60 protein-coding genes (2 of these 60 running past the window's edge) are annotated in these 56,889 nt (G+C 39.6%); 33 read left to right on the plus strand and 27 right to left on the minus strand.

What is annotated here, in order from left to right:
* The 5 genes from lepA to recO form a co-directional block, all read left to right on the plus strand.
* Positions 1–921 carry the 3' portion of a translation elongation factor 4 gene (lepA, locus tag AC1EU0_RS16045; protein ID WP_480303577.1) on the plus strand. 870 nt of this gene lie to the left of the window's left edge, so the window shows 921 of its 1,791 coding nt (coding positions 871–1,791); the start codon falls outside the window, past its left edge; the stop codon is at positions 919–921.
* 219 nt (positions 922–1,140) lie between these two features.
* A complete protein-coding gene (gene lepB, locus AC1EU0_RS16050; RefSeq protein WP_480303578.1) occupies positions 1,141–2,055 on the plus strand; it encodes a signal peptidase I in 915 nt (304 codons plus the stop codon).
* Between the two features lies 1 nt (position 2,056).
* Positions 2,057–2,737, plus strand: a complete 681-nt coding sequence (gene rnc, locus AC1EU0_RS16055) for a ribonuclease III (RefSeq protein ID WP_480303579.1) — start codon at positions 2,057–2,059, stop codon at positions 2,735–2,737.
* The gene (gene era / locus AC1EU0_RS16060; RefSeq protein ID WP_480303580.1) at positions 2,734–3,741 is read left to right on the plus strand and encodes a GTPase Era; all 1,008 of its coding nucleotides are present in this window, start codon (positions 2,734–2,736) and stop codon (positions 3,739–3,741) included. Before rnc ends, era begins: the two co-directional genes overlap by 4 nt.
* 205 nt (positions 3,742–3,946) lie before the next feature.
* Positions 3,947–4,630, plus strand: coding sequence for a DNA repair protein RecO (gene recO / locus AC1EU0_RS16065; RefSeq protein WP_480303581.1), 684 nt, complete (start codon positions 3,947–3,949; stop codon positions 4,628–4,630).
* 11 nt (positions 4,631–4,641) lie between these two features.
* Here recO and AC1EU0_RS16070 read toward each other — a convergent pair whose 3' ends face one another.
* A complete protein-coding gene (locus AC1EU0_RS16070; RefSeq protein WP_480303582.1) occupies positions 4,642–5,238 on the minus strand; it encodes a hypothetical protein in 597 nt (198 codons plus the stop codon).
* A gap of 196 nt (positions 5,239–5,434) precedes the next feature.
* Between AC1EU0_RS16070 and pdxJ the strand changes: the two genes are divergently transcribed.
* Together pdxJ and acpS are read left to right on the plus strand one after the other, a co-directional pair.
* A complete protein-coding gene (gene pdxJ, locus AC1EU0_RS16075) occupies positions 5,435–6,172 on the plus strand; it encodes a pyridoxine 5'-phosphate synthase (protein WP_480303583.1) in 738 nt (245 codons plus the stop codon).
* Entirely contained in the window at positions 6,172–6,552 is a 381-nt protein-coding gene (gene acpS / locus AC1EU0_RS16080; protein WP_480303584.1) for a holo-ACP synthase, read from the plus strand. The genes pdxJ and acpS overlap by 1 nt, the downstream gene beginning before the upstream one ends.
* Here acpS and AC1EU0_RS16085 read toward each other — a convergent pair.
* The 6 genes from AC1EU0_RS16085 to proC form a co-directional block, all read right to left on the minus strand.
* Positions 6,549–6,869 (minus strand): hypothetical protein, encoded by a 321-nt coding sequence (locus AC1EU0_RS16085; protein ID WP_480303585.1) that lies wholly within the window; start codon positions 6,867–6,869, stop codon positions 6,549–6,551. The genes acpS and AC1EU0_RS16085 overlap by 4 nt on opposite strands.
* 296 nt (positions 6,870–7,165) lie before the next feature.
* Entirely contained in the window at positions 7,166–8,302 is a 1,137-nt protein-coding gene (hemW, locus tag AC1EU0_RS16090) for a radical SAM family heme chaperone HemW (RefSeq protein ID WP_480303586.1), read from the minus strand.
* A 3-nt stretch (positions 8,303–8,305) separates the two neighbouring features.
* The gene (rdgB, locus tag AC1EU0_RS16095; RefSeq protein WP_480303587.1) at positions 8,306–8,905 is read right to left on the minus strand and encodes an RdgB/HAM1 family non-canonical purine NTP pyrophosphatase; all 600 of its coding nucleotides are present in this window, start codon (positions 8,903–8,905) and stop codon (positions 8,306–8,308) included.
* A 129-nt stretch (positions 8,906–9,034) separates the two neighbouring features.
* On the minus strand, positions 9,035–9,469 hold the full coding sequence (locus AC1EU0_RS16100) for a DUF4426 domain-containing protein (protein WP_480303588.1): 435 nt from the start codon (positions 9,467–9,469) through the stop codon (positions 9,035–9,037).
* A 100-nt stretch (positions 9,470–9,569) separates the two neighbouring features.
* Positions 9,570–10,118, minus strand: coding sequence for a YggT family protein (locus tag AC1EU0_RS16105; RefSeq protein ID WP_480303589.1), 549 nt, complete (start codon positions 10,116–10,118; stop codon positions 9,570–9,572).
* Positions 10,119–10,189: 71 nt separating this feature from the next.
* Positions 10,190–11,005, minus strand: a complete 816-nt coding sequence (gene proC / locus AC1EU0_RS16110; protein ID WP_480303590.1) for a pyrroline-5-carboxylate reductase — start codon at positions 11,003–11,005, stop codon at positions 10,190–10,192.
* Positions 11,006–11,196: 191 nt separating this feature from the next.
* On the opposite strand from proC, the gene AC1EU0_RS16115 reads away from it, so the two are divergent.
* Positions 11,197–11,883 carry a hypothetical protein gene (locus tag AC1EU0_RS16115; protein ID WP_480303591.1) on the plus strand — a complete coding sequence of 229 codons (687 nt, stop codon included), beginning with the start codon at positions 11,197–11,199 and terminating at the stop codon, positions 11,881–11,883.
* Between the two features lie 119 nt (positions 11,884–12,002).
* On the opposite strand, the gene AC1EU0_RS16120 is transcribed toward AC1EU0_RS16115, so the two are convergent.
* Positions 12,003–12,692, minus strand: a complete 690-nt coding sequence (locus AC1EU0_RS16120) for a YggS family pyridoxal phosphate-dependent enzyme (RefSeq protein WP_480303592.1) — start codon at positions 12,690–12,692, stop codon at positions 12,003–12,005.
* A gap of 39 nt (positions 12,693–12,731) precedes the next feature.
* Here AC1EU0_RS16120 and AC1EU0_RS16125 point away from each other — a divergent pair, with 39 nt between their 5' ends.
* From AC1EU0_RS16125 to hemH, 3 genes are all read left to right on the plus strand, one after another.
* The gene (locus AC1EU0_RS16125; protein ID WP_480303593.1) at positions 12,732–13,769 is read left to right on the plus strand and encodes a type IV pilus twitching motility protein PilT; all 1,038 of its coding nucleotides are present in this window, start codon (positions 12,732–12,734) and stop codon (positions 13,767–13,769) included.
* A gap of 12 nt (positions 13,770–13,781) precedes the next feature.
* Positions 13,782–14,897, plus strand: a complete 1,116-nt coding sequence (locus AC1EU0_RS16130; protein ID WP_480303594.1) for a PilT/PilU family type 4a pilus ATPase — start codon at positions 13,782–13,784, stop codon at positions 14,895–14,897.
* A gap of 392 nt (positions 14,898–15,289) precedes the next feature.
* Positions 15,290–16,303, plus strand: coding sequence for a ferrochelatase (gene hemH / locus AC1EU0_RS16135; RefSeq protein WP_480303595.1), 1,014 nt, complete (start codon positions 15,290–15,292; stop codon positions 16,301–16,303).
* A gap of 23 nt (positions 16,304–16,326) precedes the next feature.
* Here the strand turns inward: hemH and AC1EU0_RS16140 are convergent, their stop codons facing one another.
* The 5 genes from AC1EU0_RS16140 to AC1EU0_RS16160 form a co-directional block, all read right to left on the minus strand.
* A complete protein-coding gene (locus tag AC1EU0_RS16140) occupies positions 16,327–18,012 on the minus strand; it encodes an HAD family hydrolase (protein WP_480303596.1) in 1,686 nt (561 codons plus the stop codon).
* 168 nt (positions 18,013–18,180) lie between these two features.
* Positions 18,181–18,606, minus strand: a complete 426-nt coding sequence (ruvX, locus tag AC1EU0_RS16145; RefSeq protein WP_480303597.1) for a Holliday junction resolvase RuvX — start codon at positions 18,604–18,606, stop codon at positions 18,181–18,183.
* Between the two features lie 9 nt (positions 18,607–18,615).
* The gene (locus AC1EU0_RS16150; protein ID WP_480303598.1) at positions 18,616–19,179 is read right to left on the minus strand and encodes a YqgE/AlgH family protein; all 564 of its coding nucleotides are present in this window, start codon (positions 19,177–19,179) and stop codon (positions 18,616–18,618) included.
* A 29-nt stretch (positions 19,180–19,208) separates the two neighbouring features.
* On the minus strand, positions 19,209–19,538 hold the full coding sequence (gene yciH, locus AC1EU0_RS16155) for a stress response translation initiation inhibitor YciH (protein WP_480303599.1): 330 nt from the start codon (positions 19,536–19,538) through the stop codon (positions 19,209–19,211).
* Positions 19,539–19,701: 163 nt separating this feature from the next.
* Positions 19,702–20,013 (minus strand): hypothetical protein, encoded by a 312-nt coding sequence (locus AC1EU0_RS16160; protein WP_480303600.1) that lies wholly within the window; start codon positions 20,011–20,013, stop codon positions 19,702–19,704.
* Positions 20,014–20,166: 153 nt separating this feature from the next.
* On the opposite strand from AC1EU0_RS16160, the gene AC1EU0_RS16165 reads away from it, so the two are divergent.
* The 6 genes from AC1EU0_RS16165 to AC1EU0_RS16190 all read left to right on the plus strand — a co-directional run bounded on the left by AC1EU0_RS16165 (position 20,167) and on the right by AC1EU0_RS16190 (position 26,222).
* A complete protein-coding gene (locus AC1EU0_RS16165) occupies positions 20,167–20,721 on the plus strand; it encodes a DUF4136 domain-containing protein (protein WP_480303601.1) in 555 nt (184 codons plus the stop codon).
* 82 nt (positions 20,722–20,803) lie between these two features.
* On the plus strand, positions 20,804–21,826 hold the full coding sequence (gene ltaE / locus AC1EU0_RS16170) for a low-specificity L-threonine aldolase (protein ID WP_480303602.1): 1,023 nt from the start codon (positions 20,804–20,806) through the stop codon (positions 21,824–21,826).
* Positions 21,827–21,831: 5 nt separating this feature from the next.
* Positions 21,832–22,383, plus strand: a complete 552-nt coding sequence (locus AC1EU0_RS16175; protein ID WP_480303603.1) for a GNAT family N-acetyltransferase — start codon at positions 21,832–21,834, stop codon at positions 22,381–22,383.
* Between the two features lie 42 nt (positions 22,384–22,425).
* Positions 22,426–23,553 carry a hypothetical protein gene (locus AC1EU0_RS16180; RefSeq protein WP_480303604.1) on the plus strand — a complete coding sequence of 376 codons (1,128 nt, stop codon included), beginning with the start codon at positions 22,426–22,428 and terminating at the stop codon, positions 23,551–23,553.
* A gap of 90 nt (positions 23,554–23,643) precedes the next feature.
* A complete protein-coding gene (locus tag AC1EU0_RS16185; protein WP_480303605.1) occupies positions 23,644–24,825 on the plus strand; it encodes a hypothetical protein in 1,182 nt (393 codons plus the stop codon).
* A gap of 68 nt (positions 24,826–24,893) precedes the next feature.
* Positions 24,894–26,222, plus strand: coding sequence for an NAD(P)/FAD-dependent oxidoreductase (locus tag AC1EU0_RS16190; protein ID WP_480303606.1), 1,329 nt, complete (start codon positions 24,894–24,896; stop codon positions 26,220–26,222).
* 29 nt (positions 26,223–26,251) lie between these two features.
* On the opposite strand, the gene nhaC is transcribed toward AC1EU0_RS16190, so the two are convergent.
* Together nhaC and AC1EU0_RS16200 are read right to left on the minus strand one after the other, a co-directional pair.
* A complete protein-coding gene (nhaC, locus tag AC1EU0_RS16195; RefSeq protein WP_480303607.1) occupies positions 26,252–27,703 on the minus strand; it encodes a Na+/H+ antiporter NhaC in 1,452 nt (483 codons plus the stop codon).
* A 178-nt stretch (positions 27,704–27,881) separates the two neighbouring features.
* Positions 27,882–31,223 (minus strand): hypothetical protein, encoded by a 3,342-nt coding sequence (locus tag AC1EU0_RS16200; RefSeq protein WP_480303608.1) that lies wholly within the window; start codon positions 31,221–31,223, stop codon positions 27,882–27,884.
* Positions 31,224–31,338: 115 nt separating this feature from the next.
* Here AC1EU0_RS16200 and AC1EU0_RS16205 point away from each other — a divergent pair, with 115 nt between their 5' ends.
* Positions 31,339–31,512, plus strand: coding sequence for a hypothetical protein (locus AC1EU0_RS16205; protein ID WP_480303609.1), 174 nt, complete (start codon positions 31,339–31,341; stop codon positions 31,510–31,512).
* 114 nt (positions 31,513–31,626) lie between these two features.
* Here the strand turns inward: AC1EU0_RS16205 and AC1EU0_RS16210 are convergent, their stop codons facing one another.
* The gene (locus tag AC1EU0_RS16210; RefSeq protein WP_480303610.1) at positions 31,627–31,899 is read right to left on the minus strand and encodes an oxidative damage protection protein; all 273 of its coding nucleotides are present in this window, start codon (positions 31,897–31,899) and stop codon (positions 31,627–31,629) included.
* Positions 31,900–31,902: 3 nt separating this feature from the next.
* Entirely contained in the window at positions 31,903–32,979 is a 1,077-nt protein-coding gene (mutY, locus tag AC1EU0_RS16215) for an A/G-specific adenine glycosylase (RefSeq protein WP_480303658.1), read from the minus strand.
* A gap of 107 nt (positions 32,980–33,086) precedes the next feature.
* Between mutY and trmB the strand changes: the two genes are divergently transcribed.
* The 3 genes from trmB (at position 33,087) to AC1EU0_RS16230 (ending at position 36,004) form a co-directional block, all read left to right on the plus strand.
* Positions 33,087–33,803, plus strand: coding sequence for a tRNA (guanosine(46)-N7)-methyltransferase TrmB (gene trmB / locus AC1EU0_RS16220; protein ID WP_480303611.1), 717 nt, complete (start codon positions 33,087–33,089; stop codon positions 33,801–33,803).
* Between the two features lie 184 nt (positions 33,804–33,987).
* Positions 33,988–34,800, plus strand: coding sequence for a YggN family protein (locus AC1EU0_RS16225; protein WP_480303612.1), 813 nt, complete (start codon positions 33,988–33,990; stop codon positions 34,798–34,800).
* A 277-nt stretch (positions 34,801–35,077) separates the two neighbouring features.
* A complete protein-coding gene (locus tag AC1EU0_RS16230; RefSeq protein WP_480303613.1) occupies positions 35,078–36,004 on the plus strand; it encodes a LysR family transcriptional regulator in 927 nt (308 codons plus the stop codon).
* Positions 36,005–36,202: 198 nt separating this feature from the next.
* On the opposite strand, the gene AC1EU0_RS16235 is transcribed toward AC1EU0_RS16230, so the two are convergent.
* Positions 36,203–36,862, minus strand: a complete 660-nt coding sequence (locus AC1EU0_RS16235; protein WP_480303614.1) for a nitroreductase family protein — start codon at positions 36,860–36,862, stop codon at positions 36,203–36,205.
* Between the two features lie 351 nt (positions 36,863–37,213).
* Between AC1EU0_RS16235 and AC1EU0_RS16240 the strand changes: the two genes are divergently transcribed.
* The 3 genes from AC1EU0_RS16240 (at position 37,214) to AC1EU0_RS16250 (ending at position 40,128) form a co-directional block, all read left to right on the plus strand.
* Positions 37,214–37,552 (plus strand): P-II family nitrogen regulator, encoded by a 339-nt coding sequence (locus AC1EU0_RS16240; RefSeq protein ID WP_480303615.1) that lies wholly within the window; start codon positions 37,214–37,216, stop codon positions 37,550–37,552.
* 17 nt (positions 37,553–37,569) lie between these two features.
* Positions 37,570–38,811 carry an ammonium transporter gene (amt, locus tag AC1EU0_RS16245; protein ID WP_480303616.1) on the plus strand — a complete coding sequence of 414 codons (1,242 nt, stop codon included), beginning with the start codon at positions 37,570–37,572 and terminating at the stop codon, positions 38,809–38,811.
* Between the two features lie 375 nt (positions 38,812–39,186).
* Positions 39,187–40,128: a LysR family transcriptional regulator gene (locus tag AC1EU0_RS16250; protein WP_480303617.1), complete on the plus strand. Its 942-nt coding sequence runs from the start codon at positions 39,187–39,189 to the stop codon at positions 40,126–40,128.
* Positions 40,129–40,517: 389 nt separating this feature from the next.
* On the opposite strand, the gene AC1EU0_RS16255 is transcribed toward AC1EU0_RS16250, so the two are convergent.
* Complete coding sequence (locus tag AC1EU0_RS16255) at positions 40,518–40,895, minus strand: YybH family protein (RefSeq protein ID WP_480303618.1); 378 nt, start codon at positions 40,893–40,895, stop codon at positions 40,518–40,520.
* Positions 40,896–41,008: 113 nt separating this feature from the next.
* On the opposite strand from AC1EU0_RS16255, the gene AC1EU0_RS16260 reads away from it, so the two are divergent.
* Positions 41,009–41,884, plus strand: a complete 876-nt coding sequence (locus tag AC1EU0_RS16260) for a LysR family transcriptional regulator (RefSeq protein ID WP_480303619.1) — start codon at positions 41,009–41,011, stop codon at positions 41,882–41,884.
* 4 nt (positions 41,885–41,888) lie between these two features.
* Here the strand turns inward: AC1EU0_RS16260 and AC1EU0_RS16265 are convergent, their stop codons facing one another.
* The gene (locus tag AC1EU0_RS16265) at positions 41,889–42,926 is read right to left on the minus strand and encodes an ankyrin repeat domain-containing protein (protein ID WP_480303620.1); all 1,038 of its coding nucleotides are present in this window, start codon (positions 42,924–42,926) and stop codon (positions 41,889–41,891) included.
* A 293-nt stretch (positions 42,927–43,219) separates the two neighbouring features.
* On the opposite strand from AC1EU0_RS16265, the gene AC1EU0_RS16270 reads away from it, so the two are divergent.
* Positions 43,220–43,693 (plus strand): hypothetical protein, encoded by a 474-nt coding sequence (locus AC1EU0_RS16270; protein ID WP_480303621.1) that lies wholly within the window; start codon positions 43,220–43,222, stop codon positions 43,691–43,693.
* A gap of 112 nt (positions 43,694–43,805) precedes the next feature.
* Here the strand turns inward: AC1EU0_RS16270 and AC1EU0_RS16275 are convergent, their stop codons facing one another.
* The 4 genes from AC1EU0_RS16275 to AC1EU0_RS16290 form a co-directional block, all read right to left on the minus strand.
* Complete coding sequence (locus AC1EU0_RS16275) at positions 43,806–44,900, minus strand: TRAP transporter substrate-binding protein (protein WP_480303622.1); 1,095 nt, start codon at positions 44,898–44,900, stop codon at positions 43,806–43,808.
* Positions 44,901–44,914: 14 nt separating this feature from the next.
* Complete coding sequence (locus AC1EU0_RS16280; protein WP_480303623.1) at positions 44,915–46,279, minus strand: TRAP transporter large permease; 1,365 nt, start codon at positions 46,277–46,279, stop codon at positions 44,915–44,917.
* Positions 46,279–46,794: a TRAP transporter small permease subunit gene (locus AC1EU0_RS16285; RefSeq protein WP_480303624.1), complete on the minus strand. Its 516-nt coding sequence runs from the start codon at positions 46,792–46,794 to the stop codon at positions 46,279–46,281. Before AC1EU0_RS16285 ends, AC1EU0_RS16280 begins: the two co-directional genes overlap by 1 nt.
* Positions 46,795–46,972: 178 nt before the next feature.
* The gene (locus tag AC1EU0_RS16290) at positions 46,973–48,805 is read right to left on the minus strand and encodes a DUF885 domain-containing protein (protein ID WP_480303625.1); all 1,833 of its coding nucleotides are present in this window, start codon (positions 48,803–48,805) and stop codon (positions 46,973–46,975) included.
* A gap of 166 nt (positions 48,806–48,971) precedes the next feature.
* Here AC1EU0_RS16290 and AC1EU0_RS16295 point away from each other — a divergent pair, with 166 nt between their 5' ends.
* On the plus strand, positions 48,972–49,499 hold the full coding sequence (locus tag AC1EU0_RS16295) for an Mpo1 family 2-hydroxy fatty acid dioxygenase (protein ID WP_480303626.1): 528 nt from the start codon (positions 48,972–48,974) through the stop codon (positions 49,497–49,499).
* Positions 49,500–49,534: 35 nt separating this feature from the next.
* On the opposite strand, the gene AC1EU0_RS16300 is transcribed toward AC1EU0_RS16295, so the two are convergent.
* The 3 genes from AC1EU0_RS16300 to AC1EU0_RS16310 form a co-directional block, all read right to left on the minus strand.
* On the minus strand, positions 49,535–49,984 hold the full coding sequence (locus AC1EU0_RS16300; RefSeq protein ID WP_480303627.1) for a hypothetical protein: 450 nt from the start codon (positions 49,982–49,984) through the stop codon (positions 49,535–49,537).
* Positions 49,985–50,196: 212 nt separating this feature from the next.
* The gene (locus AC1EU0_RS16305; RefSeq protein WP_480303628.1) at positions 50,197–51,468 is read right to left on the minus strand and encodes an HlyC/CorC family transporter; all 1,272 of its coding nucleotides are present in this window, start codon (positions 51,466–51,468) and stop codon (positions 50,197–50,199) included.
* A 94-nt stretch (positions 51,469–51,562) separates the two neighbouring features.
* Positions 51,563–52,351, minus strand: coding sequence for a cytochrome C assembly family protein (locus AC1EU0_RS16310; RefSeq protein ID WP_480303629.1), 789 nt, complete (start codon positions 52,349–52,351; stop codon positions 51,563–51,565).
* Positions 52,352–52,677: 326 nt separating this feature from the next.
* Between AC1EU0_RS16310 and ffh the strand changes: the two genes are divergently transcribed.
* The 6 genes from ffh to tyrA form a co-directional block, all read left to right on the plus strand.
* A complete protein-coding gene (gene ffh, locus AC1EU0_RS16315) occupies positions 52,678–54,051 on the plus strand; it encodes a signal recognition particle protein (RefSeq protein ID WP_480303630.1) in 1,374 nt (457 codons plus the stop codon).
* A 163-nt stretch (positions 54,052–54,214) separates the two neighbouring features.
* Entirely contained in the window at positions 54,215–54,466 is a 252-nt protein-coding gene (rpsP, locus tag AC1EU0_RS16320) for a 30S ribosomal protein S16 (protein WP_133406201.1), read from the plus strand.
* A gap of 20 nt (positions 54,467–54,486) precedes the next feature.
* Positions 54,487–55,017 carry a ribosome maturation factor RimM gene (gene rimM, locus AC1EU0_RS16325; RefSeq protein ID WP_480303631.1) on the plus strand — a complete coding sequence of 177 codons (531 nt, stop codon included), beginning with the start codon at positions 54,487–54,489 and terminating at the stop codon, positions 55,015–55,017.
* A 2-nt stretch (positions 55,018–55,019) separates the two neighbouring features.
* Positions 55,020–55,763, plus strand: a complete 744-nt coding sequence (trmD, locus tag AC1EU0_RS16330) for a tRNA (guanosine(37)-N1)-methyltransferase TrmD (RefSeq protein ID WP_480303632.1) — start codon at positions 55,020–55,022, stop codon at positions 55,761–55,763.
* 35 nt (positions 55,764–55,798) lie between these two features.
* Complete coding sequence (gene rplS, locus AC1EU0_RS16335; RefSeq protein ID WP_480303633.1) at positions 55,799–56,149, plus strand: 50S ribosomal protein L19; 351 nt, start codon at positions 55,799–55,801, stop codon at positions 56,147–56,149.
* A 131-nt stretch (positions 56,150–56,280) separates the two neighbouring features.
* On the plus strand, positions 56,281–56,889 hold the 5' portion of the coding sequence (gene tyrA, locus AC1EU0_RS16340) for a bifunctional chorismate mutase/prephenate dehydrogenase (RefSeq protein WP_480303634.1). The gene runs 534 nt beyond the window's last position; 609 of the gene's 1,143 nt are visible here — the first part of the coding sequence; the start codon lies at positions 56,281–56,283; the stop codon falls past the right edge of the window.

The following is a 56,889-nucleotide window of genomic DNA, read 5'->3' on the forward strand; positions in this document are numbered from 1 at the left end:
GTTACTCCGCAGGTTTATGCAGGTGTATTCCCGATTTCTACCGATGAATTTGAAAACTTCCGTGACGCATTGAACAAGCTGAGCTTGAATGATGCATCACTTGAATTTGAACCAGAAAATTCCTCAGCATTAGGCTTCGGTTTCCGTATTGGTTACCTTGGTCTACTTCACATGGAGATTATTCAAGAGCGTCTAGAGCGTGAATACAATCTTGATTTGATCACCACGGCACCTACCGTAGTGTATGAAGTTGAAAAGAATAGTGGTGAAGTGGTTTATGTTGATAACCCATCTGATTTACCTGCAATCAACACCATTGCAGAAATGCGTGAGCCGATTGTTGAAGCCAATATTCTAGTGCCAAAAGATTACCTTGGTAACGTCATTACGCTTTGTGTTGAAAAACGTGGTGTTCAGAAGAACATGGTGTATCACGGTAACCAAGTGGCGATTACTTACGATATTCCAATGGCTGAAGTCGTTATGGACTTCTTTGACCGTCTGAAATCAACCAGCCGTGGTTATGCATCACTTGAATACAACTTTGTGCGTTTTGAGCCAGCAGATATGGTGCGCTTAGATGTATTGATTAATGGCGACCGTGTTGATGCATTGGCGTTGATCATCCATCGCTCATTGATCCGTCACAAAGGTATTGCGCTTGTTGAGAAGATGAAAGAGCTAATCCCAAGACAGATGTTTGATATTGCAATTCAAGCAGCGGTGGGAAGCCAGATTGTGGCGCGTTCTAATATTAAAGCAATGCGTAAAGACGTAACTGCAAAATGTTACGGCGGTGACGTATCTCGTAAGAAGAAACTGCTACAAAAGCAGAAAGAAGGTAAGAAGCGAATGAAACAAGTGGGTAACGTTGAAGTTCCACAAGAAGCTTTCTTAGCCGTGTTAAAGCTTAACGATTAATCTACATGATAGAAGCGCCCTAAGGGGCGCTTTGATACTTTATTAGATGGTTTGTTGATAGTTAAGGTTTTGGCAACCTTTGAAATTGAACAAGCAGATTATCTTTCATGTTTAGTTTAGTTTCTTGTTGCATTCGCTTACACTTAACCTTGAACCTTTATTAATAAAAACAATCCATTAATCATCTGAATTAATTAACAGCCGGAGTAATAAATCCACATGGCAGCTTATTTTTCAATCATTCTTGTTATCGTTACCTTAGTTTCAGGATTAATATGGGCAATAGATGCATTTATGTTTGCCCCTAAAAGAAAGCAAGCATTAGCAATTGCTGAACAAAAAAAAGCGTTAACTGATGAAGCGAAAGAAAAAATTCTTCAAGAGCCTGTGGTAGTTGAAACAGCTCATTCTATTTTTCCTGTTATCGCTTTTGTGCTTGTGTTGCGTTCGTTTTTATATGAACCGTTTCAAATTCCATCAGGCTCTATGATGCCAACCTTATTGGTTGGTGATTTTATTCTGGTTGAAAAGTTTTCCTACGGCATTAAAGACCCTGTATGGCGAGCTAAGCTTGTTGAAACTGGTGAGCCGAAACGAGGGGATATAGCGGTATTTAAATACCCTGAAAATCCAAAAGTAGACTACATCAAACGAGTGATTGGTCTTCCCGGAGATAGGGTGGTTTACCGTAACAAGCATCTCTATATTCAACCTGCTTGTAAAGAAGGTGAAAAGAGGTGTCCGGGTTTAGAAATTGTTGACCGCACCGAAGTTAATCGTGGTGAATTTAGTCAAGATGGTTTCCCAATGTTGCGATATACCGAACACCTTGGCAAAGTTGATCATGATATTTTGATTAACCCTGCTCGTGGCGAAATGCTGCAAGCATACTTTAGACAACCAAACACTCAGCCATATGAGTTTATTGTACCCAAAGGTCAATATTTCATGATGGGTGATAATCGTGACAATAGCCTTGATAGTCGTTTTTGGGGCTTTGTACCAGAAGCTAATTTAGTGGGTAAAGCCGTAGCTATTTGGATTAGTTTCGAATTTGATCGCACGGATGCAGACTTTTTACCAAAATGGGTACCAACAGGTGTCCGTTTCAATCGCGTCGGCGGATTAAAGTAGTATGAGATCTTCGCACAATCGAGAGCGTTTGCTTCGTACTTTAGGGTATGAATTTGAACAGTCTGATTTACTTTCTCAGGCACTGACACATCGCAGTGCTGCCCATAAGCATAATGAAAGATTAGAGTTCTTAGGGGACTCTATTTTATCTATCGTTATTTCTGATGCCTTGTATCATCAATTTCCAAAAGCAACAGAAGGCGACCTTAGCCGTATGCGAGCTTCTTTGGTAAGAGGTGATACGTTGGCGGTTATTGCCCAAGAATTCAATTTGGGCGATTACTTAAAACTTGGTCCAGGTGAATTAAAAAGCGGAGGTTTCCGCCGTGAATCGATTCTTGCTGATGCTGTAGAAGCTATTATCGGTGCAATTTATCTTGATTCTGATCTTGAAACTTGCCGTAAATTATTACTGAGCTGGTATGAAAAGCGCTTGCAAGAAATTAAGCCCGGTATCAATCAAAAAGACCCTAAAACTCTATTGCAAGAGTATTTGCAAGGGCATAAGAAACCATTGCCCGATTACCAGGTGATTGATATTAAAGGTGAGGCGCACGATCAAACCTTTACCGTAGAGTGTCGAATTGAAGGTGTTGTTAATCCTGTTGTTGGGGTTGGTGGCTCTCGAAGAAAAGCGGAACAGCAAGCCGCAGCTCAAATGTTGGAAATAATAAAGAAATGAGCCAAAACCAAGATAAGCCAGATGTAGTATCAGCTGAACCGAGTTTAGATGAATTACTGGCACAAATTAGTAAGCCTTCTTCTGCAGAGCAAGAATACGAAGTTACCTACTGTGGAATGGTTGCGATTGTTGGTCGCCCTAACGTGGGTAAATCCACATTGTTGAACCAATTATTGGGTCAGAAGGTGAGTATTACTTCCCGTAAGCCACAGACCACTCGCCATCGTATTATGGGTATTCATACTCAAGAAAATAAACAAATCGTGTTTGTTGATACACCAGGTCTTCATATTGAAGAAAAGCGAGCCATTAACCGTTTAATGAATCGCGCGGCATCGAGCTCTTTAGCCGATGTTAGCATGGTTGTTTTCCTTGTGGATGGCATGAACTGGACCGCTGACGACGACATGGTTTTGCAAAAGCTGACTCGTGGTGGCAAAGATCCAGAGCGTAAGCTGGTGCTAGCTGTGAACAAGGTTGATCAAATCAAGGAAAAGTATGATTTGTTCCCGTATCTTGAACAATTAGCGTCTAAAGCTGACTTCGATGAAATTTTACCGATTTCTGCTAAGCATGGTACCAATGTTGAACGCATCGTGAATATGGCTGAAAAAACGCTGCCCGAGTGCCCGTTCTATTTTCCTGAAGATTATGTCACTGACCGTAGCCAACGTTTTATGGCTTCTGAAATCGTTCGTGAAAAACTGATACGTTTTTTAGGTGATGAATTACCTTACGATGTCACTGTAGAAATTGAGCAATTTGCTTTGATGGAAAATGGTGTTTATCACATCAATGCTTTGATCTTGGTTGAACGTAAAGGTCAAAAGCGCATGGTTATTGGAAACAAAGGTGAACGTATTCGTACTATTTCTACCGAAGCCAGAAAAGACATGGAAAAGCTTTTTGATAACAAAGTGTTCTTAGAAACATGGGTAAAAGTAAAATCCGGTTGGGCGGATGATGAACGTGCGCTTCGTAGTTTAGGATATGGTGAAGAGTAACTTATTTTAGATTGGATTAATTTGCATGAAAAATGAGCAATAGTGTAAACACCAACTGAAACGCACATCCATGTGCTGACGACCGTGACATCCTGTCACGGACGGTTGTCTTATCACACGATTGCTCCTCGCTGGATTTCTTTAGTTTTTCGTAATTCACACATAAGGCATATTTGGTTTAACCAGAGGTGTAAAAAGGAGCTAAATGGAACGCGGCTATATCTTACATCATCGACCATACAAAGAAGCTCAGGCTTTAGTCAACTTATTGGTTGATGGTCATGGAAGAATTGATGCCGTTGCCAGAGTAGGTAGTGGTAAGCGTTCAAATAAAGCCATTATTCAGCCGTTTCAGCCGCTTATTTTTAATCTTTCTGGTAAAGGGGCGTTAAAGAACCTAACTCAGGTTGAGGCAGCCGCTCCCGCGATTCCACTTCAAGCCGAATCCCTTTACTCGGGTATGTATCTCAATGAGTTATTGGTAAGAGTATTATCAGCTCATCATGAAACCCATTCCTTATTTCAGAGTTATCACAGTACTCTCATAGAGTTAGCCAAACAGTTTGACCAAATTCACTTAAGACTCTTTGAATATGAATTATTACAAGAGCTAGGTATTATGCCGAGTTTACGACATGACAGTACAGGCGAACCGTTAGAACCAAATATCTTTTATCGGTTTTTTGAAGAAGAAGGCTTTCGCCCTTACTTAAATACTAAAATGAACAATAGTTATTCAGGCGCATCTCTATTGGCTTTAAGAGATAATGTGATTTCAGAACATCATTACAAAGACTTAAAGTATTTAATGCGGCAAATTCTGCAGCCTCTTTTGGGCAATAAACCTCTAGTAAGCCGCAAACTCTTTGCGCAGAAGTTTTCAAAATAAACGAGAGGCCTCTAGCCAGAATGCTGTTCGCCTTGAGTTTCTTCATGTTCAGTTTCATCACCTGAAGAATGAAATCTGTCTAATACCTCTTGTATTAAAGTGGAATTTTCATCCTCCATGCTATCTAATTGCTGCTGACACTCTTGAATCGCACCGTACAAACGGTACAGTGCAAGATCTTCTTCTGCATTTAGTTCTTCATCACCTGAAAGGTCCATATCATCTGAGTTTTCAAAAACGTTTACGCCACTGCTGTTCGGATGATTAGTTGAGTGGGGCACTTCTTTCTCTGTAAGTCTAGCTGTTAGTTTTCCTATTTGAATAGCATCACTTGCCCACCTATTAATATGTTGAGATGAATATTGAGCACTCCCGATGTGCGGCAGACCAGCGCTTGAATTTTGGTGAAATAGTCTCTTTGAATCGTTCTCCTTAGGTAAGATGTTCGGATATACAAGAAAAAAAGATAGGCTTTGAGAGTTCTCAGAGGATATTTCAATAGGTTGAAAATAGTCCGAATTTTGTGCCAAATCCTCACTACTTTCAGCAGTAAAAAATGTCGAGATTGGAGGGAGACGGATTGCTGAAATATTTAGTTCAGTGCTCATATAGACTTAAAGTAGGAGCTAATTAACCTAGGGTAACAGTCCATCCATAAATTAGAAGGTATATTAATCAAAATAAATCCATAATTTAAAAATGAATCTCATAAATTTATTGAAGAGAAAGCTGCTCATCTACTGATTTCAATACCATTTAAAGATAAAATGTTTTAATAAGCCGTTTGAATATAGAAAGGAAACCATGAGCAGAATTTTATTAGGCGTAAATATCGATCACATTGCCACTATTCGAAATGCAAGAGGGACGGATTTCCCTGATCCGGTTCACGCAGCAGCTGTAGCTGAGCATGCAGGAGCAGAAGGCATTACAGTTCACCTACGAGAAGACCGTCGTCACATTGTAGATAGAGATATCTATCTATTAGCTAAGACATTGCAAACTCGTATGAACTTTGAGTGCGCAGTGACAGAAGAGATGATCAATATCGCTTGTGAAGTTAAACCAACTTATGTTTGCTTGGTTCCTGAAAAGCGAGAAGAGTTGACTACCGAAGGTGGTTTAGATGTTGCGGGACAGCTTGATAAAATCACTGATGCAGTAAAACGCTTAGCAGCTGTTGGTATCAAGGTGTCTTTGTTTATTGATGCTGATGCCGAACAAATTGATGCAGCCGTCGCTTCGGGTGCGCCTTATATTGAACTTCATACTGGTTGTTATGCCGATGCCGAGTCCGATACAGAAGAAAAAGCGGAATTGCAGCGCATTCAAAAAATGGCGACTTATGCGCATTCAAAAGGCTTAATCGTTAATGCTGGTCATGGATTGAATTACCACAATGTCAAACCGATAGCGGCAATTCCTGAATTGTACGAACTGAATATCGGTCATGCAATTATTGCGCGTGCTGCCATTGATGGTCTTGACAAAGCGGTACGAGATATGAAGCAGCTGATGGTTGAAGGGCGCAGGGGCGACTAATGCCCATTATCGGATTAGGAACGGATATCGTTGAAATAGAACGTATTCCGTTACATGACACTAAAGCCGGAGAGCGTTTAGCAAAAAGAGTGCTGACGCCCATAGAGCTGGATATCTACAACAGTCATAGTCAGCCTCAACGTTATCTCGCTAAACGATTTGCAGCGAAAGAAGCCGCTGCAAAAGCTTTAGGCACTGGGATTGGTAGAGGCGTGTCATTTCAGCATATTCATGTCAGTAATAACAAAGATGGTGCGCCTAAACTTATGTTAACTGGTGGTGCTCTAGAAAAATTTGAAACTATTTCAGGGAAATACTTACATTTATCTATTGCTGATGAAAAACGCTATGCTACAGCGACAGTGATATTAGAGAGCTAAGTAACTACATATACCTTCTGAGCTAGAATGGCATCGATATACTCTTCGGTGTCTTTTAGCTCCAGCGAAGCTCTAAAACAATTTTTTTCATCTTCAATATTACTTACTAACCCTTGAAGTTGAATAACCATAGAGCCTGAACGAGCATTTGTTAATGCTTGCTCCCATACACGAGAATCCAATTTTTCTTCATTAATAACGGCGATGCTAATTGCTTGATTTGAAGCTTGTAGGAGTTGTGATACATGTTCAGCTAATTGCTGACTTCCGTGAACCAATGCATCAACTTGAGTGATAGCCATAGCGCGAATATCCATAAATCCTTTTATGAATCTTAAGTATAGATGTTGCCTTCTTTACTAGCATTTTTTTATTTGCGCTTGGAAAGTACAAAGAACCAAAAGAGATGTATGTTGTAGTGTCGAAAACTATTATGAAGTTGTGAGTGATAAGCTCCCAAATCCGAGTGTCCATCATGAGATTAGGGAGGTTATGAGTAGGCTAGGGGAGTTCTTTAAACCTTCAACGGGTAGGGTGGATGCCGATTTTAATGGCATGAGAACTCCAGTATAAAACTCTACTGAAATATAATGTACGAAAAGATTTTATCCAATCATAAAAATTGAGATAATAAATCGTTAACGAACATCTGTCCTTTGGAGGTTAATTGCCAGTGCGACTCATCTTCAATAATCAGCCCCTTATTTTTGGCAAGTTCCATTCCTTTATTTAGTACACAATGGGTTAAGCCGGTTCGTTGCTCAAATTCTGTTTTGTGAATAGGTGAAATGAGCCTAAATCGGTTCATTAAATATTCTAGCGCTCGGTCATCTTTTTCTACTTCAGTTGTTTCAAAGGTGTAGTTTTCTGCTGCGAGATAACCTTTAGGATGCTTAATTTTTACTGTTCTAAGAATGCTATCTTCTTCAGGTAGCGTTACCTTGCCATGAGCACCACAACCAATGCCCAAGTAATCACCAAACTGCCAGTAATTAAGATTATGGCGGCATTGGTAACCTTCTTTTGCATAAGCGGAAATCTCATACTGCTGATAGCCAAGCTCGGCTAATCTTTTTTGTCCTTGTTCATAGATGTGCCACAGCGCTTCGTCTTCAGGTAGTTGAGGTGGCTTTGAATGGAACAAAGTATTAGGTTCAATCGTCAGTTGATACCAAGACAAGTGTGGAGGGTTCAAACTGGCAGCTTTTTCAATATCAAACATGGCCTCATCGAAGCTTTGATTTGGCAGACCATGCATTAAATCTAAATTGAAACTATTGAAGTTAGCAGCGTGAGCTGATTTTGCCGCGATTTCAGCTTCACAGTCATTATGAATTCGACCTAAAAGATTGAGCTTATCTTTAGCAAAGCTTTGAATACCGATGGATACACGAGTAACTCCTGCCTGACGATAAGCTTTAAAGCTATCATGCTCTAAGGTGCCAGGATTCGCTTCCATTGTGATTTCAATATCACCTACAAATGGTATTTGAGCTTGAATACCATCAAGTAATCGTTTGATGGCATCGGCAGAAAATAACGATGGTGTACCGCCACCAATAAAAATACTGAATAGCTTTCGGTCTTGAACGTATTTTAAGTCTTGAGATAAGTCCTCAAGAAGTGCGTCAATATATTCAGCTTCGGGTAACTCACCTTTTTGACCATGAGAGTTAAAATCGCAGTATGGGCACTTTTGCACACACCATGGTATATGCACATATAAACTAAGCGGAGGTAAAGTGAGCATAGCTTAGTTAATCACACCATGTTGTTTAAGAAGAGTAACCAATTGTTGTAACGCTTTACCTCTGTGGCTGACGGCATTTTTAGCATCTGCACTCATGCTTGCTGCAGACTCTGTATGACCTTCAGGAATAAACAGAGGATCGTAACCATGACCGCCTTCACCATTTAGGGATTGAGCAATCTCACCTTCCCAGCTTGCTTGAGCGATGATTGGTGTTGGGTCTAACTCATGACGCATATACACAAGTACACATTGGAATCTGGCTGTACGATTACTAGCGCCGTTCATCTTGGAAAGTAGCTTCTTATTATTATTTGTAGCAGACGCACCTTCTCCACTGTAACGGGCGGAATATATTCCCGGTTGACCTTGAAGATGATCAACTTCAATTCCTGAGTCATCCGCAATCACCGCGCCTTTAGCATATTTGGCCGCATGTCGAGCTTTAATAATAGCGTTCTCGACAAAGGTAGTTCCGGTTTCAGCTACTTCTGGTACGGCAAAGTCACTCTGAGGAATGATAGAAACACCATGTTGATTAAACAATTGGTCAAATTCAGCCAATTTGCCTTTGTTACCGCTAGCTAAAACGATGGTCTTCATAATGAATGCTCTTTAGAAAATGTGAGCTGATCATACTGATGAAGTGAGAGAAGTAAAGAAAAGAAGCGTTGAGAAAAATCAAACATCAGAGGGATTTTGGGCTCTATGGCGTCAAAGAGCCCAAGCGATTTATTTTACATAAAACTTTTGTGAGAATTTCAAGCTGGTATTGAGTTCTTTGCCTTTACTGATATCAATATCAAAATTGATGGTTCCGTCATCTTGATAAGGGATTTCGGCAATATAGTATATGGCTTTGCCGTCTTTAATTTCCTTAAAATCTAAATTGATTTGTGCACTCATTAGATTAGATGCGATACCTGATATTTTGACGGGTACGGCGGGATTACCTGTTTTACGTGTATCTAATACGGAGATATTTACGATACCGTTGTAGTTACTGCGTTTCAGCCCGTAACTTTTAGCAATCGTGGGTGTCAAAAAGGTGCTTCCGAAAGCGATGTAATGAATATCAAAATTCCCTACCCGCATTTTTTGCTCGGCATGAGCGACTCCAACAAAACTGACAGCAAATAACAGTACAGCACAAAGTTTGCGTAGCATAATGCCTACCTCAATTAGACTAAGTGGTGTGAGTATACCCTTTGATGCAAATAGAAAAAAGGGAGCTAATTGCTCCCTAAGTTCGAATTTTCGTAAAGGCTTAAATAAATGCCCAATAAGGAACGTATTGAGAAAAGAGCATATTCACAAATTGAAGCACAATAATAACGATTAGGACTGATAAATCTAAACCGCCCATTGGAGGGATAATACGACGAATCGGTGCTAATAACGGCTCGGTTAATTGGTCTAATACCATTACGAATGGGTTAAAGCCTTGATTAAACCAGCTTAAAATTGCTCGGATAAGTAGCATCCAAAATAGCAACAGACCAGCATGTTTGATAACCGAGACCAGTGCAAACAGTGAAATAGCTAAAAAGTTTAGGGGGCTACTGGCTATGAGGGATAGAAGCGCCATTTTTGTCGTTACGACAATTAAGGCTAATAAAAAGGTTGCGGTATCAAAGCTGGCAATAGCCGGTATTACGCGGCGCATCGGTGCCACAATAGGTTGGGTCGCTTTTACAATAAATTGCGAGAAGGGATTATAAAAATCCGCGCGCACAAATTGTAACCACAGGCGTAAAATGACGACGGTCAAATAAAGGTCAAATACTGTAGTTATTAGAAAGGTCATTGCATTCATAAAAGTTATTACCTTATTTTTTTATATTCGTGAAATTTGAACGTTAGGCTCTCAAGACTCATCAATACATTCTAGAAAAGTTTTTCCATTTCTTCAGCACGATTGATGCAATTGGTCATTGCTTTCTCAATTAAGCTTCTTAATTCACCTTGCTCAAAAGTTTCAATCGCTTGCGCTGTAGTACCGCCTTTAGAGGTCACATTCTGTCGAAGTTGCGCAGCACTGATGTCTGGATTTTGTTTAACCATTTCTGCGGCGCCAAGAGCAGCCTGCTGTACCATTAATCGGATCTGGTCTTTCGGTAAGCTCATTTTTTCGCCTGCTTCGATCATGGCTTCCATAAATAAGAAGAAGTAAGCCGGTGAACTACCCGCCAACGCGATAACTTGATTAAGCTCGGATTCGTTACTCACCCAAACTACTTCGCCACCCGTTTTCATAATGGATTCACAACATTGCTTTTGCGTGTCAGAAATCCCTTGAGGAGCATAAATACCCGTAACCCCAACGCCAATCTGTGTGGGGGTATTTGGCATGGTGCGAATAAGCTGGATTTCTTGCTTAAAGTAATCGTGATAGCGTTGGCAAGGAATACCAGCCGCAATAGTGATAATGAGCTTTTGGCTTAAATCAAGATGGCTTAACGCTTCGCAAACGCTCTGCATTAATTGTGGTTTTACTCCAAGTACAACAACACCTGAATTTTTTACCGCTTGTTCATTGTCTTGAGAAACTTTTACGCCAAAATCTGCTTTCATCGCTTCAAGTTTTGGCAAACTTGGGTTAGTGGTTTCGATAAACTCAGGAGTGTAGCCACTTGTAACTAATCCACTCACGATACTTCGAGTCATGTTGCCTGAGCCAATAAAACAAATTTTTGTTGTCATTTTAAATATTAGAAAATGAGATGAAATATTGATTATGATAATACCTTAGAATTGATGATTCTAATATATAAAGCGATTGATTTTCACTTGCGAAGGTAATTCCGTTTTGATGTTGCTTACTATTCAGCAGGAGTTCAGTTTTTTTAAGAGACAATATCTAATAGTCTTACTCTGAGAAAGGTAAATAAAAGGTGAGTGTTGAGTATACAAGTGCCTTAGCCGCGCTAGTTTATCTTCGGCCTATTTTACACGAGTTCGTGCCCAAAAGTGCTTTTTCAGATCGGACTAAGTATAAAAAATTTCCTATTCCTACTAACCATCTTTTAGCTATAAAACAAGTTCCACACTATAGCAGAGAACTAACTATAGAAGCAGCTGAGCTCTTTAGAAGTGGAGAATTGTACCGCACTAGTACTAGCTTTAAGCCGTTGTGTACCCAGCAAGTAGAGTCTGATCCTAATCTTAAGCATTTTTTTCATTTTTATCAGTTAAGAGATATTGGTGGAGTGAGGAAAATCGCAAGAAGTATGCTGCATACTTCTGTAGTTGAGGTGCAAGTGCATGTTAGCTTTTACGAGTTTTTGATGGGAGGCGAGTCTGGGCAAAAAAGGATTTGTAATGTCCCTGGTTATATTGAATTTGACGGAATGCCTAAAGGTTCTATAAAGATAGAGGTAACGAGAGAGCCGCTATGTTCAGTGCAGAGTTTGTTCTCATTTAATTATATTCCTCAAGAAAGCACCGAACAGCATTTTCATACACACTTTGATGCAGGGAAAAATGAAATTATGTTAGGGCTAGAGCAGCACATGAATTCTTACAGTACTTTCGATCGATTCGAAAAGGCATATGGTAAATTTTTAGCTGAAACAAACTAAGAGGGAGTTCAGCTGTTATGTGAAGGAGAGCAATCTTTTCTGTCACTGTGATCATTCGATTATCTCAATACTGCTAATTCGCCGATGTGTGATTAATGGTATTCGTCATTTTTAAAGATTTAAGTTCTAGCACCAAAAATGGCACTACCGATACGAACCATTGTACTGCCATGTTCAATTGCTGGCTCTAAATCTTGGCTCATGCCTACAGATAATGTGTCTATATTTTGATATTTTTGCTGTAACTGCTGGTATTTTTCGTTAAGTGATAAAAGTTCTTTATGTAATTTATCGGTTCCATCTTGATGGCTTGGGATGGCCATAAGTCCTCGCAGTTTCAATTTGGGACATTGCTGAATAACAGCAGCAAGAGCATCAACTTGCTCAAGCAATAGTCCCGACTTGGTTTCCTCACCACTAGTATTTACTTGAATACAAACATTCAAAGGAGCTTTATCACTTGAACGGTGATTGTTAAGACGGTTAGCGATTTTTTCTCGGCTTAAGGTGTGCATCCAGTCAAAGTATTGTGCCACTTCTTTGGTTTTATTGGATTGTAATGGCCCAATAAAATGCCACTCAATATCAGGGTATTGCGAAGAAAGCGCTTGGACTTTCTCTACTCCCTCTTGCACATAATTCTCACCAAACGCCTTTTGTCCAACTTTATACGCTAGAATAATATCAGAAATAGGTTTGGTTTTACTCACGGCTAAGAGTTGGACAGTTGCTGGATCTCGCTGGTATTTTTGAGCCGCAAGTTTGATCCTATCTAGGGTCTGTGCCAACCTCTGAGTTATTGTTATCATAATGTGATTTTTCACTAAGTGTTTTAGGTATCGTTAATTATGGAAATTACAGAATTATTGGCTTTTAGTGTCAAGCATAAAGCCTCCGATCTTCACTTGTCAGCGGGTGTCTCCCCTATGATCCGCGTTGATGGTGAGGTTAGAAAAATTAACTTACCTGCATTAGAACATGCTGACGTACAGCGTTTGGTGTACGACATTATGAACGATAAGCAGCGCAAAGACTATGAAGAACATTTAGAAATCGACTTTTCTTTCGAAGTTCCAAACCTAGCTCGCTTTCGTGTTAATGCATTTAATCAACATCGAGGTGCTGGTGCAGTATTTCGTACCATTCCAAGCGATATTTTAACCCTAGAGCAGTTAGCTGCACCTGAAATTTTCAAAAAAATAGCTAGCTTTCCTCGTGGTTTAGTTTTGGTAACAGGTCCTACAGGTTCAGGTAAGAGTACCACCTTGGCGGCGATGATTGATTATATTAATGAAAGCCGTAAAGAGCATATTTTAACCATTGAAGATCCGATTGAATTTGTACACGAAAATAAGCAATGTTTGATCAATCAACGAGAAGTTCATCGTGATACCCAAAGCTTCAACGCGGCATTGAGAAGCGCGCTACGTGAAGATCCTGATGTCATTCTTGTGGGTGAAATGCGTGACTTAGAAACGATACGTTTAGCTATGACCGCCGCCGAAACTGGTCACTTGGTTTTTGGTACTTTGCATACCACATCTGCGGCAAAAACCATTGACCGTGTGGTGGATGTATTCCCTGCGGCTGAAAAAGATATGGTTCGCACTATGCTTTCTGAATCACTCCAAGCTGTAATTTCTCAAACTTTGATTAAGAAAGAGGGGGGTGGACGTGTGGCAGCTCATGAAATTATGCTAGGTACACCAGCGATCCGTAATCTGATCCGTGAAGATAAAGTTGCACAAATGTTCTCTGCAATCCAAACGGGTATGTCTCATGGCATGCAAACACTGGATCAAAATTTACAAAATTTAGTCAACCGAGGCATTATTAGCCGCGAAAGTGCTAAAGCGAAAAGCGCTAATAGCCAAACTTCATTTTAAGGACGCAAAACCATGGATGTGACTCCTTTTCTAAGAGTGATGGTAGACAAAAAAGCTTCAGATTTGTTCATAACAGCTGGTTTTGCTCCAAGTGCCAAAATCGATGGTGAGCTTAGGCCACTTACTGAAAAACAATATGACAGTAAGCAAGCCTTAGCTTTCGTTGAAGCGTTAATGTCTGAAGAGCAAAAGCGTGAATTTCACGAGACGAGAGAATGTAACTTTGCTTTTGCGGCTAAAGACTTAGGCCGATTTCGTGTTAGTGCTTTTTGGCAGCGTGAATCCCCAGGCTGCGTTATGAGACGTATTGAAACCAAAATTCCTCATGTCGACTCATTAGGCTTACCACCTATTTTGCAAGAGTTGGTCATGAGTAAACGCGGTTTGTTTATTTTTGTTGGAGGAACAGGTACGGGTAAATCTACCTCGTTGGCAGCTCTAATTGGGCATCGAAATGCCAATACTAGAGGTCATATTCTAACCATTGAAGATCCGGTAGAGTTTGTACACGATCATAACCACAGTATTATCACTCAACGTGAAGTTGGTATAGATACAGATTCGTTTGAAGCGGCACTCAAAAGTTCATTAAGACAAGCTCCAGATGTGATCATGATTGGTGAAATCCGTACCCAAGAAACTATGGAATTCGCTTTATCATTCGCTGAAACCGGACATTTATGTTTAGCCACTCTGCATGCCAATAATGCTAACCAAGCATTAGATCGCATTATGCATTTAGTGCCTAAAGAAAAGCATCAACAATTATTGTTTGATTTATCCCTGAACTTAAGGGGTATTGTTGCACAACAGTTGGTTCCTAGAGCGGATGGTACTGGTCGTTGTGCCGCTATTGAAGTGCTAGTTAATTCTCCTAGAGTTTCTAGTTTAATTGCTAAAAATGAGCTGCATTTATTGAAAGAGACAATGGCAAAGTCTGAAGAGCTGGGAATGCAAACTTTCGATAAGGCATTATTTAGGCTTTATTTGGAAGAAAAGATTTCCTATGCTGATGCCTTACACCACGCTGATTCGCCAAATGATTTACGTTTGATGATAAAACTAGAAGGTTCAGGTGATGATTCCGATGCAAGCTTTATGTCAAATGTAACTGTGGACTTGGATTAAGCTGTAAGCATTATTGGCTTAGATCCTAGGGGGCGTTCCCAATTAAAGATTTTTTGATTTGTTACTGCCTAAAATTGGCAAAATCAAGGCACGAAGATTGAAGTTTAGTGAACTAAACGAAAAATGAGTTACGCAGAGTTTGCCAATTTTAGGCGTAACCCGAAAGGCTGCGTTTCTTTTTTGTTTAAACTGCGTTGTCGAATGTTCGTGTAGAATACTACACTTCACATACTCCGCCTTATTTAACCTAAAAAATTAACAGCAGCAAATCAAAAATCTAATTGGGAACGCCCCCTAAAGAAACATTGAAAACCTTAGAACCTCTTTTAGCTCATATTCAGACCTGATAGAATTAGCTGCAATTAACACCTTGAACGTAAATAGGAATCTCCGTGGCAACATTTGCAGGATTGTCTGAACAACAAGGACACAGTCCACGTCGTAAAAAAGCCGTATTATTGATCAATCTTGGTACTCCAGATGCGCCTACGTCGAGTGATGTGAGGCGGTATCTTGCAGAGTTTTTATCTGATCATCGTGTTGTTGAAATTCCTAAACTGGTATGGAAAGTGATATTGCACGGGATCATTTTGCGTATACGCCCTGCAAAATCTGCGGCTTTATACAAGTCGATATGGACAGAGCAAGGTTCACCTCTATTAGATATTACTCGAAGACAAAGTGAAAAGTTACAGCTGCACTTGAGCCAAACGAATCCAGATGTAGAAGTACATTATGCGATGCGTTACGGTAATCCTTCGATTGCATCTGTGCTAAAAAGCATGCATGAGTCTGGAATTGATGACATTACTGTATTGCCACTTTATCCTCAGTATGCGGCACCTACGACAGCATCAAGTTTTGATGCCATCAGCCGTGAGCTAATGACTTGGCGTTATTTGCCCTCACTACAATTCATTCATACTTATCATGATCACCCTGATTACATCAAAGCCTTAGCAGACACTATAAAACGAGATTTTGATAAAAATGGTAAACCAAAAAAGTTAGTACTTTCGTATCATGGTATGCCAAAGCGCAACTTAGTACTGGGTGATCCTTATTACTGCTTTTGTAAAAAGACCACTCGCTTAGTGGTTGAGTCACTGGGTTTGATTGAAGAAGATTACATCACGACCTTTCAATCTCGATTTGGTAAAGCTGAGTGGTTAAAGCCCTATACGGATGCCACATTAGAAGAGTTAGCGCAAAGTGGTGTTGATGATATTGCGGTTATTTGCCCTGCGTTCAGTGCCGATTGTTTAGAAACATTAGAAGAAATTCAATGTGAAAACAAAGAAGTGTTCGAAGAGGCTGGTGGTAAGCATTATCGCTATATTCCAGCCCTTAATGACGATGATTTACATATAGAAATGATGGCCAATATTATTCGAAAGCACCTGTAATAACAGGGCTTTCGGTTGCTTCACTAAACTTCAGTTTCAGTACGTGAACCAGATGTTGGTTGGTTTAAAGTTTTAGGAAGCATACTCGTTTTCTTCGCTTGAGCCTGTTTGAATAGCTCTTTTTCTTCAGGGTGTTCTGAATAATAGGCTGCTAAAGTGTCATATTTACCATGGAGATGGAATTGTATCAATTGTAGATGACGTAACTCGATAGCTCCTGTGAAATGAATTGGCGTGTATTGACAGCTTAGTCTTTTGGCTAGCGCGGCCATGGCATCTAAGTTATCCATGCCATCATCAATTAGTACGATTGGGCGATGAGTTTCTAGGCATTTTTTTTCATAAATTTCCATTGCTCTGTCGCCTTTATTTTTTCTTCCTATTATCTCTCCTCCTTGGTCAAATATATAACCACCTTTCTCTTGCCCATAAACACCGTCAAACCAATCAGGATCGATGCCAGCTTCCCTTAGCTTACTTGGTAGCCTTCGATGCCCAGATGCACTGAGTACAAATACGTCAGCTCCTGCAGCTCTTAATTTTTGAATGATGACTTGTATTTTTGCAGGCTCTTGATTTGCTAATGTTGTGAAGTTCGGGGTTTCCGGAATAGGTAATTTGTCATAATCACCTCTAACCAACACTTCATCGGCATCAAAAAAGATAATTGGTCGCTGTCCAAATTCAAAACCTGTAAGTTCATCCAAATGCACTACATTTTCTTTGAAGTTTGGAGACTTAATTGCTGCCCCCATAACAGGTTCTATAGCGCCTTTTTCAATATATTTACAAATAGGAGCTAATGATTGTGGTTTTTGTACATCGTGAGTATTTTTGGTAGTTTCGGTGTCGAATACAACACTGCTATGTTGAACTTGATGGTCACTTCCAAGTGCAGATTCTATAATTGCGTCTCTTAATACGTCTCGAAGTTCAACATCTTCACGGTACATTTCCTTTTCATGTTGCTCTTCAAGGCTAATCCAACCGACAATATCTGAGATTTGAATCCCTTGAACTTGAGTTGCTTCATTAACTAATTGCGGAGTTATTGCCATTTGCAAAGGGTCTTTTGTCGATTCCCTTATACCTTCCCATTGAGTGAAGGCCTGAGATTCACGGTAGCTCTGTTTTTTTCGTTCGGCTTCACTTTTGGGGGGCTTAAAGGCTGGAAGGCGATGTAGTTTAGGTCTATAGCCTGCTAGCTTTATAGCCGCTGGTTTAAGAGAGTCTCTATCTTTAGCAAGCTGGCACAGTTCTAATTGTATAGGTGTCTTTGGCTTTGCTTCAGAGGATGGATTTTTTTCTTCTAATATAGCTTGGTTTAGTTGAGAGGTTAATTCCTTTGCAATGAAGGTAACTTTTTCTTTATCGAGGCTACCCATATCTTGTGGTTCGGTGCATGGAGTTATTGTGTACCAATTTTGCTTATAATTAATTGTAAATTTAGGTGTGAAACCACCTATTTGCATTTTGTCTCGACATAGGCGTTCATTAGCTAAAAAGATACGGGTTGCACTCGCATGCAATATAATAGTTGTGTTTTGGTCTTTGGCTTTACATGCTTCACTAACTAAATATGTCAAAGCACCACGAGATAAATTTACCTTGTACTCTTTGTTATTTTTTTTATCATCCGCGAGTTGTTCAGTTAGTTCCAGTGGAAGTTGTTGGCCTCTATGGAGTAGTGATGGTGTTTGAGATGCCATGGAAAACCTTTAAGCTAAATAGGTAATTGTTACTAGTTTAGATTAGTTTTTAGGGTTTTGAATGAACTAAAGATTAACACTAAATTTGTTTGTATTTAAATACTTAGTCTTATGACAGTGCGTTTTGTTAAGTTATGTAAACAGGGGGAAATAATAATCAGGGAGTTATCACTCCCCAAATTGGTTCTCAAAATAGCTTTCAACAATTAGTACAGCTGATACTGCATCAATTTGGTTTTTAGCTAATTTTTTATACCCGCCGAGTTCGTACAATCTAGCCTTAGCGTCAGTAGTGGTTAGGCGCTCATCTTGCAATTCGGTTTTGATACCAAAGCGTCCATTTAAGCGGTTAGCGAATTTTCTCGCTCGTTGAGTCAGAGGTTGCTCTGTTCCATCCATATTTAATGGTAAGCCAACAACTAGAAGTGTTGGATTCCATTTTTTTATAATTTCCTCAATGGTGTTCCAGTTAGGTATACCATCATTGGCTTTTACTGCTTGAACAGGTGATGCTTGGTAAGTGATATTTTGTCCGACAGCGATACCGATACTTTTAGTACCGAAGTCGAATCCTAGAACGGTGTGTGTTGTCATTATTTTCTCTTATGAATGTCCAATTTGTGAGGACATTTGCCAAGGCTCAAATCCGAGTGATTTGCACGCCATTTCCCAACGCTTGTCTGGCTCGACTTCAAATAGAATTTCATTAGATGCTGGAATAGTTAACCAAGAATTCTGCGCTATTTCTTCTTCTAATTGACCGCGTCCCCAACCTGCATAGCCTAAGGCAACGATAAAACTATCAGGCCCTTTTTGGTTACTCATGGCACTTAAAACATCTCGGGAGGTCGTTACCATAATTTCAGGAGTGATCGCTAAACTGTTTGTCCAGCCTGGTTGAGTTGAGTGCAGTACAAAACCTCTGTCAGGACTGACGGGACCACCAACTAATACAGGAGAATCTTGAACTACGGAATGAAGAGTTGTCTGAGTGTTTAGCTCCATTTGATCTAATAGCTCATTCACTTCTATACCAATCGGGCGGTTAATGACTATGCCCATTGCACCTTTTTCATCATGCTCACACATGTAAATGACGCTGCGCTCGAAAAAGGTATCATCGAGTGAGGGCATGGCGATAAGAAACTGGTTTTGCAAGCTATCCATAAAAACTCCTGTACTGCGTATCTCAGGTATTATCCACCTGCTAACTTAACAGTATAACCTTGCTTTTCAAGCAGGGACTTTAACTGCTCACGATTATCGGTTTGTATTTCAATATTGAAGTCTTTGACAGTACCACCACAACCACATTGTTTTTTTAGTTTTTGAGCGAGTGTTTTAAGTGCTTTTGCATCTAGAGCTAAGCCTTTTACAATAGAAACACCTTTACCTTTTCTACCCTTACTATCTCTATGAATGCGAACAATACCATCTCCTTGAGGGATATCATCGGTTTGTTTTTCTTGTTTAATCCTGCCTGTTTCAGTGCTAAAAACTAAGGCAACATCATCGTCGATTCTCATGATTTAGAATCCCTAAAATCAGTAAAAATTCTACTGGAAATAATTGTTGAAATAAATTTTACCAAAAGACTCTGCGTGAACTAAACAAAAAATTGAGCCTTTAACCATAAGTTTAACAAAGGCTCAATTAATACCCAAACCTAACACAATTAACAATGGTTCACTAAAACAGAGTCGAAAGGAGTAGAACTCCCGTAGTGATAGCGCAGGGTAGTAGAAGGCGATGAAGTTTTGGAAATGCAACAAATACAGAAGTTAGCGCAAAGCCGATTGCAACATAGCTTTTAGGTGAAGGCGAATAGATGGTGACGATTAAGCACAATATGCAACCAGCAATAGCAATTGAGACTAGACTTTTAACAAGCTTGCTATTGAGTTTGAGCCTAGACTCAAAAGTTGCTGTTGAGGATATCGCTTGAGGAGACCAAATAAAGACTAGGCTACCCAAAATTAATGCTGAGATAATCCAGTACATAATTGAAATTCCAAATCGCCGTTAATGATAATAATTATCATTTATGATTTTTAGATTGTCAACTATAATGGTAAAGTTATGCAAATATGTTTGAGAAACAAGTTATTGCAGAGTAAAGTCTTAGTTGTTTAAAAGTTTAGTAGGAGTTGCAAAGTGAAAAAGTATTTAGTTTTGATCATGGCGTTAATGCTGACCGCGTGCAGTTCTACTCGAGGGAATTGGGATTACAATCCAAAAGTGGATTTTAGCCAATACAAAACATTCGCTTGGGTAAATAAAAAAGCTGGAGAAGAAGGTTATCAATTAGATGGCTTAATGAGCCAGCGTATCCATCGCGCTGTGAATGAGCAATTACAAGCGAAAGGATTGACTAAGACCAATAAGCGTTCAGCTGATGTGCTAGTGAACTACATCACGAAGAAAGAAAAGAAATTTGATGTCGATACTTTTCACTCAAGATTCGGATACTTTCCACATACCCGCAACTGGTGGTGGGGTGGAACTGGCTCAACCACGACTCATGTTCGTGAATATAAAGTCGGCACATTGTTTGTCGATATCGTTGACAATAAAACTGGTGAGCTAATTTGGCGTGGCTCTAGCCGAGATATCATTCGCAATTACAAAACACCAGAAAAAAAGACAGCCAATGTTAATAAGATGGTGGCCGACATTTTATCTAATTTCCCTCCTAAACCTGAGAAGTAGTTGAACAATATAGCTTTCGACTTTTTTTAGTTTCAAATAATCGGTACAGTGTTGTCATTATTTCTAACAATGACAACACTGTATGATTGATCTACGAAGTGATACCGTTACTCAACCCACCGCTGCTATGCGTCAAGCGATGGCGAATGCTAACGTTGGTGACGATGTTTTTGGTGATGATCCCACTGTTAACGAACTTCAAGGCTTAGCAGCTGATATGTTCGGTTTTGATTCCGCTTTATTTACTTCTTCTGGTACTCAAGCCAACTTACTCGCTTTAATGAGTCATTGTGAGCGAGGTGATGAGTACCTTTGCGGTCAGCAAGCCCATAATTATAAATTTGAGGGTGGCGGTGCCGCAGTATTAGGGAGTATTCAACCTCAACCTATAGCAAATCAGCCTGACGGAACTATTGACTTAGCGGATGCAAAAGCAGCGATAAAGCCGGATGATTTTCACTTTGCACGGACTAAATTATTAAGCTTAGAAAATACGATAGGTGGCATTGTCTTATCTCAAGATTATTTGGCTAAAGCTCAAAGCTTTGCATTCAATCATGGCCTAAAAATACATCTTGATGGTGCAAGAGTTGCCAATGCTGCTGTTGCACAGAGCTTACCTATTAGTGCGATTACCGATCATTTTGACTCTGTTTCTATTTGTTTATCCAAAGGTTTGTGTGCCCCTGTAGGTTCTTTACTTTTGGGCTCCGAGGATTTGATTAATCGGGCAAGACGCTGGCGAAAAGTGCTTGGTGGTGGAATGCGACAAGCAGGAATATTGGCTGCTGCGGCTAAATTAGCCTTGACTGAGCAAGTGGATAGATTGGCAGAAGATCATGAGAATGCTCAATATTTACTAAATGAGATAGTAAATATTGACGAATTAAATGTCGATAAAACAAAAGTGCAAACTAATATGGTTTTTGCTGATTTACCCGAGCAAATTAATCCTAAAGAAATGGCGCAGTCTTTAAAGCTACAGGGCATATTGATATACCCCTCTCAACATTTACGTTTGGTGACACACCGTGATGTTAATCGACAAGATATTCATAAAGCTGTCATAGCGATAAAGGATTTTATAAAAAACAATACAAAGTGAACGTTATGATTATTCGCCCATTAGAAAAAGAAGATTTTAACGCTGTAATCAAACTAGGATGCAGAGTACATGGTGCAGGCTACATTGATGATAAAGAGTTAAGTGAAATCTACTTAAAGGGGATTAAGAATGGAATTAATCCTCATTTTGTGGCTTACAAAAATAATGAATTAGTTGGATTCTGTTTAACTTATGCAGCTGGACAGTGGCTGTTAGACCGATGGTGTACTAGCGAGAAGTGGTCTACCTCCCCAGATGAAGTTTGTTATTTCAAATGTAATACGGTGGCGGAAGAAGCAAGAGGTGAGGGGCTTGGGGGAAAATTACTTAATGCATCAATACAAGCTGTTAAGCAGCAGGGTGCCAAGGCAGGTATTTCCCACCTTTGGAAACAAAGTCCAAACAACTCAGCGGTTAAGTATTTTACTAAGGCTGGTGGTGTAATTATTAAAGAACATCCTAATCGATGGAATTGGGAGTTTAACCCTGATTATGACTGTGTCCTTTGTAGAGGGGAGTGTCAATGTACGGCGTGTGAAATGATTTTGGTTTTTTGACTATACTTGCCCTATTACTCAAGGATGAGCGGAAAGGTGTGAATGTCGGTTGATAATAGCTATAGTGCGAAACTTACAGCACTCGCTACTCAAATTAAGCAAGAACATAGTAATGCTGAACAGGCCCCAAAAAATGAATGGAGTCTCAATTACGAAACTGGTACAGGTAAGGCGGTAAACAAGGACTTTACAATAAGTCAAAGTGAGAATGGGGAGTTTAAAGTTGACGATAAATACGCTTATTCATTTTTGAAGCGTTTATCTGAATTCTTTGGATACCGCTCAGACTTAGCGCTTCGCCTAGAAGAGAAGTTAAATACAGTTTACAAAGTAGTATCCCCCCATGCCTCTTCGCAAACTGAAGCTAAATTTAGACGATTCGTAGTGCCATTATCTTCACAACAAAATAGTCGATCAAAAAGCCCTTCTGGCGGTGTATCCCAATCTAAAGTGTTACCTCAACCTTTGCGAGAATTTCGCAATCGAATTATTGCTCATAAGCTGCAGATAGATGATGGTTTGATTATTCAATTAAGCCAGCAGCCAGAATTGGCTCAATTAAATGGCCGTGATGAAGTTAGGCAGCATTTGGAGAGTGCTGTCAATCCTGAAACTAAGAAGCTAACAAAAGCAGAAGTGATGGTTTTAGATACTGCTCAGAGGTTTATTGCTGCAGAAATTCAAAGGGCAACTGAATTTAGAAGTTTGGCCAAAGCAACCAGTCTAAAAATAAAGCCTGAGTTTGTAAAAAGAGTTGTTAATGATGAAAGAGTTAATAGGCTAGGAAGTATTGACGAACTTCAATCGGAACTGAAAGCTGCACTTCAAAAAGATAAAGCACTTGACTCTACCCAAGCGGCATTACTAAGTGTGTGTGACCGTGTTTATGCCTCAGATGTAAGGCTTGGACAGAAAGTAGATATGCGTAGAGTGATTGGTGCTAAATCCTTTCTAGAGCAAATGAAAAAAGATGGTGTGAAAGTAACGAAAAAGCATATAGCTCAAATAGCAGGATTACCAAATATAAAAATGGATAAAGGAAGTGTGGAAAGTCTAATTAATGAGGCTGTAGCTAACCCTAATGGTGAGTTTACACTGGAACATCTAGTTTGTTTAGAAGCGGCTCAACGTTTAGTGTACAGACATATTTTTGGAAGTCGGAGTGATTAGAGGATTAATTAGATTGTATGCCGTAACTTATTGATTTTGTTTTTTTGACTATACTTCGAATACTACTCAAGGATGAGCCAAAGGTGAAGTATGTCAGTTGTTGGTACCTATTTTTCTAAACTTGCTAATCTTGTATCAGATATAAAAAGTAAACCAAGTGAAAGTGGTATAAGTCAGGAGTGGGGTTTAGATTACACATCACGCAAAGGCAAAGCGGTAACAAAGAAATTTACCATTTCTAAAGATGCAAATGGTCAATATCAAGTAAAAGATATCCATACGAGTAATCTTCGAAAGTTTTTTGCTGCTTTTGGACGAGGTTCTAAGGAATCAAGAGATTTAAAAACGCGTCTTAATTTGCAGCAATATCATGTTTCTGCAACTCCCAATCATATACCAAACCAGAATGAGCACGATTTTGATTTTGACTTAAATCAGTTAATGAATCCGGCTGAGAGAGGGTTCAGAAAATTAATTGGGGATGCTGCTTTTGAACCAGCCCGCCCTTTTGGCACCCCTGTACAAGTAAGAGGTGCTGAAGCTGGAGAAAGATATGTGTTGTCATCCACCCTTCAACAGTTTCGAGATTGGGCAATAAAAAATCCATATCAGATGAATGATGGATTAGTAGCTGTAATCAGTCAGCAGCCTAATATTGCTCCAATGGGAAGCCATGTTAAGCATCACCTTTTATCCGCTCTTGATACAAGAAATGCTTATCTTAACCCTAAAGAAGTGGCCTGTTTACAAGCAGCGGAACGATTAATTTCTTATGAGACACAAAGAGCAAGTGATTTGAGAAACTGGGCAAAAAGTATCAATTTACAAGTAGACTCTAGTCTCGCACAACAAATCTGTAGGGATGTGCGCGTTGGACAACTTGGGAACCCTGCTTACGTTCAGCAAGAGTTGAAAAGTGCAATCTATGGGAATGCGAAACTTACTTATAACCAAAATATACTTCTGAATGCGATGGAAAGAGCCTACGTTCCAAGAGCAAACTCTGCTCAACGTGAAGAATTCAACTTATCAGATGCCAAAAATTTGGTGCGTCAATTGAATACTGCTGGTTACAAAATAACAGATGGCATTTGTCAAAAGATATCTGCTCAGCCAGAAATAGAAAAAATGGGGGATGCTGGGTATGTTAAGCATTTGCTGGAAAAATCCCTACAAAGCCCTGAAAGCCGCTTTAGTCGTGAGCAGGTTCTTTGCTTAAATGCGGCACGTAAAGTTATTAATGAGCAATACAGAAGCTTTCAAGGCCGGTAGCTTGTTTTCTATTCTGGTCGCAAACTTGTATCATTCTTCCATTATGTTTTGATTCGAATGAGCCAAGGATGTACGACCCACTAGTCAACAAATCACCATTCCAACAAGAGTTTGCTCAAAGTTATTGGGCAGACTCTGTTCCTTTAGGTACAGCGCAAACTTCACTTCAACAATCAATTCAAACCGATGTTGCCATTATTGGTGGTGGTTACACTGGCTTAATGACGGCTTACTATCTTGCTAAAGAACATGGCATTGACTGCGTAGTCATTGAAGCGAACCAAGTCGGCTTTGGAGCGAGTGCTCGAAATGCTGGGTTTGTATTGAAAGGCTCTGGGCGATTAAGTTACCCGCAAATGGCTAAACGCTGGGATTTATCTATTGCTAAAGGGATATTTAATGAGTTCGGAGACGCTGTTGAGCGTGTCGAAGCATTGATATTAGATAACCAAATTGATTGTGATAAACAAGAAAATGGTTATATGAAAATCGCCCATAGCGCTAAGGCTATGCAGCAATTAACCTCTGCGAATGAATATATGCAACGTCACTTTGGTGGCGATTCTCAGATCCTCTCAAAACAAATATTATTTGATGAATATATGCATCACCATCAAGCTCATGGTGCTTTGCGTATTAATCAAGGTTTTGGTATTCATCCTCTTAAATTATTACTTGGGTACAAGAAGTTAGTTCTTTCTGCTGGCATACCCATTTACGAAAATTCTTGTGTTGAAGATTGGATACAGGAGCAAGGTCGGCACAGGCTGGTTACAGCTCAAGGCGAAGTCTTTGCTAACAAAGTAGTATGCTGTGGTAATGCTTATCTTCCCAAGTATTTTAGCCCTCAAATTGATAATAAATTTTTACCGATTTTGAGTAACGTAATTGTCACTGAACCTTTAAGTAATGACGCTCTTGAAGCTGCTGGATTAAGAACTCATCAAGTAGTGATGGATACTCGTATTCTCAAATATTACTATCGCTTACTCCCTGATAACCGTTTGTTGTTTGGAGGTCGTGGCGCTGTATGGGGAAAAGATGCTGCAAACCCTAAATATGGCCAAAGACTAAAGCGAGCATTAGATAAAGCCTTTCCTACTTTAAAGCATTCCAAAGTAGATTATAACTGGACGGGATGGATTGCAGCTGCCTTTGACGACATGCCCCATATTTTTGAAAAAAATGGTGTTGGATATTCACTGGGGTATTGTGGTTCAGGAGTGTCTTACAGTGCCCAAGCAGGATACCGATTAGCTCAGTCAATTGCAGGTAAGTCGTTGCCGAATTTACCTTTGTATTCCTCGCCTTTACCAAGCGTGCCATTCAGTCGCTTTCGACGCTGGGGGCAATGGGCTTACTACAATTACGGATGTATTAAAGACTCAATTCTATAGATAAGGGAGCCGAAGCTCCCTTTCACCTTTTAGGCACTTGCTTCTTGCTCTAAAGGTTCGATCTTGAACTTAAAGTAAGCGTAAGTACCACTCACTAATGGACAAAGCAAATTAAAGAAAGCAAAAGGAAGGTAGGCTAACGTTGCTACACCCAGTGTACTTGCCATAAAGGCACCACAGGTATTCCAAGGAACTAACGGGCTAGTAATAGTCGCTGAATCTTCAAGTGTTCGACTTAAGTTCACAGGTGCTAAATCGTGCTTAGGGTATTCCAGCTTTAGCATTCTTCCCGGTAATAAGATTGCGATATATTGGTCACCACAAACCACGTTGGCTCCAATACCACAGCCTAAGGTTGCAATAATCAAGCTTGAGCTACCACGAACGGCTTTAAGGACACCTTCTAACAATCTAGCTAATAGTCCAGTAACTTCCATTACGCCACCAAATGCCATGGCACATAAAATCAGCCAAACAGTTGTTACCATGCTACTCATACCACCACGGCTAAGTAGACTGTCTAAAACAGTGTCACCAGTATTTGAAGTGTAGCCATCAAACATTGCAATCCAAATGCCTTTAATTAGCGCTACAACACTTGGTAAAGAGTCATCGTTCACAAACTTAATGATGGCGTCATATTGGAATAAAGCTGCACATACCGCACCCGCTAGGGTGCCAATAATGACGGTAGGGAATGCTGGCACTTTTTTATAAGCTAAGCCAAGAACAACTAAAAGCGGAAGCAAAAGTAGTGGGCTTGGAGCAAATTCCTGTTGCAGAACAGCCATACTGCTTGAAAGATTGGAAGTAAACTGCGAAGTGTCTGTATTTAGTCCAATGATAAAAAACAACACCAATGCGATAAGGATACTTGGTACCGTAGTCCAAGTCATATGGCGTATATGTTTAAAAATATCAGTGCCTGCAACAGCAGGTGCTAAATTTGTGGTATCTGAAAGTGGTGACATTTTATCACCAAAATAAGCGCCACTAATGATAGCGCCTGCGGTAATTTCAACACTTAACCCCATAGCGCCAGCAATACCAATAAGGGCGATACCTAGAGTACCTGCTACTGTCCATGAACTCCCGATACTAAGTGCGATAACTGCGCACAAAATACAACAGGCAGCATAAAAATAAGTAGGGCTTAGGATCTGCATTCCATAATAAATCATGGTTGGCACAGTGCCAGATAAAATCCAAGTACCAATCAGTGAACCTACACTAAATAAGATAAGTAGAGCAGGGGTAGCAACGCTAACACCATCAATGATCCCTTGTTCCATCTCTTTCCATGTGAATCCATTTTTTACGCCGACCACTAACGCAACGCATGCGGCTAAGATCAGAGCTATTTGGTTGGCACCAGCAGAGCTGTCGGATGAAAAAAGGTAAACAGATGCCATTAACATGCATATTAATGCGAGAACAGGCAGAAGCGCATCCAGTAAAGAGGCTGGTTTATGTTGAGACATTATTCAGTTTCCTTGAAACTTTATTTTTATTGTTTGAATCCTGACATAATAATAAGGGTATTGTCTAATGTACATTAAAAACGTGTGATGCAACATGGTCTAGGCATGCTGAACTTTCGTGTATATTTTTGCTGTTATACTGTGGTTAATTTTTCCACTTGTTAATTTTCACCACGCATTAATGTTCTGTTAGAAGCATGTTTTCAAAAATACTGACTTGATCTGCTGCTCGTGTAATAGCTGCATAAGCATTTATGCAGGTTTCGTGGTTTTCAGAGGGTATGCTTGCTTCTCTTTTTTTTTGCAGTTGTTGATGTGTTAATGGGGTATTCCGCCGCTTATAATCTCTTCTATAAGCTATTACTTCTCTTCTACAATCTAATGCAGCCTGCAAAATAGCGAGTGTCGTTCTAACAGTACCTATATCGGCCTCTGTTTTTTCAATCTTTTCTAAAAAAAAGTAATGTTCGTCTGATTCTTCTGGTAACTCTAGGTGTTTTAATGTTTCTGCATGAGTACAGAAAACTTTTAGACCTTTTTCAATTTTTTCACAATGGCTAGGGATTTGCTGCAGCTCAATTAGCATTAGCTCATAAATGCTTGTATTACTGAATGTATACGGTTCAAATCGAGAGTCTTCAAGCATTGACAATAGCAGATTTGCGTTAGCTTCTAAATTTTTTATAATTTCGATGGCTGGAGCCATTAGGCTGCAAGATGCATCAATTAAATTATGCTGTAATCGTAAAGATAATTGAAAGTCATCTTGATACTTGAAGAGAAGGGCATTGAATCTTGTAATAGTATAAAGTGATGCGTTTGGAATCTGTTTTTCTAATTGGGTTATTTCTCGAGGTATAGGAGAAGAGGATTTCGCTGAAGCTGGCTTTGTGATTTCTGATTGAGTAGGTTCTGAATGTTGTATTCTAGTCTCTAAGATAACTCTTCTTTTTTTCTTTGAATTTCTCTTTAATTTTGACGATTCAGGTGGGTTTTCTCCGTTATCTTTAACCTTTAATTCTTCTTCCGTAAATGTTGTAAGTTGTTGCTCAACCTCTAAATCAATTTGTTTTTGCGTTTTTGAGGCAAACTGGGAGGTTCTTTGGATTCTATGCTGCTCATCTGCTAGATATTGCTTTAATAAAAGAACAGGGCTGCTTTCTGTTTGAAGCAAAAAATCATCTAACGTTACGGCATATAACCATATATTTTGAAGCCAACCAAACTTACAACTATCTAAAACTGATTTCATTATTGTTTTGTATAGCGATAGTTTATTAGCTTTCGCAAAAATAATGTTTTGTGATATTGAATACATTAGGGTTTTAAGGAGGTATGGTTTAGCCTGACATTCAAGGTTATCTAATCTGCGAAGAGCTGTTGGCATACTTTCGACCGAACAAGTTATTAATTCTATATAACACAATGCTTGTTGTCTGTCGGGAGTCAAAAGGAAAGGGATTTGAGCCCATATATGTATGATAAGTTTCCTATTTATATAAAATTTACCCTGACAAATGACTTTAAATAACTCTAAACATTTTTCGGGGCATTTAGCTGAAATTGAGCTTATTCTTAAATTATCAAAACACTCTAGGATATTATGCCAAGCTTCAAGGAAACTTGAGCATACTTCGCCAACGATCAAACCATGGTTTCCTTTACCAAGACTTTTTTCATCGGATGTCGCACCTTGGAGTAGTCTAGAATTACTTAGCTCAAGCAGCGTATCTTGCAACTCCTCTATTGTTGTGATTAATTTATCAATTTCAGCACCTAATATTTCAGGGGCTTCGTTCGTTTTTGCTAGAATCACAGCGCAATGGAACTTTAATTTTTGAAAGTGATTGGTTTCCTCAAAGATCGCTTTTTTTAAAAAAAAGCAAAATTCTCTTAGAGCGAAATGTTTATCTTGAACTGCATCAGCTTTTAATTTTCCTTGCTCAGTTTTGTAGGCCTTTTTTATATTCATAAGGAACAATGGTCGGCTGTGCTCACAGAAAAAATTTTCGTACTCAGTCATTATACGGTTTGCTTGAAAACGCCATGACTCTGTGGCAGGCAAGGACTTTTTTGCTTTAGTTTTATCTTTATCTTGTTTTAAATGTTCTTTAATGTGGAGTTCTAATTCTTTTCCTTTGGGAGGTTTTAGAGGTTGATATCTTCGATAAAGAAGCTCTAGTTGTTCTTTAGATAACTGGCTACTAACAGACAGAGTAGCATCATCAACTTTTTTTGGCTTAAAGGCTGGAAGTTCAAACACCTGTAGATATTGATCTTGCTTAAATTGGGTAGGTTCTGCTGGGTAGTATACAGCTTCTTCTTTTTTAGATGGTCTAGGTTTTTTAGATCTTCTAATTAAAGCGGTAGGTGGATTTAGGGACGCTATTTGGGGCGACGTTCCTCTAGGTTGTTTGCTACTAATTATATCTTCAACACGACAGTATTTATTTTGAAGTATGCCCCAGAGCCAATCTACTTGTATGCGAAATTCATGAAGGTTTAAGTTCATAATGACATATGGGCTGTTGAGTGCATTTATATACCATTCCTCAATATTCAGTTTGAATATGCAGGCTAAAAAAGGCGTCCAAGGGATCAAAGAAGCACTTTGCATATCAATTTGTAATTGAGGGTGCTGTTTGAGAAAGTAGCAAATTGAGCATAAGACCTCGCATACCACTTTGTCAGGGATTCGAGTGTATAAATTTAAATGTTCTAATACAAAAACAGCTTGATCGGGTTTACGTAAATATTGGGTGAACTTTAAACTCGAAACTATGTATTTTAAATGTAGTTCCCCGCGCGAATATCTTTCACTCAGCATGAAGGTATCGACTTGATCAAAAATGTTTAACTGTGCTATTTGGGCTTTGGATTGAGTCAGTAGACTGAAAATATCGATTCCAGCATGTGTAGTACTTTCAACTGCTTCAAGTATTAATGAAGTATTTTCAATAAACAGCCCAAAAAATTCTAAGGTCGATAGATAAAACTGCTTAATATCAGATTGAAATGGTGTCACTGAGTCGAACAATAGGTTAAATAACCTTATTTGTTTGAATAAATGGTTGTCGAGACCTTGAGCTTGATAGAAATTAATTAATGTATGTCCTTGTTCCCCTATTTGTAGGTTCGTTTGCGTCGGTGCAATGGCACTCATAAAGCCTAATTGCAATAATAAATAATTGAATTTTTCTAGAACGATTTTTGATTTGCAGAGCACTTCTAATATCTTATGGTGCATTTGAACATAGCCAACTTCTGACAAAGATGTTCCTTCACTACTATTTGAGAAAGTTTGTATAAGTGTTACTTCATCAGGGTAAGTTTCTAGATGTTGAAGGTATTGCTCCATTAAATGATTTGTTTTTTGTAATAATGGTAGAGAATCACAGTGATTGAATCTCACTTGATGCGAAGAGTTATCTATGGTTTGGGTATATATTGTTTTGGCTTGAAAGTAGAGTGAAGGTAAGTTTCTATCCAACCACTGACCGCTGACTGTTTCAAAGTTCAATGTTACTGAATCTATAGGAATGTCTCCACCTTGACTAGTTTCAGAGATAGATAGTGCTTCACTTCTTGTTGAAGGGCTTGAAGGTGAGCACTTTGCTTCACAAGTGGACTTAGTTGTGTTTGTATCTAGAGCTTTATTTCGAACTTCTTTTGTAAAACTTGGCCATTCATCTTGTGCTGGAGTTAAAGCTGGTGCTTGTGGAGTAGAGGAAACTGCCATACTGTTTGTAAGCGTATTACTTAATGAACTTATCGAATGGCATCTAAAATACTCCCTAAGCACTGTATAAGGACTGAATTTTTAGTGCTTATTTTTGAGGAAGTGTTTTGAAAAAGGTGCTCTGCATAAAGTGATTTAATATCATTAGGTTTTTGTCGTTTATACAGAGCAGAGGTCAGCTAGATTATTTATCTTCAGGTACATAACCTTCAATTTTTACGTCTTTTCCTTCAAACAAAAATTCAACCATGTTTTTTTCGAGTAGCTGACGATCATCGGCATTCATCATATTGAGTTTATGTTCATTGATAAGCATGGTTTGTTTTTTTTGCCATAAACCCCAAGCTTCTTTACTGATGTTGTCAAAAATACGCTTACCAATTTCCCCTGGGTACAGTTGAAAGTCTAGGCCGTCTGCTTCTTTATTTAAGTACACGCAGTTTACTGTGCGAGCCATATTTTATTCCTCATTATTAATCGATCTTACTTCGGCTAAGATCTTTTCCGTAGCGGCCGCTAGCCCCACTTTTTCAGGTTGTTTTAAATTAAACCAAAGCTCCGAATAAGTGCTGGAATCTAGTAGCTCATTAACTTGGTGGTGATTATCGTCTAAGTCTATCAAAGAAGTACTAATATCTAAATGATAGTGACTAAAGGTATGTCTAAACCCTGATAGGCGTTTAATTTTCTTGGTTTGTGAAGAAATTTTTATTACGAATGCTTCTAAGTCAGCATTCGTTTCAAATTCGGGGAAGCACCATAGCCCTCCCCATATTCCTTTTGATGGACGCTGCTTTAATAATACTTTTCCATCTTGTTTGATTACTAAGAAATGGGCAGCCTTAACAGGTTTTTCTGTTTTAGGTTTCTTGCCTGGATAATCAGTTTGATTTCCTTGGCGCTGAGCTTGGCAATCAATAGCAACAGGGCATTGCTCACATTTAGGCTTTGAGCGAGTACAAATCATGGCGCCTATATCCATCATGGCTTGATTGTACTTTTGAATTTCACCTTGGGGTGTATATTGCTCAGCAATTCCCCATAATTGACTTTCAACGGTTTTCTTTCCCGGCCAACCTGCAATAGCGCCATGACGGGCTAATACACGCTTTACATTGCCATCCAAAATAGAATGGTGTTGACCGAGTGAAAGAGAAAGAACTGCCCCTGCTGTTGAGCGACCGATACCGGGAAGGTCTAATACATCATAGAAGGACTCAGGAAATTCACCTTTGTGCTTATCTCGTATAAGTTGAGAAGCTTTATGTAAGTTTCTTGCTCTAGCGTAGTAACCAAGTCCAGTCCAATGATGGAGGACTTCATCTTGTTCGGCATTAGCTAAATCTAAAACACTGGGAAAGCTTGCCATGAATTTTTCAAAGTAGGGAATAACCGTAGCGACTTGAGTTTGCTGAAGCATGATCTCAGAAACCCATACTTTATATGGGGTTTTACTCTGCTGCCAAGGTAAGGTTTTACGTCCGTGAATATCGTACCAGTTGATAATACGATCTGAAAAAGAGGGTATTTTTGTCATGGCGGCAGTGTAATCGGCATCGATTAACGACACAAGGGACTTGCACTGTTTTTCACTTTGTAGATAATGCTCCATCTTTGATGAAATTGTTGAGAACAGAGGCAATAATGAGCGAAGTTACCACCGCTGAATTTAATGAAGAAGGTAAGTACCTTCGTAAAGTTAGAAGCTTTGTATTACGTGAAGGTCGTTTAACCAAAGGACAAGCCCACGCTATTGAAACTCAATGGCCGACAATGGGGTTAGATTATAGCCCTGAGGCAATTGATTTAAAGTCGGTATTTGGTCGTGAAGCAGACACCGTTCTTGAAATTGGTTTTGGTATGGGCGCCTCATTAGTTGAAATGGCCGCAAATGCTCCAGAGCAGAACTACATTGGTATTGAGGTACATCAACCGGGTGTTGGTGCTTGCTTGGCTAGTGCGGCAGAAGCAGAAGTGACTAACCTTCGTGTATACCACCATGACGCGATTGAGGTATTAGAAAACTCGATTGCAGATGGTTCGTTAGCACGCGTGCAATTATTCTTCCCAGATCCTTGGCACAAGAAGCGTCACCACAAACGTCGTATTGTTCAGCCTGAATTTGTTCAACTGTTAAGACGTAAGTTAAAAGTTGGTGGTGTATTCCACATGGCGACTGACTGGGAAAACTATGCAGAGCACATGTTAGAAGTGATGGATGCGGCTGAAGGGTATAAAAATCAGTCTAAAACGAAAGATTATGTTGAACGTCCAGAGCATCGCCCATTAACAAAATTCGAAGCGCGTGGTCAAAGACTTGGTCACGGTGTTTGGGATCTAATGTTCGAAAAAACGGTATAATTTACTCTATAATCATATTTACCAAGAGTTAGTATTTTTAACTAACTCTTGGTTTTCTAAATTCTTAATCATTTCTGTTTATTTTTCACTTTTAAAATACAATTCCTTTTAAAACATATGTTTATGTGTTTTGGCACAGTTCCTGATATAGCTTTGTCAACTGAATGATAAAAGGAACTTCACCATGACTTTTGCTAAAACCACCACTTCAATGATCATTGCTAGTTCATTTATGGCTTCCTCGGCTTTTGCTCATGATGAGCATCGTCAAGAATGTAATATCTCACTAAACTATGACATCACGGCTTCTTCAAATGAGTTAACTGTAAGTGATAATGGCAATGAACAATACCGCATTGTAGGTGATCGTTTATTTGTTAATGACAAACAAGTTGATTTAGATGCAGGTCAAAAACGTTTGGTTTCTGAATATCGGCAAGAGGTGGTTGACCAAGTTCCTCAAGTGATCGAATTAGTGAATGGGGCTGTAGAGCTAGCGTCTGATGCTATGGGGTCAGCACTTACTCCCCTACTTGGCGATGAAGCGGGTAGTAAGCTTGAAGAAGTTATGGAAAAGGTTCAAGAGCGTATAGGCAAAGTTGCATATCAAGATGGTAACTCTTATCACCTTGGTGCTACTGAATCTACGATTGATCAAGCATTTGACCAAAACTTCGAAGAAGAAATCGAAAATGCAGTGAAAAGCTCCATTGGCAGTATTCTTATGAATGTTGGTGCTGCATTAATGTCATCGGATGGCGGAAGCTTCAGTGAAAAACTGACCGCATTCGAGCAAAAAATGGAAACAATGGCGGAAGATTTAGAGACTAGTGTCGAAGCACAGGCCGCCGATTTTGAACAACAAGCTGATCAAATGTGCGATAACTTCAAGTCTTTGGCTAAATTAGAGCAAGAAGTAAGATTGGCGATTCCTGAGTTAAAAGCTTTACCAATAACTATTAACAACCAGAAAGTACATAAAGAACATAGTATTTAAGTTTTAAAGTAACCTTTCCCTTATATTATCTTCCCTTATCTCCTTGGAAGTTCAGGCGCTCTCGTAGCGCCTTTTTTTATTGATTCAGGTAAAGTACATCAATCGAAGTTTGAGTGTATACTCGTGATACTTGAAAATGCAACTTTCAGGGCTTATTCAGCGTTGCATTATTCGAGGCGTGAAAGTGCAGAACTAGCGGGCTAATTTAAGCTTTCACAACACAGAAGAATCAATGCTGAAATCTTGCATCTTCAGGTATCACGAGTATGGATTTTCAATGGCATTAAGTAATCAGCTGTTATTGTTTTTAGATGTAGTGCAACAAGGTTCATTCACGAAAGCGGCTGCTTTACATGATATGGATAGGTCATCTTTGTCAAAAAAAATAAAACAGTTAGAAAGGGATTTAGGGGTTACGCTGCTTAATCGTTCTACTCGCTCGTTTTCGTTAACTCATGCGGGTGAGGAGGTGCTGGCGACAACTAAAAAGTTAAAAGAAAACTTAGATGAAATAAAATATATTGCCAGCTCATATCAATCAGAACCCAAAGGCCGGCTGAGAGTTACATCTCCTATTTATTTCGGGCACGAGTATTTATCGCCTGTGATTGCTGATTTTATTAAGAAGTACCCGGAAATTGAAATTGAACATTCGATGTCAGATATAAAATCAGACATCATTACTGATAATTTTGATTTGGCTTTTCGTTTAGGAAAATTAGCAGATTCAAGATTGATAGCGAAAAAAATCGCTGATGCACATTTTGTTTTAATTGCGTCACGTGACTTTTATGAGACAAATGGTCGACCGAATACGCCTCAAGAAATTGAGAAGCTACCCTGTGTTATCTATAAAAACTCAGAAGTAACGCTAGACCAACTTACCTTAATAAATAAAAGCTCTAATGAGGAATACTCTAATATTCGGTTACATGGGCGTATTAAAGTCAGCAATGTCAGAACCTTAATCGATGCCGTTAGTGATGGTTTAGGGTTTGCGGTTATTGATGCCTCTAATCTGCATGATAGTTTGTCAGAGTTAGGGCTGGTCACCTTATGTCCAGAGTACAGTGTCTCTAATAGAAACACTGGAATATATGCCTTATACCCAAACATAAAATGCTCATTATTAGCGAAGCAGTTTCTTCAGGCCGTGGAGGAATATGTTGAAAACCCTCCACGTTGGCTGGCTAATTTAGACTAAATTAACCTCAGCTCTGTATAACGAAATCAATAAGGTTTTGATTTTAAATCTGAGCCTTAAATTTTTATCTACAGTGCGGCTAATTATGTGTAGTTCAAGGCAGCACAGTCCGTAATAGCTGGTCTATTTCGGGATGTGCTAACACTGAAATACGCTTAAGTAGCTGTACTGTAGGGGTTGGCTTATCCAGAACTGAGGTTAAATTACAGTCACTACATCTGCCATAGGAAGTCGAGCTTTAGGTTTGCCATGGTTATAATCTTCACCTTCTAGGTGGTAACCCATTGCTAATGCAAAGTCACATTCATAACCATTAAGTTCATCTGCAAATTCTTTTGAGATCATGTCTGCATCTACGCCTTCCATCGGCGTAGATGCAATCCCTAGGCGTGCCAATACATGTAAGGTATTACCGACGGCAATGTAAGTCTGTGCTTTTGTCCAATCTCTATTATGTCCTGTTTCATCAGTATTTAATTCAGCAAAAGCAAATGCACCATTAAGCATGTTGTCATAATTTTCAGCAGGTAAGTGACCAGAGGAAACTTCAGCATCAACTACCTTTCTATAATCCTCTTTATTAAATTTCGGATTATGAGCGAACAAAATAATGTGTGATGCTTCGGTGGCATGTGGTTGATTAAATTGGAACATATTGGCGAACGTATTATGGAAACGCTGTTTTGCCTCATCACTTTCTAGGAAAATGAATTTCCATGGTTGTGAGTTAATTGAAGATGCAGATAGACGAATTGATTGTTTAATAACTTCAATGTCTTCTGAAGAAATACGCTTCGTAGGATCATACTTTTTAGTGGTATAGCGATTGTTTAAGTCTGTGATAATAGGATGTGACATGGTGTTTAACCTCAATGCTTTCGAATTGAGGGCATCATAGAAGTTTATGATGGCTGAATAAATAACAATTGCTTCCAATCACTGTGGAATAAAATACCTACAATCTCAGAAGAAGAACACACCTGCACCAACATGGTGCGCTGACATTTGTGTTGGTGCGAAATTATTCCTCTTACTTATTTTTATAATCAATTTTGACATTTAAGGATTGATTAATTATTCGTTTTTGTTGGTAAAAAACTAGGTGATGTAAGGGTTTACCCCTATTAATAACTTCAATGAAAGGAGCAAACTCTAACTTTGGCAAAGTTTCTGCTTTTAACAAATTTCAAACATTTGTGTGGAGGCGTCATGAAACTTGTTACTGCGATAATAAAACCATTTAAATTAGAAGATGTTAGAACAGGGCTAACAGAACTTGGTATTACAGGACTTACGGTTACTGATGTAAAAGGCTTTGGTCGACAAAAGGGAAAGACTGAGTTGTATCGTGGGGCTGAATATTCCATGGACTTTTTACCAAAAGTTAAAATCGAAGTTTTAGTCGATGAAGAATTATCAGAACAATTGATTGAAACCATCATATCTTTAGCCAATACAGGCCGCATTGGTGATGGAAAAATTTTTATTACTCCTGTTGAAGATGTAATCAGGATCCGTACTGGCGAAACTGGCATCGATGCAATTTAACAAGGAGTGATAATTCAATGGAACAATATCTTTCTTTATCTTATGCGCTAAATACGTTTTATATTCTTACTTCAGGTGCGCTGGTGATGTGGATGGCAGCCGGTTTTTCTATGCTTGAAGCTGGCTTGATCCGCACTAAGAATACAACAGAAATACTGACCAAAAACGTAGCATTGTACTCAATTGCTTGTGTTGCATTTTTAATTACTGGCTATGCCATGATGTATGGCGGTGAGCAAGGTGGGATTTGGATCAATGTCGGCACTTTGCTTAATGAAGAAAACTCGGTCGAACAGGTGCTTTTTGCAAAAGAGGACTCAATCGTTTTCTCAAATTACGCGGATTTTTTCTTTCAGATGGTTTTTGTAGCAACAGCACTTTCTATTGTTTCAGGTGCAGTGGCTGAAAGAATGAAATTAAGTGCATTTTTACTCTTTAGTATCGTTATGGCTGGCTTTATTTACCCTGTTCAAGGCTTTTGGAACTGGGGAGGCGGGTTTCTTTCTACTGCGGGGTTTTATGATTTTGCAGGTTCTGGCACTGTTCATTTAGCAGGAGCGGCAGCAGCCTTAGCAGGTGTACTTTTTATTGGGCCGCGTTTAGGCAAATATACTAATAAAGGGATAAATCCAATTCCGGGCGCGAACCTTCCTTTAGCTACTCTAGGTACAATGATTTTGTGGATGGGGTGGTTAGGCTTTAATGGTGGCTCTCAACTAGCAATTGCTGATGTTGAAAACGCTAATGCGGTTGCTAAAATCTTTGTTAATACTAATACGGCGGCTGCTGGTGGAGTGATCGGCTCGTTGGTGTTGTCTAAATTAATCTTTAAGAAAATCGATTTAACTATGCTGCTAAATGGCGCTTTAGCTGGTTTAGTTGTTATCACAGCAGATCCATACTCTCCTTCAGTCTTATGGACATTATGTTTTGGTATGATTGCAGGGGCGATTGTATTTTTATCCATTATTGCGCTGGATAAGTTTAAAATTGACGATCCTGTTGGTGCTATCTCTGTGCATGGTGTCGCAGGAATATTAGGTTTGCTATTTGTTCCTATTACTAATGATGAAACCTCCTTGTTTTATCAGATTTTAGGTATTGCTATGATCTTTGCATGGGTGTTTGTTGTTTCGTTAGGTCTTTGGTGGATACTTGATAAGTTGGTTGGGTTAAGAGTGAGCAAAGAGCAAGAGCTGCAAGGTTTAGATCTTTTAGAGTGTGGTATGGAAGCTTATCCAGAATTTACAACTCGATGATCAAATTAATGCAGTTAAACATCGTTTAACTGCATTTTGCTATATTTAGCACCTATACCAATTCAATGTTTACCGAGAAAAAACGAATAGTTATTGATTTCTTATAAAAGAATTAAGCCGTAATATTGGTATAAATTAAGTCGTTTGGTGTTTTTAACTTCAAACACCGGTTGAAAAATATAAACACACTGTTTCAATCGCTGGAATATTGTCAACTCAATTTGATATAATGCATAACTAATAACAAATATTCACTTCTGTATTACTCAAATTTTGCAGCTGGTGAACAAATATCTCATTTGATCATACCAAGCGGTATTTACCTCTTAGATCAGATTCGGTGTCAATTGATGTGCGTTACTTGAGGCGGCTTCCATGCTCGAATTGTTAGAACCAATTGCTATTTTCACCCATGTGGCTCGTGCCGGTAGTTTTAGTGCAGCAGCACGTAAATTAGGCATTTCAAAATCAAAAGTTAGTACTCAAGTTGCTGACTTAGAACATAAGCTTGGCATTCAACTTATTCAAAGAACCACGCGTAGCTTAAGCCTTACAGAGGCGGGTAATATGTTGTATGAGCAAGGTGAAGAGTTGCTTAGAGATGTTGAGCAGTCTGTAGCCAGTGTTCATAATCTAAATGAGTCAACACGAGGTGTACTAAAAGTCGGTATTTCTCAATCTTTTGGTACCATGCACATTATCCCTGCTTTGCCTGACTTTATGGCAAAACACCCAGAATTGTCACTACAAGTTAGCTTGCTTGATCACAAAGTTGATGTTGTGAACGAAGGTTTAGACCTGTTGCTAACTATGTCAGAACAACTTCCTCTAGGAATGGTGGCTCGACCACTAATGAAAAGTCAGTTTGTACTGGTGGCCTCTCCAGAATATATCGCAAGATGCGGAGAACCTAAGCGCCCTGAAGATTTGGTTGAGCATAACTGTTTGGTATATCACGGGGAATGGCATGAGCATAGCACATGGCAGTTTAAGCGTGGCGATGACTATTGTGAAATTGGAGTGTCAGGTAACTTTAAAGTAGATAACGCACCAGCGCTTAAATCAGCGGCTGTTAGTGGTTTAGGTGTGGTTTATTTGGCTTCATATTTGTTAGAAGATGAAATTGAAAAGGGCACATTAGTGCCATTGCTTCGAGACTGGCAGTTAAGTCATCACTTACCGTTACAAGCAGTTTATCCACGTCGTAAGCATTTAGCACCTAAAGTTAGCGTGTTCATTGAGTTCATCAAAGAGCATATAGGTACACCGCCATATTGGGATAAAAACCTTGCAAACCTTTATGAAGAAAGGAAGTAGCTTGTTTTTATATGCGGAAAATATGAAAACATTGTTTATGTTTTAGGATACTGTACCGTTTAATTTTTGGCTTGAGTGAAAACTCGAAAAAAAACAGATAGTTGGGTAGTGGTTGCTCTAGGCGGTATTTCTGATGAATAGAGTGTAATGTTAAAATCATGATAACTAGGTATTGAACTCTGTTCTGATATCAATACAATGGCTTCACCGTTACAAAATGATTTGATTCTTATTTGAGATAAGAAACGACCCCTTTTATCTGAGATAGGCAAATCGGTTAATCCAATTAACAAGTTTTGCGATGGTGTCAACAACTCAACCATTTCAAGTTGTTGACTTTGAAACCATTACCCTCATTTGGTTACCCCAGCATTTTGCTGGGGTTATTTTTATCTCTCACCTTGCACTTCAAATTTATCGCTAGCTAAGCGTGCTTTTCCATCGGTATCAATCACCCAGTGTTCACGGTGTACAACACCAAAAGCTTTGTTCATTGTCCAACTTGAGGTCAGAATAAAGCCATTTCCATTTTCTTCAGGTGTCCACGTAACCTCTGTGTAATCGACATCCTTGAAGCCTTGGTCGATGATGTTCTGCCAGAAAGCTTGGATTTCTTCTCTGCCTTTAAAAGTACCGAAAGGCAGTGCTTCCATTACCGTATCTTGCTGATACTGTGCCGCACAACCAGCTGCATCTTGATTATTAAAAGCGGTTTGCCATGCAGCAATACCTTGTTTACACAATTCTAGAGTTTGATTTGAAGACATATTGAGCCTTTCATCGTTAGTGACTTTTCTGAATAGTAAAACTAAAATTGCACCATGAAAACGAAGTAATCAGAAATCACTGTTAGATAAAATGAAACAATTAAGGACGGGCTATGAAGCAATTTAGATATATGTCGGTATTTGCTCATGTGGTAGATAAAGGCTCCATTTCAGCAGCGGCTGAAGCATTGGGTTTATCTAAGTCCGTGATAAGCCAACAACTTAAATTATTAGAAACTGAACTGAATGTTGTGCTTCTAAAGCGCACCACTAGAAGTCAATCGCTTACTTCAGCAGGTGAAGCTTTTTATCAACATTGCAAACAGCTCAATGATCTAGCTGAAAGCGCTTGGTTACAAGCAAAAGAAACTCAGTCGATCCCTAAAGGCAAAGTTAAGATCACAGCTCCTAATGCGTTGATGGATACCATTGTTGTGCCCGCCATCACACAAATAATGCAAATCTATCCAGAACTTGAGCCTGAATTAATCAGTAATGACCGCTTATTGAATCTCAGTAAAGAAGATATCGATTTAGCCATTAGAGTAGGTCCATCGCCAAATAGTGGTATGAAGCAACGCAGGATAGGTCAGTTTATAGACGTGCTATGTGGGCATTCAAGTTTTATGAATGATGGTGTAGATGTGGCTAATGCTTATATTGCCAACAGTTGGCAAGGGGCTCATATTTACCATCAATTTAAGCACCGTAAGACTAAGACCGAATTGGAATTCACCGCTAAAGCTAAATGTGTGGCTAATTCATTTCACACTTGTCTTTCTTTATTGAACAACAGAGTGGGTATCGGAGTCGTCCCTGATTTTTTATTTGAGCAGATGAAGCCCGAGTTAGTGGAAGTATTTCCTGAATATCAGTTACCCATAAATAAGGTTTATGCGGTATACCCATTTATGGAGACTCTACCTTTGAATGTTAGGGTTATTTTGGCTGAGATAGAGAGGCAACTTGGGGCTAAAGGAAACCGTTAAGCAATTATTTTTTGCTTAAATGTTGCTCTAATACAGTAATAGCCTCGGTCTGTTTTTTTTCTCGAGCACGGGACAAAGGTGTCTCAAAATTGTTGTCTCTTAGCTTTGGGTTTGCTCCATTTTTTAAGAGTACTTGGATACATCCGGTATGCCCTTTTTCTGCTGCACAATGTAATAGTGTTTTGCGATCTTTGCCTTTGGAATTGACGAGATCAGGGCGGCGAACCAATAAAGCTTTCAATAATGCAGCCTCACCTTTAAAGGTTAAATAGATTGCAAGATTGTGTCCTTTGATATTCTCTTTGTAAATTAAATTTGGATGCTCATCCAATAGTGTTTTTAATAATCCTAAATCATCACTTTCTGCTGCATAATGCAGTATGTTACAACCCTTTTTGCATGTTGCATCAACATCAGCACTCTTGCTAACCAACAATTCATAAGCCTGTATGCTTCCATTGTAACAAGCGCAATGTAAGGGAGTTATACCTTCTTTGCTGCAAACATCTACACAAATTCCTTTACTTATTAAAAACTCAATACACTGCGTACTGTTATTTGCTGCTGCTATGTGTAGAGCAGTAATTCCTCGCTTATCACAAGCTAAGAGGTCGACTCCATTTGCCCATAATTGCTGTAATTGGGATAAATTATCGCTAGCGCATGCCTCTTTAAGTTGAGTATACGAACTAGACAGCTTTTGAATTATAAATAACTTGAAACTCTCTATAGTGTTTTTGGGTATTTGAGCTAAATGTTTGGGGACAGCTATCGAATAGGCAGTTCCTCTAGATCTTTGTACGAGCTCTACTGGTTCTAGATCTAGAGGTTGCATGGATAAAAATTTAAACGAGCGTATTCGAGCCGTTTTACCCGCTTCGAATTTGATGCCCATTTGATATGTCCATTGATTTGAGTCATTAAATTTTACAGTAAATACTTTACCTGATAACTCTGCAATACGAGTTAAGTCTTTAGTTGACATTTGCCAATGCAAATCTGCAGGTATTTTGACAAAAATAGGTTCTAGTGAAGCAGCCATACGTGTTGTTTCTAAAGAAATTTTTTAGATTGTGAATCAATAAGCTAAAAATAACAGTTAAATATTGTTTAAGTTTGAATAGTCGATTGAGAAATAAGTGAACATACACTTATGTCAATTCCCTAAAACTTAAAATTCATTGTGAGGTGGATAGGCTTATAAGTAGCTATTAATTTTTGGCCAAAGGTTGTCAGATGAGTAGATGGGTATTAAGCAATTATTATGAATCATTAATATGACAATTGATTGTTCAAGTTATAAACTTTTTATATGACTTAATTGCGGGAAAGGGTATGACTGTTTCAGGAGTTCGTCCAGTGAGCGCTGCTTGGGTAGATACGCCTTTAAAACCCAAGGAAATGCGTATAGCAGAAATCAAGAGTTATCTATCAAAAAGTGAATGGAAAGATTTGGTTAGCTTGGTTCAATTGCTGACAGATACAGATCCAAGTTCGCATGAGAAAAAATTGGTTTGCAGTATTGTAAAACCAACAGAGCTTGCATACGTTTTAACTACGGAAGATAACATGGAAAAACTTTATTCAAATGCTACTAAATTTGGATTGCTTGAACGGCTAAGTAAGAATGAGCTCAAACCAACAAGTTTTATGGCGGAGAGTTTATCCCTGTTTGAAGGTGAGCAAAATTTTGACCCAGACAATTTTGGTACAACAGAGCATGGAGGTTTGCGAAAAGTTGAGCCTAATGGAACAATTACATATTCAACAAACCATGGAACCTTAAATCTTCCCAATGAAGGTAAATAGCTTATCAAGTCTCTACCACGAAAATAAAAAAGTGCGGAAATGCTTATGGGAAATCTAGAGGGCGTCCTCTAAATTCCCATTAAAATAAGAATGCCTTATTCAACTATGCAAATCACAACCCTCGATTCTTATAATACTCAACCTCAGAAATCATATGATAAGCACCAACTTGCTTCTGGAATTTAGAATAAGATTCCATCACCTTTGCAAACATAGGATCGGCAGCCGCTTGTTCAGCTAGGACTTCAGCACTGGCTTTTTTCAATGCTTTCATTACGTCTTCGGGTAAGGTTTTAACCTCAACACCATGTTTGGTTTTTAAGGTTTCTAAAGCGGCATTATTTCGAGCAGTGTATTCATCAAGCATATCTTGGTTGACGGCTCGAGTAGCAACCTCAACAATCTTTTGTAGATCTTTAGGTAGTTCATTGTAGGCTTTTTCATTTACAGTGAACTCAAGCATTGCACCCGGTTCATGCCAGCCAGAAGCGTAATAATGATCAGTTACCTTGTGAAAGCCAAAAGCTAAATCATTGTATGGGCCAACCCATTCTGTGGCATCAATGGCGCCTGATTGCAAAGAGGTAAATAGCTCACCGCCTGTTAACGCGACCGGAATTGCACCAAGCTTTTGAATCACCTCGCCACCTAAACCCGGAATGCGCATTTTAAGACCTTTTAAATCGTTTATTGAGTTGATTTCTTTTTTAAACCAACCCGCTGATTGTACTCCTGTATTACCGCCTGCAAATGGTATTACGCCAAAAGGTTTGTAGAGTTCACGCCATAATTCAAGACCACCACCATAATGAAGCCAGCCATTGGTTTCTTGAGCATTTAAGCCGAAAGGTAATGCAGTAAAAATAGGCGCGGCAGCCATTTTACCTTTCCAGTAATAAGCGGCGGCGTGTCCCATTTGTGCAGAACCTTGAGAGACAGCATCAAACACTTGGAATCCCGGTACAATTTCACCAGCGCCGTAGACTTTAATGTTCAGTCTGCCGTTACTCATTTCATTCACTTGTTTAGCGAAGTTTTCTGGCGCAGTACCTAACCCCGGAAAGTTTTTAGGCCAACTGGTGACTAACTTCCAGTTATAAATCTTCTGTTCGGCGGCTACTTTTTTCGTTGAGTCGTCCTTACCACAGCCTACCAATAAGGGCAGGGAGGCAATCCCGATAAATAGTGTTTTTATCCATTTGTTCATTATTAATTCTCCATTTAACTGTAAATTATCTTTGGAAGACTCGTTGCCATTTCTGGCCATATAGCTAGTGCTATCATCAGTAATACTTGCATCAAAATAAAAGGAATAACCCCTTTGTATATTGCTGATGTTTTCACTTCTTTTGGTGCTACGCCTCGTAAATAAAACAAAGCAAAGCCAAAGGGCGGGGTTAAAAATGAGGTTTGTAAATTAATGGCTATCATTATGCCTAGCCAAATAGGATCAACGCCCATCATAAATAAAGCAGGAGCAACCAGAGGGACGACGACAAAGGTGATTTCGATAAAGTCTAGAATGAAGCCAAGTAAAAAAATCACTGCCATCACGATCAAAATAGCACCAAACTGACCGCCTGGAATGTTTTCAAACATAGAGTGAACGAGTTCTTCACCGCCAAAGCCACGAAACACTAGAGAAAAAATAGAAGCACCAATCAGGATCATAAACACCATCGAAGTAATGGTGGTGGTGTTGATGGTGACCTCTTTTAATGTCTCTATAGATAACTTCTTTTTAAGCAGAGCGATCACTAAAGCACCAAAAGCCCCAATACCTGCCGCTTCAGTCGGTGTGGCGTAACCTAATAAAATAGAACCTAATACCAGTATGATTAATACCAACGGTGGGATTAAGCCTGATAACAACTCACTAAGTTTAAGTTTGGATTCTTGGGTTTGCTTAGGTGTCCATTCTGGTTTGAAAATACCAATCATCAAGGAGTAAATGAGGTACAAACCCACAAGTACCAAGCCGGGAATGATAGCAGCGGCAAAGAGATCACCAACAGAAATCGTTTCAGGCGAGAATATGCCTTGAGACATTTGTGCTTGCTGATAAGCACTTGATAACACATCACCCAACAGTACCAAGGCAATTGATGGTGGAATGATTTGGCCAAGTGTACCTGTTGATGCAATTACACCTGTAGCATAGCTTTGGTTATATCCGTGCTTAAGCATTGTCGGCAAAGACAATAAACCCATAGTGACAACGGTTGCACCAACAATTCCGGTACTTGCCGCCATTAATGCGCCGACAATGATAACGGCGATTCCCATACCTGCAGGCAGTCTGCCGAACGCACTTGTTAAAGACAGTAATAGTTCTTCGGCAATTTTAGATTTTTCTAGCATTACGCCCATAAACACAAATAGTGGTACGGCTAATAATGTTTGGTTGGTTAAAATGCCGAACAATCGACTTGGTAGGGCATTGAGTAAGGTGAAATCAAATGTCCCTGTTACCAAACCAATAGTGGCAAAGATTAGCGCCGTACCAGCCAGTGAGAAGGCAACAGGGTAACCCAGCATCAATACCACACATGTGACGACAAACATTAAGATGGCAATCCACTCCATTAGTTTGCCCCCTTAATGAATATCATCTTTAAAATATCAGCAATTGTCTGAAGAATTAATAACACGGGGGTGATGATGAGTAGGGACTTAAGAATGAATAAAAGCGGTAATCCGCCAGCTTCTTGAGAAGACTCTAAAATAGACCAAGATTGGGTAACGTATTGCCAGCTCATGATTAAGATGAAGCCACAAGTGGGTAATAGAAAAAAGATATGCCCAAACAGGTTAACTTTATTTTGTTTTGCTTTTGGTAAGCTGCGATAGAATATATCGACTCGTACATGTTTATCGATGAGCAATGTGTAGCTCATTGCTATCATCAATACAAAAGCGTGCATGTAAAGTACGCTTTCTTGTAGCCAAATCCAGCCTATGTCAAAGCCATATCTTAGAATAACAACCGTCGTCATGGTGAGCACCATGAGTAATGTTAACCACGCAATCCCTTTTCCTGAGATTGTAGATAGCTTATCAATCTGAGTTAGAAGCTTTTCTGTTCCTTCCCCTTGTTGCACGGTACAGCCTTATAATAATTTTTATGTGGCTTTTTTATACCGAATGATGGTTTTTATAGCAATATATACTTTAGGATAATAGAGGGACGTACGTTACTTTTAGTGGTAGATAAACAATCTGCTTTCAGTATAAAAAAGGCAGCTAATCAGCTGCCTTTATTTTCATATATAAAATGGTTTACATGCTTTGTGGGTTTGCAATCCAGTTATCTACTTTTTGCTCCAACACATCTAATGGCACTGGGCCGTTTTTCAGAACTAGAGTATGGAAGTCACGGATATCAAACTTATCACCCATTTGCTTTTCAGCTTTGGCGCGTAGCGCTTGGATTTTGATCATACCAATCTTATAAGCGGTAGCTTGTGATGGCATTACAATGTGACGCTCAACCATTTTAACGGCATCAGATACCGCGTTTGGTGTGTTGTCTGTGTAGTATTTAATACCTTGTTCACGAGTCCATTTCTTTTCGTGAATACCAGTATCAACCACTAGACGGCAAGCGCGCCATAGTTCCATCGCTAAGCGACCAAAATCAGAATATGGATCTTTGTATAAGCCCATCTCTTTAGGGAAGTTCTCAGTATAAAGTCCCCAACCTTCTACATAAGCGGTATAGCGGCCATATTTACGGAACTTTGGAATGCCTTCTAACTCTTGAGAGATAGCAATCTGCATGTGGTGCCCCGGCAAACCTTCGTGGTATGCCAATGCTTCCATTTGATACTTAGGCATAGCCTTCATATCGTACAGGTTAGCGTAGTACATACCTGGGCGAGAGCCGTCCGGCGCTGGTTGTTGATAGAATGCTTTACCTGCTGACTTTTCACGGAACGCTTCAACACGCTGAACGATCAAAGGTGCTTTAGGTTTGATCTTGAACACTTCATCTAAGCGAGACTGCATATTGTCGATTATCGCAGTGGCTTCTTTTAGGTAAGCTTTACGGCCTTCTTCGGTATCAGGGTAGTAGAATTGCTCATCATCACGCATGAATTTGAAAAATTCTTGCAATGAACCTTTAAAGCCCACTTTCTTCATAATAGCGCGCATTTCATTGTGAATGCGGGCGACTTCTTTCAAACCAAGTTCGTGGATTTGGTCTGCTGTCATGTCGGTGGTAGTCGTACGAGCAAGCGCGTTGTTATAGAAAGTTTCACCGTTTGGTAGCTTCCAAGCACCGTCACGAGTGTCCGCTTTTGCTTGCAGGTTCTTAGCGTAAGCAATGAACTGTTTATAGGCAGGGCCAACACTCTTGAGTAAAGCTTTGTTAGCGTCAGCAATAAGCTGATCTTTTTCTGCTTGGCTGATTTCAAGCTTGTTCACTTTACGTTTAAAATCAGCTAACAATACGCTGTCTTCACCTTTAGCGAAAGGAGCGCCTTTGATGATGTTATTGCTGTCAGAAATCACGTAGTTGAATACGAACTTAGGGGCAATAATGCCTTTGTCAGCACGAATTGTTAGTGCATCTTCTAATTGCTCAAAACGCGCTTTAACGCCGTTTAAGCGGCTGATGTAGGCGTTTGCGTCATCAACATTATCAATACGATGTTGATTGATTAAGAATGACGGAGTTGTTGAGTGAACGCCATACATTTGGTTCACTGGGTAGGTGTGATAGCGCCACTGATAGTCTGCAATGTCTTGCTCTAAGCTTTGCTTAAGTAGGTCATAACTTAGTTTGGTCTGAGTATCTAGTGTTGAGTAATCAATGTTATCAAGCTGTTTAAGATTGCGTTTTGTACGAGCAAGATCTTCAGCGTATGACTTTTCACTTAAATCGTCCCACTTACCGTAATCTTTTTTAATGCCTAAATAAGTTTGGCTTACTGGGCTAGCCATTACTGATTCCATAAACATGTCGTCAAACAGTTTATTGGCTTTCTCAGATTCAGACTGCTTAGTAATCACACTTTTAGCTGACTCTGGAGCTGGTGCTGTGTTACAGCCTGTGAGTAGAAGTGAAAGAGATACAGCTACTGCACTTAATGATGTTTTTATAGACATAACAAAACCACGGTTTCTTTGACAAACTGTGATTTTAATCAAGTTATAAATTCAATAACAGCTGCGAATGTTAGCAAATGTTTCAACAATGCGGTAAATGAGTAAATCTTGACCATAACTAAACGGTGAATTAGAGTGGATTTTCTATTCTATGGAGTGAGTAGCAATGAAAAAGATTGAAGAGCACCTTTCTAACTATAAAAGTGTTCATCTGAACACCAGTAATATCATTACTCATTTTATTGGTATTCCCACCATTATTTGGTCAATCATGGTTTGGTTAAGTTTATTTAGCTTTTCTCTTGGTGCGGGATATGAAATTTCTGCAGCCATGATTTTGGCAATAGTGGTGATGGCGTATTATTTTTATCTCAACGTCAAATTAGCTATTGGAATGTTGATTCTTTTTGGTCCCTTACTTTGGCTTGCAAATAGTATCTCTGTCATTAATGAAAGCGGTTTGGTAGCGCTAGTGGTTTTTATTATTGGCTGGATTTTACAGTTTTTAGGCCATAAATATGAAGGAATGAAGCCAGCATTTATTGATGACTTAAGCCAACTCTTTATTGGTCCTTTATTTCTTGTAGCAGAGATTTATTTTTCCTTTGGTTGGCTTAGAGAGTTGAACCAAAAAGTGAGTGAACAAGCGATTGAAAAGCGCATCAAATTGGATGCACTTAAAATGACAAAGTAGAGATATTTATAGCCTGATATCGATCAGGTTCGTTTCTAGAACAAACCTAATTCATCTATTAAAGCTCGGTCTTCCTCACTAATGTGGGGATTATCTCCAACAGCAACAGTTTGTTCAGAATCCATCCAATTGTGTAACTCATTATTTTCTTGCAGTCTTCTTTCAAGTTTTTTTTGTGTGGTAGCTTCAGTTTTCTGAGTACCTTCATCATTTGTTACTGTGAGAGCATTTGTAATTACTGTTACTCCAGCTTGTACTGCTGGCGCAATATTTAAAAATCGAGAAATATACGCTCTGCGCATAACTCTTACATCTTTACGCCTAAAAAGTGCATCTACTTGATAGCTGTTATTCTTTGTTGCAATAGTAGGCTCTGCCTTAGGATGAACATCAGCAGTATCTGCAGCTAAAGGTTTTAATTCAAGAGGTGCTTGTGTTGATGTTATGGCTGTTTGTATATTTACTCCATTAGCAGCTGGTAACATAATATTATCCATGATGAGGGTTGATGTCTTAAGTATGATTCAAATAATCCTTTAGTTTCTTAAAGTTAAATTAAAAGTGTTTTAAGTTTGTTGAGGAGTAGAGCAAACGATTCCTACTTGAATCGTGGATTTTGAAGGAAAAATAGTGAAGACAAGGTTATTTGGGAATAAGAAAGCACTGAAAAAAACTTCAGTGCTTAGCGCTGATAAGATCAATGCGTTTGTTTATAAAATTGAGGCATAACTCTTACTGTTTTAATCATATTTCCAGCTACTTCAACCACTTCAACAGGATAACCCGCTAAACGTAAACTGGTTCGTTCGGTTGGAATATCTTCTAAATATTCTAAAATCAATCCGTTTAGTGTTTTAGGGCCGTCAATCGGCATATTCCACTTCATTTCTTTATTGAGGTCACGAACGTTAATTCCTGCATCAATCAAATAGCTGCCATCTTGTTGAGGAATAATTTCTTCGCTCGGGGTTGGTAACATCGAGGTAGTAAAGTCGCCAACGATTTCTTCTAAAATATCATCTACAGTAACTAGACCTTGAATATCACCGTATTCATCTACCACTAAGGCTACGCGCTCTTTATTTTGCTGGAAGTTAGCAAGCTGAGTGTTGAGTGGTGTTCCTTCAGGGATGAAGTACAACTCTTTCACTGCACGAAGTAATGAAGACTTGCTGAATTGTTGTTTTGATTGAAGACGCAGTGCGTCTCGTAAATGGATAAAACCTACCGCATCATCAATGTTATCTCGATAAACCAACACACGGGTATGAGGGCTTTGGATCACCTGTTTATTGATGAGTTTAAAGTCGTCATTCATGTTGATGGCATAAATATCTGAACGAGGCACCATTACATCTTGAACCGTCATTTTTTCTAAATCTAAAATCGACAGCAGCATATCTTGGTGACGTTGTGGAATAAGAGCACCTGCTTCGTTTACTACAGTTCTCAATTCTTCTTGAGTTAAGGCATTGGCGGATGTCTCTTTATCCGTACCTAAAGAGCGTAAAAAGAACATAGTGATCAGGTTAAGCCCGTAAACCAATGGACGCATAATTATCGCTAGAAAGCTTAAAATATAGCTTGATGGAAACGCGACTTTTTCAGGGTGAAGTGCCGCCAGTGTTTTTGGCGTAACTTCTGCGAAAACCAGAATAACTAATGTGAGAATACCAGTAGCAACAGCAACCCCGAGATCGCCAGACATACGATGGCCAATCTCTGCCGCAATTACCGGAGCAATGATGTTTACAATGTTGTTACCAATGAGAATCAAACCAATTAAACGGTCAGGTTTCTCTAACAGCTTAGAGGCTCTTTGCGCACCACGATTACCACTCTCTGCAAGATGGCGCAGACGATAACGATTTAAGGTCATCAGGGCGGTTTCTGAGCTTGAGAAATAAGCTGAACACATGATAAGAATTACAAGGGTAACCAGAAGGGTTCCGGTTGAGATAGCGTCCAAAAAGGGCTCCGTTAGGTGATTAAACTGACAATTAGCCCGAAGTTATCGAGCTTTGAGGCTATCATTGTGTTTAATAGCCTCAGTGTCAACAATTTTACGAAAGTATCAGCTCTTTGACAATTCTTGCGCCAAAGTAACCAGCCGATAACAGGGTTGCACCAGTAAGAGTATAAATCACTGCGGTTTTAACTTTCACACCTATTTGATATTGCTGCCAAAGCATCGCGATATACACAAACCAAGCAATTATCGATAGCACAGCCTTGTGACCTTTACCTTCTGCAAACATATCATCTAAGAAGATAAAGCCAGTAGCTAAAGCCAAGCTCAGCAAAATAACGCCAATAACTACCAAGTGATATAGCTGCTTTTCGACAGTCATTAACGGAGGAATAGCGGGGCTCATGATTAATTGCTTACTTTTAAGCTTGTGTTGAATGACGGCAAGTTGAATGGCATATAGAGCGGCAATCATCAGGGTGCTGTATGCCATTAAAGATAAAATGACATGAGCGAGAACTTCAGGGTATTGCTCAAAGTGATAGATATATTCAGGCGGCACTAACCAAAGCAATGCCACAGAAATAATGGAAAAGGCGTAAATTACAGGAACAACGACAATAACCTTCATTCTGATCAACACAATCGTAAAGGTAAGGGCGATAATCCAGTTAACCAAAGATATTACATTGGTAAGGCTAAAATTTTGACCATCAGAGGTGATAATGGCTTCGCTTAGTGCAGCACCGTGAAGAGATACAGCAAACGCAGCAATAAGCACGACCAATTTTCTATTTGGCCCTTCAGTATGAAATAAACGGCTAGAGACTAGATAAAACGCCCAGCAGTAGAAGAAAATAGCGGCGGCAGAAAAAATAACCATTTGAGTATAACCTGTCCTGAATTAGTGTCCTTAAGCCTAGAAAAGAGATTAAGAGCCTTGACTAAACTCTCTTCTACAAAATCAAAATATCGCTAAAAAACAGAGAGCTTTAACGTTTTTTCTAGGTTTTGATTGATACGGTAAAATTTAACTGTTTTTTGCGCTAAGAGCGAGTTTAATTTTCTGTTTCTAGATAGAAATGAGAATTCTTACCACTTTTAGGTTGGTGACAAATCAAAAAATCTTAAATGAGAATGTCCTCATTGATAAGTATTTGAGTATAATAGCCCCAATTTTTTAGATGGATTATAGGTAAAGCTCAAGATATGTTTGAGAATCTTAGTGACAGACTGTCCCGTACCTTAAAGAATATCAGCGGCCGTGGTCGTCTGACTGAAGACAATATTAAAGAAACACTACGTGAAGTGCGTATGGCTTTATTAGAAGCCGATGTTGCTTTGCCTGTAGTTCGAGAGTTTGTAAAAAGCGTAAAAGAACGTGCGGTAGGTCAGGAAGTTGCTAAGAGCCTTACTCCGGGCCAAGTATTTGTCAAAATCGTTCAAAACGAGCTTGAAAAAGCCATGGGTGAATCTAATGAAGCATTAGATTTATCGGCACAACCGCCAGCGGTTGTGATGATGGCAGGTTTACAAGGTGCGGGTAAAACCACCTCGGTAGCCAAGCTTTCTAAGCTATTAAAAGAACGCCATAAGAAATCAGTATTGGTAGTGAGCGCTGACGTATACCGTCCAGCAGCTATTAAACAGCTTGAAACCCTTGCAAGCGAAGTTGATGTTGAGTTTTTCCCATCTGACATTAGCCAAAAGCCAATTGACATTGCCAATGCGGCGATTGCTCATGCCAAGCTAAAATTCATTGATGTGGTGATCGTCGATACCGCTGGTCGTCTTCACGTTGATGAAGCGATGATGGATGAAATTAAAGAGCTTCATGCCAGTATCAACCCTGTAGAAACCTTATTTACTGTTGATGCAATGACAGGTCAAGATGCGGCAAATACCGCTAAAGCCTTTAATGAAGCACTGCCGCTAACCGGTGTTGTATTAACTAAGGTTGACGGTGATGCGCGTGGTGGTGCTGCACTTTCGATTCGTCATATTACCGGTAAGCCTATTAAGTTCTTGGGTGTGGGTGAGAAGACGGACGCACTAGAGCCATTCCACCCAGATCGTGTTGCTTCTCGTATTCTTGGTATGGGTGACGTATTGTCCCTTGTCGAAGAAATCGAGCGTGGTGTAGATAAAGAAAAAGCCATGAAGCTGGCTTCGAAAGTGAAGAAAGGCGGTAAATTCGACCTTGAAGACTTCCGTGAACAGCTCGCTCAGATGAAGAACATGGGCGGCATGATGAACATGATTGAAAAGCTGCCGGGTGTTGGGCAACTACCACCTGAAGCATTAGCACAGGTTCAAGATGGTAAGCTGACCAATCAAATGGAAGCCATTATCAATTCAATGACCAAAACCGAACGTGCTCGTCCTGATTTAATTAAAGGATCACGCAAACGCCGTATTGCCGCAGGTTCAGGTACGCAAATTCAAGACGTCAATAAACTGCTTAAGCAATTTACCCAAATGCAAAAGATGATGAAGAAGATGTCATCTAAAGGCGGCATGACGAAAATGATGCGTGGCATGAAAGGTATGATGCCACCGGGAATGAAGATGCCGGGCCGTTAAAATCACGCATAAATGATCATTCACCGCATAATTTGACCAATTTAGTTGCCTTTTTTCAAAAGTCAGGTAAAATTTTGCGGCTTTCTTTTCTGGAACTCTACGCGAACACAGGGTTCCAGTTTTATTTTTTACCGAAAGGTAAACGTTAGAGGATTTATAACGCATGGTTACCATTCGTTTAGCTCGTGGCGGCGCAAAAAAGCGTCCATTTTACAACATCGTAGTTACGGACAGCCGTAATGCTCGTGACGGTCGTTTCATCGAACGTTTAGGTTTCTTCAATCCTTTAGCTAAAGGTCAAGAAGAGACTCTACGTGTAGATCTAGACCGTGTTGAACACTGGGTAGGTACTGGTGCTCAACTTAGCGATCGTGTTGCAAAACTGATCAAAGACGCTCGTAAAGCAGCAGCTTAATAGCGTTAAGGTATAAATTGATGAGCAATAACCAACAACCAGTCGTACTTGGTAAAATTGGCGCCAGTCATGGTGTTAAGGGTTGGATAAAAATCACGGCTTATACCGACTCTGTTAAAGGTATTTTTGATTACTCACCTTGGCTGCTTAAAGAAAATGGCCAATGGAGAGAGGTAAAGGTTACTGACTGGCGTCAGCAAGGCAAAACGGTGATTGCTTCAATAGAAGGAATCGAAAACCGTGAGCAAGCTCAATTACTCACTCATTGTGAAATTGGGGTGATGGCAGATGAAATGCAACAATTGCCGGAAGGCGAGTTCTATTGGAAAGATCTAATTGGTTGCGAAGTAATTAATACCAAAGGCTACAACATGGGTAAAGTTGATCAGTTACTTGAAACTGGTTCCAACGATGTACTTATGGTGAAAGCCAATATCAAAGATGCATTTGGCAAAACGGAACGTTTGATTCCTTTTGTCACAGAGCAATTCATCCTTGAGGTGAAATTGCCTGAAAAACAAATTTTAGTGGATTGGGAGCCGGACTTTTAAGGATGTGGCTAGGGATCATTACTCTGTTTCCAGAGATGTTTCGCGCGGTTACAGACTTCGGAGTTACTGGACGAGCCGTTAAAAACGGCTTATTAGAGGTGCAGTTGTGGAATCCTCGTGATTTCACCCATGATAAACATCGCACTGTGGATGACCGACCTTTTGGTGGTGGCCCTGGCATGTTGATGATGGTGCAACCTTTAAGAGATGCCATTCATGCTGCTAAAGCGGCAGCAGGCGAAGGCGCAAAAGTGATTTACCTGTCCCCTCAAGGGCGTAAGCTTACCCAAAACGGGGTTGAGGAATTGGCAGAAAATCAAAAGCTGATTTTGGTGTGTGGTAGATACGAGGGTATTGATGAGCGCATTATTCAGCAAGAAGTGGATGAAGAGTGGTCGATTGGTGATTACGTGCTTTCGGGCGGTGAATTACCAGCGATGACTTTGATTGATTCAGTATCGAGATTGGTTCCTGGTGTGCTAGGAAAACAAGCCTCAGCCGAGCAGGACTCGTTCTCTAACGGCTTATTGGATTGCCCCCACTATACGCGACCTGAAACTTTGGATGGTGTTGGTGTCCCAAAAGTATTGCTAAGTGGCAACCACAAAAATATTGAACGCTGGCGTCATCAGCAAAGTTTGTTAAGAACTTTACAGAGACGACCAGAACTATTTGAAAAGCTAGCTCTGACTGACCATCAAATGGCGCTTTTGTCTGAAGTAAGCAGTAAGACAGAAAATAAATAGCCTAGGCTTCAGTTACTACTAGGACGGAGTAATAAATGAACAATATCATTAAAATGCTCAACGATGAGCAATTAAAAACTGACGTACCAGAATTCGGCGCAGGTGACACTGTAATCGTTTCAGTACGTGTTAAAGAAGGTAACAAAGAGCGTCTACAGGCGTTCGAAGGTGTTGTTATCGCTAAACGTAACCGTGGTTTGCACTCTGCATTCACTGTTCGTAAAATTTCTAACGGTGAAGGTGTTGAGCGTGCTTTCCAAACGCACAGCCCAGCAGTAGCTAAGATTGAAGTTAAACGTCGTGGTCGCGTTCGTCGCGCTAAGCTTTACTATCTACGTGAGCGTTCAGGTAAGTCTGCACGTATCCGCGAAAAGTTGGCTAAGTAATAATTACTTAAGTCATAGTAAACAAAGACGTAGTGTTCGCACAGAAAACCGCCCTAGTGGCGGTTTTTTGTTGTCTAAATTTTAGTTCGACGACATAATCAAAGTTTATTCACTCAGGGTAACTCTTTGTCATGTCAGAAAAAACCACAGAGCCGTTAGAGGCGTTGCGGACTCAAATTGATGCTGTTGATCAGCAATTGTTGGATTTATTGAGACAACGTTTAGATTTAGTCAAGCAAGTGGGACATGTAAAGCAAGAGGCTGGTTTACCTATCTATGCGCCAGAAAGAGAAGCGGCTATGCTCAGTAAACGCCGTGCAGAAGCTGAAGAGATAGGAGTGGAACCGCAGTTAATCGAAGACGTGCTTAGGCGCTTAATGCGTGAGTCCTATCAGAGTGAAAACAAAAGTGGCTTTAAGCAATTGAATCCAGATTGTGGTGATATCGTCATCATTGGTGGTAAAGGGCACATGGGACAGTTGTTTACTGAAATGTTTAGATTATCTGGTTATCGTGTTCGTTGTTTAGATGAAGGTGATTGGGAACAGGCGCCCCAATGGTTTGAACAAGCAGGTGCCGTTATTATTACCGTTCCAATTTCAGCAACTTGTGAATTGATCCGCCATAGACTTACAGAACTTCCACCTCACTGTATTGTTGCCGATTTAACTTCAATCAAATCAGAGCCGTTACAAGCGATGATGGAGTCTCACAAAGGCCCTGTAGTCGGACTTCACCCT

The organism is Parashewanella sp. 2210YD4-3 (assembly GCF_056591735.1).

What these genes read in the sequence shown, in the direction of transcription:
- AC1EU0_RS16120 (WP_480303592.1), bottom strand. Translation starts at nt 12,692, where the DNA reads ATGATAACAATAACTCAGAGGTTGGCACAGACCCTAGATAGGATCAAA.
- pdxJ (WP_480303583.1), top strand. Translation starts at nt 5,435, where the DNA reads ATGAGCAGAATTTTATTAGGCGTAAATATCGATCACATTGCCACTATT.
- AC1EU0_RS16280 (WP_480303623.1), bottom strand. Translation starts at nt 46,279, where the DNA reads ATGGAGTGGATTGCCATCTTAATGTTTGTCGTCACATGTGTGGTATTG.
- AC1EU0_RS16295 (WP_480303626.1), top strand. Translation starts at nt 48,972, where the DNA reads ATGAAAAAGATTGAAGAGCACCTTTCTAACTATAAAAGTGTTCATCTG.
- AC1EU0_RS16070 (WP_480303582.1), bottom strand. Translation starts at nt 5,238, where the DNA reads ATGAGCACTGAACTAAATATTTCAGCAATCCGTCTCCCTCCAATCTCG.
- nhaC (WP_480303607.1), bottom strand. Translation starts at nt 27,703, where the DNA reads ATGTCTCAACATAAACCAGCCTCTTTACTGGATGCGCTTCTGCCTGTT.
- AC1EU0_RS16225 (WP_480303612.1), top strand. Translation starts at nt 33,988, where the DNA reads ATGACTTTTGCTAAAACCACCACTTCAATGATCATTGCTAGTTCATTT.
- rplS (WP_480303633.1), top strand. Translation starts at nt 55,799, where the DNA reads ATGAACAATATCATTAAAATGCTCAACGATGAGCAATTAAAAACTGAC.
- AC1EU0_RS16150 (WP_480303598.1), bottom strand. Translation starts at nt 19,179, where the DNA reads ATGGATAGCTTGCAAAACCAGTTTCTTATCGCCATGCCCTCACTCGAT.
- trmB (WP_480303611.1), top strand. Translation starts at nt 33,087, where the DNA reads ATGAGCGAAGTTACCACCGCTGAATTTAATGAAGAAGGTAAGTACCTT.
- AC1EU0_RS16105 (WP_480303589.1), bottom strand. Translation starts at nt 10,118, where the DNA reads ATGAATGCAATGACCTTTCTAATAACTACAGTATTTGACCTTTATTTG.
- AC1EU0_RS16100 (WP_480303588.1), bottom strand. Translation starts at nt 9,469, where the DNA reads ATGCTACGCAAACTTTGTGCTGTACTGTTATTTGCTGTCAGTTTTGTT.
- AC1EU0_RS16210 (WP_480303610.1), bottom strand. Translation starts at nt 31,899, where the DNA reads ATGGCTCGCACAGTAAACTGCGTGTACTTAAATAAAGAAGCAGACGGC.
- AC1EU0_RS16130 (WP_480303594.1), top strand. Translation starts at nt 13,782, where the DNA reads ATGGATGTGACTCCTTTTCTAAGAGTGATGGTAGACAAAAAAGCTTCA.
- AC1EU0_RS16300 (WP_480303627.1), bottom strand. Translation starts at nt 49,984, where the DNA reads ATGTTACCAGCTGCTAATGGAGTAAATATACAAACAGCCATAACATCA.
- acpS (WP_480303584.1), top strand. Translation starts at nt 6,172, where the DNA reads ATGCCCATTATCGGATTAGGAACGGATATCGTTGAAATAGAACGTATT.
- AC1EU0_RS16185 (WP_480303605.1), top strand. Translation starts at nt 23,644, where the DNA reads ATGTCAGTTGTTGGTACCTATTTTTCTAAACTTGCTAATCTTGTATCA.
- AC1EU0_RS16160 (WP_480303600.1), bottom strand. Translation starts at nt 20,013, where the DNA reads ATGTACTGGATTATCTCAGCATTAATTTTGGGTAGCCTAGTCTTTATT.
- AC1EU0_RS16260 (WP_480303619.1), top strand. Translation starts at nt 41,009, where the DNA reads ATGAAGCAATTTAGATATATGTCGGTATTTGCTCATGTGGTAGATAAA.
- AC1EU0_RS16175 (WP_480303603.1), top strand. Translation starts at nt 21,832, where the DNA reads ATGATTATTCGCCCATTAGAAAAAGAAGATTTTAACGCTGTAATCAAA.
- AC1EU0_RS16310 (WP_480303629.1), bottom strand. Translation starts at nt 52,351, where the DNA reads ATGGTTATTTTTTCTGCCGCCGCTATTTTCTTCTACTGCTGGGCGTTT.
- AC1EU0_RS16255 (WP_480303618.1), bottom strand. Translation starts at nt 40,895, where the DNA reads ATGTCTTCAAATCAAACTCTAGAATTGTGTAAACAAGGTATTGCTGCA.
- ffh (WP_480303630.1), top strand. Translation starts at nt 52,678, where the DNA reads ATGTTTGAGAATCTTAGTGACAGACTGTCCCGTACCTTAAAGAATATC.
- AC1EU0_RS16290 (WP_480303625.1), bottom strand. Translation starts at nt 48,805, where the DNA reads ATGTCTATAAAAACATCATTAAGTGCAGTAGCTGTATCTCTTTCACTT.
- lepB (WP_480303578.1), top strand. Translation starts at nt 1,141, where the DNA reads ATGGCAGCTTATTTTTCAATCATTCTTGTTATCGTTACCTTAGTTTCA.
- rpsP (WP_133406201.1), top strand. Translation starts at nt 54,215, where the DNA reads ATGGTTACCATTCGTTTAGCTCGTGGCGGCGCAAAAAAGCGTCCATTT.
- era (WP_480303580.1), top strand. Translation starts at nt 2,734, where the DNA reads ATGAGCCAAAACCAAGATAAGCCAGATGTAGTATCAGCTGAACCGAGT.
- mutY (WP_480303658.1), bottom strand. Translation starts at nt 32,979, where the DNA reads ATGACAAAAATACCCTCTTTTTCAGATCGTATTATCAACTGGTACGAT.
- AC1EU0_RS16180 (WP_480303604.1), top strand. Translation starts at nt 22,426, where the DNA reads ATGTCGGTTGATAATAGCTATAGTGCGAAACTTACAGCACTCGCTACT.
- AC1EU0_RS16265 (WP_480303620.1), bottom strand. Translation starts at nt 42,926, where the DNA reads ATGGCTGCTTCACTAGAACCTATTTTTGTCAAAATACCTGCAGATTTG.
- AC1EU0_RS16270 (WP_480303621.1), top strand. Translation starts at nt 43,220, where the DNA reads ATGACTGTTTCAGGAGTTCGTCCAGTGAGCGCTGCTTGGGTAGATACG.
- amt (WP_480303616.1), top strand. Translation starts at nt 37,570, where the DNA reads ATGGAACAATATCTTTCTTTATCTTATGCGCTAAATACGTTTTATATT.
- AC1EU0_RS16125 (WP_480303593.1), top strand. Translation starts at nt 12,732, where the DNA reads ATGGAAATTACAGAATTATTGGCTTTTAGTGTCAAGCATAAAGCCTCC.
- ltaE (WP_480303602.1), top strand. Translation starts at nt 20,804, where the DNA reads ATGATTGATCTACGAAGTGATACCGTTACTCAACCCACCGCTGCTATG.
- AC1EU0_RS16275 (WP_480303622.1), bottom strand. Translation starts at nt 44,900, where the DNA reads ATGAACAAATGGATAAAAACACTATTTATCGGGATTGCCTCCCTGCCC.
- AC1EU0_RS16230 (WP_480303613.1), top strand. Translation starts at nt 35,078, where the DNA reads ATGGCATTAAGTAATCAGCTGTTATTGTTTTTAGATGTAGTGCAACAA.
- AC1EU0_RS16235 (WP_480303614.1), bottom strand. Translation starts at nt 36,862, where the DNA reads ATGTCACATCCTATTATCACAGACTTAAACAATCGCTATACCACTAAA.
- AC1EU0_RS16190 (WP_480303606.1), top strand. Translation starts at nt 24,894, where the DNA reads ATGTACGACCCACTAGTCAACAAATCACCATTCCAACAAGAGTTTGCT.
- rimM (WP_480303631.1), top strand. Translation starts at nt 54,487, where the DNA reads ATGAGCAATAACCAACAACCAGTCGTACTTGGTAAAATTGGCGCCAGT.
- AC1EU0_RS16250 (WP_480303617.1), top strand. Translation starts at nt 39,187, where the DNA reads ATGCTCGAATTGTTAGAACCAATTGCTATTTTCACCCATGTGGCTCGT.
- trmD (WP_480303632.1), top strand. Translation starts at nt 55,020, where the DNA reads ATGTGGCTAGGGATCATTACTCTGTTTCCAGAGATGTTTCGCGCGGTT.
- hemW (WP_480303586.1), bottom strand. Translation starts at nt 8,302, where the DNA reads ATGCTCACTTTACCTCCGCTTAGTTTATATGTGCATATACCATGGTGT.
- AC1EU0_RS16140 (WP_480303596.1), bottom strand. Translation starts at nt 18,012, where the DNA reads ATGGCATCTCAAACACCATCACTACTCCATAGAGGCCAACAACTTCCA.
- rdgB (WP_480303587.1), bottom strand. Translation starts at nt 8,905, where the DNA reads ATGAAGACCATCGTTTTAGCTAGCGGTAACAAAGGCAAATTGGCTGAA.
- yciH (WP_480303599.1), bottom strand. Translation starts at nt 19,538, where the DNA reads ATGAGAATCGACGATGATGTTGCCTTAGTTTTTAGCACTGAAACAGGC.
- proC (WP_480303590.1), bottom strand. Translation starts at nt 11,005, where the DNA reads ATGACAACAAAAATTTGTTTTATTGGCTCAGGCAACATGACTCGAAGT.
- rnc (WP_480303579.1), top strand. Translation starts at nt 2,057, where the DNA reads ATGAGATCTTCGCACAATCGAGAGCGTTTGCTTCGTACTTTAGGGTAT.
- ruvX (WP_480303597.1), bottom strand. Translation starts at nt 18,606, where the DNA reads ATGACAACACACACCGTTCTAGGATTCGACTTCGGTACTAAAAGTATC.
- recO (WP_480303581.1), top strand. Translation starts at nt 3,947, where the DNA reads ATGGAACGCGGCTATATCTTACATCATCGACCATACAAAGAAGCTCAG.
- AC1EU0_RS16085 (WP_480303585.1), bottom strand. Translation starts at nt 6,869, where the DNA reads ATGGATATTCGCGCTATGGCTATCACTCAAGTTGATGCATTGGTTCAC.
- AC1EU0_RS16240 (WP_480303615.1), top strand. Translation starts at nt 37,214, where the DNA reads ATGAAACTTGTTACTGCGATAATAAAACCATTTAAATTAGAAGATGTT.